Origin of the sequence: Planotetraspora phitsanulokensis, assembly GCF_016863295.1 — a bacterium.
GTDB classification, from domain to species: Bacteria; Actinomycetota; Actinomycetes; order Streptosporangiales; family Streptosporangiaceae; genus Planotetraspora; species Planotetraspora phitsanulokensis.
Genome location: NZ_BOOP01000006.1, coordinates 56457 through 112976, shown reverse-complemented (window position 1 = coordinate 112976; position 56520 = coordinate 56457). Strand labels below are relative to the sequence as shown.

At 71.2% G+C, this 56520-nt stretch carries 54 protein-coding genes (2 of these 54 running past the window's edge); 28 read left to right on the top strand and 26 right to left on the bottom strand.

Features of this window, described 5'->3' with window-relative positions:
- Positions 1-158, top strand: the 3' portion of a protein-coding gene (locus Pph01_RS08880) for a DUF3040 domain-containing protein (protein WP_204072516.1). Its footprint begins 109 nt before the window's first position; only the last 158 of its 267 coding nucleotides appear in the window; its start codon lies beyond the left edge, outside the window; its stop codon occupies positions 156-158.
- 109 nt (positions 159-267) lie between these two features.
- Entirely contained in the window at positions 268-1128 is an 861-nt protein-coding gene (locus Pph01_RS08875; RefSeq protein ID WP_204072515.1) for a helix-turn-helix transcriptional regulator, read from the top strand.
- Between the two features lie 90 nt (positions 1129-1218).
- Here the strand turns inward: Pph01_RS08875 and Pph01_RS08870 are convergent, their stop codons facing one another.
- Positions 1219-2841 carry a penicillin-binding transpeptidase domain-containing protein gene (locus Pph01_RS08870; RefSeq protein WP_204072514.1) on the bottom strand — a complete coding sequence of 541 codons (1623 nt, stop codon included), beginning with the start codon at positions 2839-2841 and terminating at the stop codon, positions 1219-1221.
- Positions 2842-2949: 108 nt separating this feature from the next.
- The gene (locus Pph01_RS08865) at positions 2950-3600 is read right to left on the bottom strand and encodes a lysophospholipid acyltransferase family protein (protein ID WP_373315646.1); all 651 of its coding nucleotides are present in this window, start codon (positions 3598-3600) and stop codon (positions 2950-2952) included.
- 458 nt (positions 3601-4058) lie between these two features.
- Between Pph01_RS08865 and Pph01_RS08860 the strand changes: the two genes are divergently transcribed.
- Positions 4059-4589, top strand: coding sequence for a GNAT family N-acetyltransferase (locus tag Pph01_RS08860; RefSeq protein ID WP_204072513.1), 531 nt, complete (start codon positions 4059-4061; stop codon positions 4587-4589).
- 130 nt (positions 4590-4719) lie between these two features.
- On the opposite strand, the gene Pph01_RS08855 is transcribed toward Pph01_RS08860, so the two are convergent.
- The 5 genes from Pph01_RS08855 to Pph01_RS08835 all read right to left on the bottom strand — a co-directional run bounded on the left by Pph01_RS08855 (position 4720) and on the right by Pph01_RS08835 (position 11674).
- A complete protein-coding gene (locus Pph01_RS08855) occupies positions 4720-5679 on the bottom strand; it encodes a tyrosine-type recombinase/integrase (RefSeq protein WP_204072512.1) in 960 nt (319 codons plus the stop codon).
- Between the two features lie 58 nt (positions 5680-5737).
- Positions 5738-8320 carry a bpX6 domain-containing protein gene (locus Pph01_RS08850; RefSeq protein ID WP_275412808.1) on the bottom strand — a complete coding sequence of 861 codons (2583 nt, stop codon included), beginning with the start codon at positions 8318-8320 and terminating at the stop codon, positions 5738-5740.
- A 119-nt stretch (positions 8321-8439) separates the two neighbouring features.
- The gene (locus Pph01_RS08845) at positions 8440-10131 is read right to left on the bottom strand and encodes a hypothetical protein (RefSeq protein WP_204072510.1); all 1692 of its coding nucleotides are present in this window, start codon (positions 10129-10131) and stop codon (positions 8440-8442) included.
- Positions 10128-10526 carry a bpX5 domain-containing protein gene (locus Pph01_RS08840; RefSeq protein WP_204072509.1) on the bottom strand — a complete coding sequence of 133 codons (399 nt, stop codon included), beginning with the start codon at positions 10524-10526 and terminating at the stop codon, positions 10128-10130. Before Pph01_RS08840 ends, Pph01_RS08845 begins: the two co-directional genes overlap by 4 nt.
- Complete coding sequence (locus Pph01_RS08835) at positions 10523-11674, bottom strand: AAA family ATPase (protein ID WP_204072508.1); 1152 nt, start codon at positions 11672-11674, stop codon at positions 10523-10525. The genes Pph01_RS08840 and Pph01_RS08835 overlap by 4 nt, the downstream gene beginning before the upstream one ends.
- 66 nt (positions 11675-11740) lie before the next feature.
- On the opposite strand from Pph01_RS08835, the gene Pph01_RS08830 reads away from it, so the two are divergent.
- Positions 11741-12226, top strand: a complete 486-nt coding sequence (locus tag Pph01_RS08830) for a GNAT family N-acetyltransferase (protein WP_204072507.1) — start codon at positions 11741-11743, stop codon at positions 12224-12226.
- A 126-nt stretch (positions 12227-12352) separates the two neighbouring features.
- Here the strand turns inward: Pph01_RS08830 and Pph01_RS08825 are convergent, their stop codons facing one another.
- From Pph01_RS08825 to Pph01_RS08810, 4 genes are all read right to left on the bottom strand, one after another.
- Positions 12353-12958: a DedA family protein gene (locus Pph01_RS08825; protein ID WP_204072506.1), complete on the bottom strand. Its 606-nt coding sequence runs from the start codon at positions 12956-12958 to the stop codon at positions 12353-12355.
- Between the two features lie 229 nt (positions 12959-13187).
- The gene (locus tag Pph01_RS08820; protein ID WP_204072505.1) at positions 13188-13622 is read right to left on the bottom strand and encodes a hypothetical protein; all 435 of its coding nucleotides are present in this window, start codon (positions 13620-13622) and stop codon (positions 13188-13190) included.
- 49 nt (positions 13623-13671) lie between these two features.
- On the bottom strand, positions 13672-14421 hold the full coding sequence (locus Pph01_RS08815) for an ABC transporter permease (protein ID WP_204072553.1): 750 nt from the start codon (positions 14419-14421) through the stop codon (positions 13672-13674).
- A gap of 71 nt (positions 14422-14492) precedes the next feature.
- Positions 14493-15497, bottom strand: coding sequence for an ATP-binding cassette domain-containing protein (locus tag Pph01_RS08810; RefSeq protein ID WP_373315645.1), 1005 nt, complete (start codon positions 15495-15497; stop codon positions 14493-14495).
- Between the two features lie 31 nt (positions 15498-15528).
- On the opposite strand from Pph01_RS08810, the gene Pph01_RS08805 reads away from it, so the two are divergent.
- The 3 genes from Pph01_RS08805 to Pph01_RS08795 all read left to right on the top strand — a co-directional run bounded on the left by Pph01_RS08805 (position 15529) and on the right by Pph01_RS08795 (position 17616).
- Entirely contained in the window at positions 15529-16320 is a 792-nt protein-coding gene (locus Pph01_RS08805; protein WP_204072504.1) for a TetR/AcrR family transcriptional regulator, read from the top strand.
- A gap of 36 nt (positions 16321-16356) precedes the next feature.
- Positions 16357-17067 carry a YoaK family protein gene (locus tag Pph01_RS08800; RefSeq protein ID WP_204072503.1) on the top strand — a complete coding sequence of 237 codons (711 nt, stop codon included), beginning with the start codon at positions 16357-16359 and terminating at the stop codon, positions 17065-17067.
- A 120-nt stretch (positions 17068-17187) separates the two neighbouring features.
- Positions 17188-17616, top strand: coding sequence for a VOC family protein (locus Pph01_RS08795; protein ID WP_204072502.1), 429 nt, complete (start codon positions 17188-17190; stop codon positions 17614-17616).
- Between the two features lie 2 nt (positions 17617-17618).
- Here the strand turns inward: Pph01_RS08795 and Pph01_RS08790 are convergent, their stop codons facing one another.
- On the bottom strand, positions 17619-18203 hold the full coding sequence (locus Pph01_RS08790; RefSeq protein ID WP_204072501.1) for a CGNR zinc finger domain-containing protein: 585 nt from the start codon (positions 18201-18203) through the stop codon (positions 17619-17621).
- A 151-nt stretch (positions 18204-18354) separates the two neighbouring features.
- Here Pph01_RS08790 and Pph01_RS08785 point away from each other — a divergent pair, with 151 nt between their 5' ends.
- Positions 18355-19248 carry an NAD(P)-dependent oxidoreductase gene (locus Pph01_RS08785; RefSeq protein WP_204072500.1) on the top strand — a complete coding sequence of 298 codons (894 nt, stop codon included), beginning with the start codon at positions 18355-18357 and terminating at the stop codon, positions 19246-19248.
- Here Pph01_RS08785 and Pph01_RS08780 read toward each other — a convergent pair.
- On the bottom strand, positions 19208-20455 hold the full coding sequence (locus Pph01_RS08780) for an FAD-dependent oxidoreductase (protein WP_204072499.1): 1248 nt from the start codon (positions 20453-20455) through the stop codon (positions 19208-19210). The genes Pph01_RS08785 and Pph01_RS08780 overlap by 41 nt on opposite strands.
- Positions 20456-20537: 82 nt before the next feature.
- Between Pph01_RS08780 and Pph01_RS08775 the strand changes: the two genes are divergently transcribed.
- Positions 20538-21035, top strand: a complete 498-nt coding sequence (locus tag Pph01_RS08775) for a MarR family winged helix-turn-helix transcriptional regulator (protein ID WP_204072498.1) — start codon at positions 20538-20540, stop codon at positions 21033-21035.
- Here the strand turns inward: Pph01_RS08775 and Pph01_RS08770 are convergent.
- A complete protein-coding gene (locus tag Pph01_RS08770; RefSeq protein WP_204072497.1) occupies positions 21030-21260 on the bottom strand; it encodes a hypothetical protein in 231 nt (76 codons plus the stop codon). The genes Pph01_RS08775 and Pph01_RS08770 overlap by 6 nt on opposite strands.
- A 176-nt stretch (positions 21261-21436) precedes the next feature.
- Here Pph01_RS08770 and Pph01_RS08765 point away from each other — a divergent pair, with 176 nt between their 5' ends.
- From Pph01_RS08765 to Pph01_RS08755, 3 genes are read left to right on the top strand one after another with little or no spacing between them, the layout of a single operon-like run.
- Positions 21437-22693 (top strand): sensor histidine kinase, encoded by a 1257-nt coding sequence (locus Pph01_RS08765; RefSeq protein WP_204072496.1) that lies wholly within the window; start codon positions 21437-21439, stop codon positions 22691-22693.
- Entirely contained in the window at positions 22690-23382 is a 693-nt protein-coding gene (locus Pph01_RS08760; RefSeq protein WP_204072495.1) for a response regulator, read from the top strand. Before Pph01_RS08765 ends, Pph01_RS08760 begins: the two co-directional genes overlap by 4 nt.
- A 43-nt stretch (positions 23383-23425) precedes the next feature.
- The gene (locus Pph01_RS08755; protein ID WP_204072494.1) at positions 23426-24313 is read left to right on the top strand and encodes a GNAT family N-acetyltransferase; all 888 of its coding nucleotides are present in this window, start codon (positions 23426-23428) and stop codon (positions 24311-24313) included.
- A 47-nt stretch (positions 24314-24360) separates the two neighbouring features.
- Here the strand turns inward: Pph01_RS08755 and Pph01_RS08750 are convergent, their stop codons facing one another.
- Positions 24361-25563, bottom strand: coding sequence for a winged helix DNA-binding domain-containing protein (locus tag Pph01_RS08750; protein WP_204072493.1), 1203 nt, complete (start codon positions 25561-25563; stop codon positions 24361-24363).
- Between the two features lie 62 nt (positions 25564-25625).
- Between Pph01_RS08750 and Pph01_RS08745 the strand changes: the two genes are divergently transcribed.
- Entirely contained in the window at positions 25626-26585 is a 960-nt protein-coding gene (locus Pph01_RS08745) for a helix-turn-helix transcriptional regulator (protein ID WP_204072492.1), read from the top strand.
- Between the two features lie 55 nt (positions 26586-26640).
- On the opposite strand, the gene Pph01_RS08740 is transcribed toward Pph01_RS08745, so the two are convergent.
- Positions 26641-29049, bottom strand: coding sequence for a hypothetical protein (locus tag Pph01_RS08740; protein ID WP_204072491.1), 2409 nt, complete (start codon positions 29047-29049; stop codon positions 26641-26643).
- A gap of 402 nt (positions 29050-29451) precedes the next feature.
- Between Pph01_RS08740 and Pph01_RS08735 the strand changes: the two genes are divergently transcribed.
- The gene (locus tag Pph01_RS08735) at positions 29452-29937 is read left to right on the top strand and encodes a hypothetical protein (protein ID WP_204072490.1); all 486 of its coding nucleotides are present in this window, start codon (positions 29452-29454) and stop codon (positions 29935-29937) included.
- Between the two features lie 3 nt (positions 29938-29940).
- Here the strand turns inward: Pph01_RS08735 and Pph01_RS08730 are convergent, their stop codons facing one another.
- The 6 genes from Pph01_RS08730 to Pph01_RS08705 all read right to left on the bottom strand — a co-directional run bounded on the left by Pph01_RS08730 (position 29941) and on the right by Pph01_RS08705 (position 35148).
- Positions 29941-31407: an SDR family oxidoreductase gene (locus tag Pph01_RS08730; protein WP_204072489.1), complete on the bottom strand. Its 1467-nt coding sequence runs from the start codon at positions 31405-31407 to the stop codon at positions 29941-29943.
- Positions 31408-31605: 198 nt separating this feature from the next.
- Entirely contained in the window at positions 31606-32151 is a 546-nt protein-coding gene (locus Pph01_RS08725; RefSeq protein WP_204072488.1) for an RICIN domain-containing protein, read from the bottom strand.
- 160 nt (positions 32152-32311) lie between these two features.
- Positions 32312-32824 (bottom strand): SRPBCC family protein, encoded by a 513-nt coding sequence (locus tag Pph01_RS08720; RefSeq protein ID WP_204072487.1) that lies wholly within the window; start codon positions 32822-32824, stop codon positions 32312-32314.
- Positions 32824-33138 carry an ArsR/SmtB family transcription factor gene (locus Pph01_RS08715; protein ID WP_275412807.1) on the bottom strand — a complete coding sequence of 105 codons (315 nt, stop codon included), beginning with the start codon at positions 33136-33138 and terminating at the stop codon, positions 32824-32826. The genes Pph01_RS08720 and Pph01_RS08715 overlap by 1 nt, the downstream gene beginning before the upstream one ends.
- Positions 33139-33188: 50 nt before the next feature.
- Complete coding sequence (fdhD, locus tag Pph01_RS08710) at positions 33189-34022, bottom strand: formate dehydrogenase accessory sulfurtransferase FdhD (RefSeq protein ID WP_204072485.1); 834 nt, start codon at positions 34020-34022, stop codon at positions 33189-33191.
- A 127-nt stretch (positions 34023-34149) separates the two neighbouring features.
- Positions 34150-35148: a 2-dehydropantoate 2-reductase gene (locus Pph01_RS08705; protein WP_204072484.1), complete on the bottom strand. Its 999-nt coding sequence runs from the start codon at positions 35146-35148 to the stop codon at positions 34150-34152.
- Between the two features lie 71 nt (positions 35149-35219).
- On the opposite strand from Pph01_RS08705, the gene Pph01_RS08700 reads away from it, so the two are divergent.
- From Pph01_RS08700 to Pph01_RS08670, 7 genes are all read left to right on the top strand, one after another.
- On the top strand, positions 35220-36458 hold the full coding sequence (locus Pph01_RS08700; protein ID WP_204072483.1) for a molybdopterin molybdotransferase MoeA: 1239 nt from the start codon (positions 35220-35222) through the stop codon (positions 36456-36458).
- A gap of 120 nt (positions 36459-36578) precedes the next feature.
- Positions 36579-38261, top strand: a complete 1683-nt coding sequence (locus Pph01_RS08695; RefSeq protein ID WP_204072482.1) for a thiamine pyrophosphate-binding protein — start codon at positions 36579-36581, stop codon at positions 38259-38261.
- 10 nt (positions 38262-38271) lie between these two features.
- Positions 38272-39498, top strand: coding sequence for a formyl-CoA transferase (gene frc / locus Pph01_RS08690; protein ID WP_204072481.1), 1227 nt, complete (start codon positions 38272-38274; stop codon positions 39496-39498).
- Complete coding sequence (locus Pph01_RS08685; RefSeq protein ID WP_204072480.1) at positions 39498-41645, top strand: acetate--CoA ligase family protein; 2148 nt, start codon at positions 39498-39500, stop codon at positions 41643-41645. The genes frc and Pph01_RS08685 overlap by 1 nt, the downstream gene beginning before the upstream one ends.
- A 174-nt stretch (positions 41646-41819) precedes the next feature.
- Positions 41820-43226, top strand: coding sequence for an Nramp family divalent metal transporter (locus Pph01_RS08680; RefSeq protein ID WP_239116530.1), 1407 nt, complete (start codon positions 41820-41822; stop codon positions 43224-43226).
- On the top strand, positions 43226-43765 hold the full coding sequence (locus Pph01_RS08675) for a hypothetical protein (RefSeq protein WP_204072478.1): 540 nt from the start codon (positions 43226-43228) through the stop codon (positions 43763-43765). Before Pph01_RS08680 ends, Pph01_RS08675 begins: the two co-directional genes overlap by 1 nt.
- Positions 43762-44748 carry a TerC family protein gene (locus tag Pph01_RS08670; protein WP_204072477.1) on the top strand — a complete coding sequence of 329 codons (987 nt, stop codon included), beginning with the start codon at positions 43762-43764 and terminating at the stop codon, positions 44746-44748. The genes Pph01_RS08675 and Pph01_RS08670 overlap by 4 nt, the downstream gene beginning before the upstream one ends.
- 56 nt (positions 44749-44804) lie before the next feature.
- On the opposite strand, the gene Pph01_RS08665 is transcribed toward Pph01_RS08670, so the two are convergent.
- The 3 genes from Pph01_RS08665 to Pph01_RS08655 form a co-directional block, all read right to left on the bottom strand.
- On the bottom strand, positions 44805-44987 hold the full coding sequence (locus Pph01_RS08665) for a hypothetical protein (protein ID WP_204072476.1): 183 nt from the start codon (positions 44985-44987) through the stop codon (positions 44805-44807).
- Positions 44988-45400: 413 nt separating this feature from the next.
- Positions 45401-46138, bottom strand: a complete 738-nt coding sequence (locus Pph01_RS08660; RefSeq protein WP_204072551.1) for a GntR family transcriptional regulator — start codon at positions 46136-46138, stop codon at positions 45401-45403.
- 121 nt (positions 46139-46259) lie between these two features.
- Positions 46260-47561: an MFS transporter gene (locus tag Pph01_RS08655; RefSeq protein WP_204072475.1), complete on the bottom strand. Its 1302-nt coding sequence runs from the start codon at positions 47559-47561 to the stop codon at positions 46260-46262.
- 99 nt (positions 47562-47660) lie between these two features.
- On the opposite strand from Pph01_RS08655, the gene sucC reads away from it, so the two are divergent.
- From sucC to Pph01_RS08620, 7 genes are all read left to right on the top strand, one after another.
- Entirely contained in the window at positions 47661-48818 is a 1158-nt protein-coding gene (gene sucC / locus Pph01_RS08650) for an ADP-forming succinate--CoA ligase subunit beta (RefSeq protein ID WP_204072474.1), read from the top strand.
- A 76-nt stretch (positions 48819-48894) separates the two neighbouring features.
- Positions 48895-49779 (top strand): succinate--CoA ligase subunit alpha, encoded by an 885-nt coding sequence (sucD, locus tag Pph01_RS08645; protein WP_204072473.1) that lies wholly within the window; start codon positions 48895-48897, stop codon positions 49777-49779.
- Positions 49780-49869: 90 nt separating this feature from the next.
- Complete coding sequence (locus Pph01_RS08640) at positions 49870-50655, top strand: hydroxypyruvate isomerase family protein (RefSeq protein ID WP_204072472.1); 786 nt, start codon at positions 49870-49872, stop codon at positions 50653-50655.
- Entirely contained in the window at positions 50652-51521 is an 870-nt protein-coding gene (locus Pph01_RS08635; protein ID WP_204072471.1) for a 2-hydroxy-3-oxopropionate reductase, read from the top strand. Before Pph01_RS08640 ends, Pph01_RS08635 begins: the two co-directional genes overlap by 4 nt.
- A gap of 64 nt (positions 51522-51585) precedes the next feature.
- Positions 51586-53310, top strand: a complete 1725-nt coding sequence (gene gcl, locus Pph01_RS08630; RefSeq protein WP_204072470.1) for a glyoxylate carboligase — start codon at positions 51586-51588, stop codon at positions 53308-53310.
- An 11-nt stretch (positions 53311-53321) separates the two neighbouring features.
- Positions 53322-54860, top strand: a complete 1539-nt coding sequence (locus tag Pph01_RS08625; RefSeq protein WP_204072469.1) for an aldehyde dehydrogenase family protein — start codon at positions 53322-53324, stop codon at positions 54858-54860.
- A gap of 133 nt (positions 54861-54993) precedes the next feature.
- Complete coding sequence (locus Pph01_RS08620; RefSeq protein ID WP_204072468.1) at positions 54994-56241, top strand: glycerate kinase; 1248 nt, start codon at positions 54994-54996, stop codon at positions 56239-56241.
- Positions 56242-56245: 4 nt separating this feature from the next.
- Here the strand turns inward: Pph01_RS08620 and Pph01_RS08615 are convergent, their stop codons facing one another.
- On the bottom strand, positions 56246-56520 hold the 3' portion of the coding sequence (locus Pph01_RS08615; protein ID WP_204072467.1) for a hypothetical protein. 628 nt of this gene lie beyond the right edge of the window; only the last 275 of its 903 coding nucleotides appear in the window; its start codon lies off the right edge, out of view; the stop codon is at positions 56246-56248.

Sequence of the window (56520 nt, the reverse complement as noted above, 5' to 3'; positions counted from 1 at the left end):
AGCGGCGCGCCCAGGGACGGCACGGGAAACCTCCCCGAGTGCGCCGGCCGCAGCGGTCCACGGTGATCATCATCGTGAGCTGGCTCCTGATCGCGACGCTGATCGCGACATTATTGATCATGGCGCTGCGGAACGACGCGGCCGCGTTCCCCATGTGAGCCGCGGTGCGCCCGGCCGGTGCAGCCTTGCCCTCATGGGCAGGGATCCCGTGTTCCTGGGAGTAGCAGGGACAGGATCATTCGCCTCTGCGCACATAACGTGGAAGGCATGGACGAAGGCAAGTCGCTGGGAGAATTCCTGCGGGCGCGGCGAGAGCTGGTGCGCCCGCAGGACGTCGGCCTGCCTGCCATGGGACGCCGCCGGGTGCCCGGCCTGCGCCGCGAGGAGCTCGCCATGCTGGCGGGCATCAGCATCGACTACTGCGTGCGGCTGGAGCAGGGCCGCGACCAGCACCCGTCCGAGCAGGTGCTCGAGGCGCTGGCCCAGGCGCTGCGGCTCGACGAGGACGCCACCGCCCACCTCTACCGCCTCGCACGGCCCGCGGTGCGGCGGCGGGCACGTCGCAAGCCCGAGCGGGTGCCCGCGGGCATCCAGCAACTCGTGATGTCGTGGGCGGGCACCCCCGCCTACGTCCAGAGCCGCCATCTGGACGTCCTGCTCGCCAACCCCCTGGCGACGGCGCTGTCCCCCATCTACGCCCGGGGGGTGAACCAGCTGCGGGCCGCGTTCCTCGACCCCGCCGTGCGCGACCTCTACCGCGACTGGGAGAAGATCACCGCGAGCACCGTGGCGGGTCTGCGCGCGCTCGCGGGCGACGAGACGCACGACCCGCGCGTGGCGGAGCTGGTGGGGGAGCTGTCGGTGTGCAGCGAGCGGTTTCGCAGGCTGTGGGCCCGCCGGGACGGCAAGGCGAAGTGCAGCGGGAGCTTCCACCTCGACCACCCCCAGGTCGGACCGCTCGAGCTGCGCTACGAGAAGCTGGCCGTCGTCGGCACGGACGGCCAGGTCCTGGTCGTTCACCATGCCGAGCCCGGCAGCATCTCCGAGCAGGGGCTGGCCCTGCTGTCCGGCCTCACCGGCGGGCCCCGGCACATCGAGTGGTCCAGGCAGGCGAACTCGGAGGGCTAGCGTCCGGCCGGGCCTCGGCCAGGACGGAGACCCGAGAGCGTCCGGGCCCTCGCGCAACCCGGGGACTCGAGTGCGCCGGGCCCTCCTCGCTCAGCTCAGGGACTTGAGGAAGTCGGCGACGATTGGGGCCGCCACGTCCCCGCCCATGCCGCCGGCCTCGACGACCACGGCGAAGGCGAGGTCGCCCCGGAAGCCGATGAACCAGGCGTGCGTCTGGATCTTGCCGGCCGGGCCGAACTCGGCCGTCCCGGTCTTGCCCGCAGTGCCGGCCGGCAGCCCCGCCGCGTGCGCCGTGCCCTTGGTGACGACGGCCCGCATCATCTGCTGGAGCGGGGCGGCGACCCCGCTGGGCAGCGGCTTGACGCCGACCTTCTGCTTGAGCGCGGGGACCAGGGTGGGCGGCCGCCAACTGCCGTCGGCCGCGGCCGCGGCGACCGTGGCCATGACCAGCGGGCTGGAGGTGATCCTGGCCTGCCCGAAGGCCTCGGAGGCCAGCTCTGCGTCGCTGGTGGCCTTGGGCATGCTGGCCTTCGTCGCCGGCACGCCGATGTTGAGCGTCTGGTTGAACCCGAGCTGGGACGCGATGTCGTAGAGCTTCTGCGCTCCCAGCTTCGAGGCGGCCAGCGGGGCGAAGGTCGTGTTGCACGAGTGGGCGTAGGAGTCGAGGAACGACAACGAGCCGAAGGCCTCGTGGTCGGAGTTGCGAATGTCCAGCCCGCCGATCTTCGACTTCTCCGGGCAGGTGACCTTGGACGAGGGCGTCAGCCCTTCCGCGAGCAGCCCGGCCGCGGTGACCGTCTTGAACGTGGAGCCGGGCGGATAGGTGCCGCCCAGTGCCCGGTTGAAGCCGCCCACGCTGTTCGCGACGGCCACGATCTCGCCGGTCGACGGGCGGATCGCCACGAGCGACGTGGGCTTCTTGTTGTCCCGCACGGCGTCGGCCGCGGCGTTCTGCACGCGCAGGTCGAGGCTCGTGGTGACGTCCTTGCCGGACTTGCCCTTGATCGAGTGAAGAGTCTTCTTCTCCGGTCCGGTCACCTGGATCTCGGTGGTGGGCGTTCCGGCCAACTGCTTCTGGAAGGTCTCCTGGAGGCCGCCCCGCCCGATGGCGTTCCCCACGTGATAGGCGGCGCCGAGCTTCTTGACGTCCTTCGCGGTGGCCTTGTCGAGGTATCCCACGAGTTGCTGGACCGAGCCGCCGACTTCCCCGGTGTCGATGCGCTCGCCGTTCGAGGCCAGGATCACCGCGCGGTCCGGCCACGACGTTTTGATCGCCAGGTGGTTGGAGCCGTCGAGGTCGGGGTGGACGGCCTTCGGCGACCAGTCCACCTTCCAGTAGTGATCCTTGACCGCGAGATCGAGCGTGCCCTTGTAGGACCAGTCGCCGATGTTATTGAGCGTGGCGGTGACGGTGTAGGTGGCCGTGGCGTGGTCGTTCACCGGCTTGCTCACGCTGAGGTCGCTGACCGCCACCTTGGTCGCGCCCAGGTTCTTGGTGAGCTCGGCGTACGCGGCGTCGAACGCCGGGGCGGCTGCCGTGAGATCGGTTTTCATGCCCGCGAGGTCGCCGCGTGTCCACGCGGCGGTGAACCGCTGCGCCGTCTCCTGGGGGGTGCCGCGCGTGTGGAGCACGTAGTAGGCGCCTCCGGCGGCCCCCGCCACCACGAGCACGCCGACGACAGATGTGATGGCGATGGTTCGTCCTCGCGGCATGTGCACCCCCATGTCCTTGAGCCGGCACGGCAACCTCAGAACGACTGGTCGCCGAGATTGCGGGACGACGGAGAGCCTAGCGTGGACAAATCGTTACCGACGCCCCAGTCAGGCGGCGTTCTTCACGCTGGTGCCGTACTTCGGCACGTATTCCTGGCCGGAGAGCTTCTGGATGGCCGCCATCACCTCGTCGGTCACCGCCCGGCGGTCGCGGGCGCTGGCGGCGTCTCCGGTGAAGGTCATGGGGGCGCCCAGGCGGATGCCGAACCGGCGCAGGCGCGGAACCGAGGTGCCGGGCGGCAGCACCTTCTCGGTCCCCAGCATCGCCACGGGGATCACCGGGGCGCCCGTCGTGAGAGTGAGCCACGCCACACCGATCTTGCCCCGGTAGAGGCGCCCGTCGGGGGACCGGGTGCCCTCGGGATAGATCCCGAACATCTCACCCGCCTGGAGCACCTCCACCGCGGAGTCGAGCATGGCCTGAGCGGCGGACGCGTTCTCCCTGTCGATCGGCATCGTCCCCATGGCCCCCATCCACGTGGCGGTCAGGCGGTTGCCGGTGAAGTACTCGTTCTTGGCGACGAACCGCATCGGGCGTCGCAGCAGCGCGGGCAGGAAGAAGGAGTCGAGCACCGAGAGGTGGTTGGAGGCCAGGATCGCCGGACCGTGCGCGGGAACGTGCTGCCGGCCTTCGACCTTCGGCCACCACAACAGGCGGACCAGCGGAGCGGTGACCATCTTGGCGCTGCGGTAAAGCACGGGCTCTCCTCCGACGGACGATGCGGTCAACCCTAGGCCGGGCCGACGCCCCGGGGAGTGTGTGGCTCGGGCAACTCCCGTTCACGTATTTTGTACGGCTCCGCCAAATCGGAGGCCGCCCGCTTGGAGCACCCCTCGTATGTCCCCGGACAGACGAACGCCCCGCGAGGCCGATGCCTCGCGGGGCGTTCACGCCGAGGGCCGATGTGGCGGTCGCCTCCTCGGCGAGATGCACAACACGGCTCCAGCCGAACGGTATTCCGTGAAGGCGGTAATTGCGGCCCGGGGGACACAAACCACATCGGCCAACACCGAGCTTAACGGACTCTCAGGGGTCCCTATTCCGGCGGCGGCGCCTAATGTCCGTTATAGACCGATTTGAGATCAATCTTTTTCCGAGTCGGCGAGGCGAGCGCTAACCTCGGCCGGTCAGGCCCGGTCGTGAGGCGGGAGGAAACATGCTCGAGACCGAACGGTTGACGCTGCGGAGATGGCGGGAGGGCGACCTGGAGCCCTTCGCGGCCCTGAACGCCGACCCCGTGGTCATGGAGCACTTCCCCTCCGCCCTCTCCCGGGAGCAGAGCGACGCGATGGTCCGGCGGATCGAGGCCGGCTTCGAGGATCGCGGATTCGGGCTCTGGGCCGTCGAGGCAGATGGGACCTTCCTCGGATTCACCGGCCTTTCGGTCCCGCGGTTCACGGCCGCCTTCACCCCGTGCGTCGAGATCGGCTGGCGGCTGGCCAGGCACGCCTGGGGGTACGGCTACGCCACCGAGGCCGCGATGGCCGTACTCGAGGACGCGTTCGGCCGGTTGGGCCTGGCGGAGGTCGTCTCGTTCACTGCCGTCGGGAACGTCAGGTCGCAGGCCGTGATGCGCCGGATCGGCATGTCGCATGATCCTGCCGGGGATTTCGACCATCCGGCGCTCGCCGAGGACAGCCCTCTGCGGCGCCACGTGCTCTACCGGATCGGGCGCACGGCCGGCTGATCGTTCACGCGAGGATCCTGTCCACGAACGAGATCAGGCTGGCCCCGGGTCCGCTCGATCTGCTCCTCGAGCGTGAGGGTCGGCCGTCCTCGTCCGGTGACGCGGACGGCGAGACCGCCCGAGCGGGCCGTCAGCTCGCCTGCGGGGCTCCGGGGATCCGCAGGCGGTCGACGGCCTCCCTGCGGCGGCGTTCCGGGCGCCGGTCGTACCGGGCGGTCGTGGCGGGGGAGGCGTGCCCGACCAGTGCCTGGGCGGTCGCGAGGTCGACGCCGGCGTCGAGCAGTTCGCCGATGAACGTGCGGCGGAAGTCGTGTGGCGTCCTCTTCGAGGCTCCGGCCGAGGTGAGGCGGCGCGTCACGATGTCGGCGACGGCCTGGCCCGTCATGTGGGACAGGCGCAGGCGCCCGGCCTTGTTGATGGGGCAGAAGAGCGGCCCGGCCTGCCTCCCGCGGTCCGACAGCCACAGGTCGAGGCGTTGCACCGCCTCGGGCGTCAGGTAGACGAGGCGTTCCTTGTCGCCCTTTCCGCGGACGCGGAGCGAGCGGGCCGGCCGGTCGAAGTCGCCGAGCCGCAGACCGGCGAGCTCGGCCCGGCGGCATCCGGTTGAGTACAGGACCGCCAGCATGGCGCCGTCCCGGCGGCCCGCGGGGGAGTGGTCGTCGTCGCACGCCTCCAGGCACGCCACGAGAACCTCGGCCGGCACGTGGGCGCCCGCCGGGAGGCGGGTGTGCTTGAAGGCGGGCAGGTCGGCGGCCCGCTGATAGTCCTCGCCGCTCATCAGGCCGAGCCGCCAGGCCTCCTTGAGCACGCGGCGCAGGGCCACCAGATGCTTGTTGACGTGCGCGGGGGACCAGCCCTGCTCGCGCATCACCGTGCGCAGGCGGACGGTGTGCTCGTAGCGCAGCCGCTCCCACGGCTGGCCTGCCCCCGTCGCGTCCGGGTCTCCCGTGATGAGCCGGGCGAGCCGGTCGAGGCACCCGCGCATGGTGCGCTTGGACTCGAGGCTGGGGAGCGCGTCGAGGTAGGCGTGGTACGGATCGGGCGCGGGGCGGGGAGCCGGGCTCCGGTCCGGTACGGCGGGGGTGTCCATCACGTCCGATCGTAATAGAAATCTACTTTGTAAAGGCCGTGGCGTGGACGAATTCCACTCAACCCACCGAAACCCTCGAACCCACACCGACCACGACCCGAAGGTTGGCCTGCACGGCCCCACGGGCGTCCAGGCCGACGACCCGGCCGCGGTGGTCGAAGACCGTCGCGATTCCGGCGTGCGACCGCAGCCCGACGACCTGCCCATCGGAGTCCGGGAAGGCGACCTGGAACTTCACCTCTCCGGATGGACCGCGCACGCCGGCGGTCCCGCCCGAGGTGGTCACGTAGAGGTCGCCGTCCGCCGAGATCACCGGGTCGTCATGGCGATCGGGGCTCAGCACACGGCCTGAGGCGAGCACCCGCGTCCCCTGCGCCATGCCGGATTCCACGGTCGGCCGTCCACGCAGCGTCCACGTGGGCAGGTCCCAGGTCCATGCCTGCACCAGCCGATCGGCTCCCGGTGCCGTCACAGGGATGAGGCCCAGAGCGGTGAGGGCCGACGGTGTGCGACTGACGGACAGGATCGCATCGGCCTCCTTCATCTCCCGCCAGACCACCCGGGGACGCTCGGAGAGGGTGTCGAGCACGACGATGCCGTCCTCCTGCACGGCCGTCAGCAGTCCGCCGTCATAGGACGGCAGGACCAGCCGAAGACCGCTCAGCGTGGTCCAGTGACGGACCCTGCGGGTGACGAGGTCGAGCCGGTGCACGTCGCTGACCGTCTCCCGGTGGGTGACGAGAAGGGCGGCGCCGCCGTGGTCGGCGACGACCAGTTGATGTGCCGGGGTGTCCCAGCGCGCGCGGACCCGGCCGTCCACGGTGAGCAGGCGTGTGCCCACGTCCCCGCAGGCGACCAGGACCGCGCCGCCGGCCAGGACGACGGCGTCGAAGACGGTGACCGTCCCCGGGGAGGCCGCGGCGACGACCGGCGGTCCGCCCCGCGACGGGCGGCGTCGCCTGGGCCGGGGAAGGTCCGCCGCGGCAAGGGGATCCGCCCGGTCGGAAAGAGACTGGGTCAGGCGGTCGAGAGTGCGGCCGTCCAGCGACCAGCCCTCGTCCCGGACGAGGGCCCTCAGTGTGGTGGTGGCCAGGTCACGGTCGGCTGCCGCGTCGGCGCACCGCAAGGACGCGAAAGCCTGCCCGAATCTCGATCTGGCCGCCATGCCGTCGGCGTCGTCTCCGTCCAGCAGCGCCTGCGCCGTGCCGCGTGCGGCGTCGCCCGGCCATTGCGCGACGAGGTGGGCGAACAGGTGCGCCGCGTCCGGACCTCCCAGCGCGAGGCCCGCCTGGATGTCGGTGAGGACCGACGACCGCAGGGACTCGTCGGGCCAGGCCGCCTCGACGGCGCCGACGTGGTCTCCGGCCGCCTGCCTGTCGAGCACCCAGGCCCTGCGCAGATCCTGGGCGGCCGCGGCGTCGACTCGCTCCAGAAGGGTGATCCCGGAGGCGAACGCGCCGCGGGAGCGGGCGATGTCGGAGGCCCGCTCCCGGTCGCCGGCGCGCCACCACAGCCGTACCGTGAGGTCCGGTGACAGCGCACGCCCCTCGGCCAGTTCGGCGGCCATCCGCCACTTCTTGTGGCGTTCGAGGAGGTCGACGGCTTCGCCGGGCGCATTGAGAAGGTCCGCGAGAGTGAACGCGGCCTCCTCGACACGGCCTGCCTCCTCGAGGCTCCGGGCGGCGGAGCGGTACAGATCGTGAAGGTGCTGGTAGACCGTCTCGCCGTAGGGCACCGATGCCGATCCGGAACCGGGGATCGGGGTCGGGCGGAGCGAGGTCCGGCGTGAGGGGAGCCGAAGGGTCATCAGGCCTTGGTGACCGGTGCCGTTCAACGCGATCGCCTGGCGCAGTGCGTCGTCCCATCGGCTCTGCTGGAAGGCCCGCGTGAGCTGACGCAGGTATCGCTCGTGCCGGCGTCGCACGACCGGCATGGCGGGCGTGCGGACGGTCAGCCAGGTGAGAGCCCGTTGGAGGAGGTGCGGGCGGCGGCCTCCGGCACGATGCGGGCCCGGCCGCCCGGCGGTCGTGCCGGTCCGGCCGGGCATGGGGTGACCGCGACGTCTGCCGAGCCGGTAGAGGATCACCGCGATCGCCCCCACGCCGATCGGACTCAGGTGGAGTCCGGTGTCGTGGAACAGGGCTCCGAACAGGAGCACGGTCCCCACCGCCACCATGGCGGCCGGGATGAGGACGACGAGGACGGTGAGGCAGCCGGCCAGGCCTCCGTGTGAGCTTGTCGTGGGCGCGCCCTCGCGCAGTTCGGCCGCCACTCGTGCGGTCCGGCCGGACGGCCGTCCGATCCGGGCGGCCACGCGCAGGTCCGGTGCCTTCATCTCCTCGAACCGCTCGATCGGGGAGACCTGCGGCTCGGGGGCCTGGACGGGCTTGAGCTCGGTGATCGTCAGTCCGGTCGGGTCCAGCCATTCGGCGGGGCGGAGGACGGGCAGCCTGTTCAGCTCGCCGGTCCGTGTCGCCCCCGCGTGCAGCCAGGTGATCTCGCCGGGGCGGGCGCCGTACGCGCCGGGTGTGACGAGGCCTCCGTCGACGGCGCGGAGCGGGAGTCCCGGTGCGTGCTCCGCGCGCACGTCGAGGGGGGTCGCGAGCGTGAGCAGCCAGCGCGCGTCGGGCAGTGCGCGCAGTTCCGCTCCGTCGTGTCAGTGGGCGATGACGCGTCTGCGTGCCTCGGGTTCGCCGAGCACCGGGGTGTCGATGATGAATCCCGCCGCGCCGATTCTGCCGCGGAATCCGTCCTGGTGGTTCATGCGTCCGCCGCTGTGTGAAGGAGGATCTGCCCGGTGACGAGGTCGCCCGCCTTGAGCCGTCCTGTGTCGTCGAGTGCGGCGATCAACGGCAGGGTCGGGTGGACCACCGGCGGGGCCGGCAGCCCGGACCAGTCGGTGAGCGTCACCGTGCCCGACCGGCGTACCAGCCGGAGGAGGACTCCACCTGGCCCGGAGGTCACCAGAACCGGCTCCTGTCCGTCGAAGACGAGTCCGAGGACGTGGGATCGAGGTTGGATCGTGATGATCGTCCGCGGATTCCGCGGGTGGACGACCTGCCAGGTGACGGCGTCGCCCGATCGGGCGTATCCGCCGCCGCCCAGGATGACGGTGTCGTCCTGGGGCTCGATCGGCCCGGAGATCCGTGGGATGGACACGTGTTTGCCGTCCGGTCCGTGGGTGACATGGTGTGGCTGGTCGAACTGGTCGCCCGTCGCCGGTCCGACGGCGACGAGATCCGTCTGGAGGGCTCCGCGGTCCCGGGTGAGTCTCCACCAGCGGCGGTCGCGGAGAGGGAAGATCACGTCGCCGGACTGGTAGTGGAGGGGGACGAGTCCTTCGGCGCAGATCTGGTGCACGCCGGCCATGTCGAGGCCGGCGGCTTCGACGGGGACGGACATGGACGCGACCCTGCCCAGCGGTTGCCCGATCGTCTGGACGCGCAGCCGGTGGTCGCTCTCGATGAGGGCGACGATGCGTTTGCCGAGGATGGAGGCGGCGAGGACCGGACCTTCGAGACGGTGCAGGCGTCGCCGGACGGGGCCTCGCCCGGGGGTGCGGGGCACGTGGATGGAGACGAGTTCGGCCGAGGTCGTGCCGCGTGCCAGGATCCGCCGTGCCGAGCTCGGGAAGATGGGGAACCGGAGTGCGCCGGGGACCTCAGGGTTTCCCGCGGCGGCCGGCTCTCGCCTGAACTCGGCGCCTCTCAGCGCCCGCACCGCGATCGGGCCGGGCGGCAGGGCGAGTTCGGCGCCGTCGCCGTCGCATGTGACGCGCACGTGGGTGGCCCCGTGTTCTCCCCATGCCGATTCGCGGCTGCTGACCACGCGGCGCCGTCCATGAAGTTTCGAGGACAGGCGTGGGCCGGTGAGGATCCAAACGTCGTCGCCGTCGGCGACGTCATGGGTCCAGGCGGCGACGTCGCCGGAGTCGGGCTCCGCGTCACCACGGCCGTCGAGCCAGGTCTTGAGCAGTTCGGGGAGGTCGCCGGTGTGCCAGTCGCCGGGTTCGCGGCCGAGGATTCCGACCGCGAGCGTTGTCCCCAGAGTCGCGGCGCGGCGATGTAGGACGATCATGCAGGCGAGCTGGACCAGGCGTCCGGCTCCCGCCTGGCCGGGGCCGGTGTCGGCGAGCACGGCCACCCGTCCTCTGGCCGCCGGGGTGCGGACGGCGGGGGCCAGGTGGAGGAGCTCTCGGTGGGCGGCGCGGCGCAGGAACTCGTCGGGTGCCTCGTCGGCGAGAAGCCATTCGGACACGAGCATGAGCTCCGGGTGTCCGTGCGTGGTCACCCCTTCGAATCCGTCGAGGCCGCCCGGTCCCGGGCGGGCCCGATCCTGGCTGGAGACGAGCCGGTCGACGCCTCGGACCAGCGGCCCGAGTGCCAGGGCGAGGTCGGGGGTGAGGTGGGACAACGACTCCGTCCACGGACTCAGCCCGGTGGGGAGTCTCATCCGTCCTCCAGCGAGGCGGGGTCGACGGGTCGCAGCGGCATGTCCGTGACCAGGGCGTGGCTCGGCATGAGCGCGGCGATCCTGCCGGCCGGGTGACCGGCCACGAGGTGGTCGCGCCACAGTTCGGCCCGTGGCACGGGCGTCCGTGTCGTCGGGACGAGCAGTCCGGCGTCGAGGCCCAGGTAGTGGGCGCCGTCGGCCCAGGGCAGGTCCTCCTCGCCGCCCAGGACGAGGATCCAGTCATCGGCCGCGGCGACGCGCAACTGCGCGCCTTCGAGGACCCGGGAACGGGCGGACGCCGCGAGGGCGGCCGCGACCGGACCCGAACCGGCCACCGCCACGGCGGGCAGGGGCGGCTCGCGTGGCACCCATTCCAGGCCGAATCCCGGGGTCACGGGCTCACCACGGCGACCAGCCGCGCCCGGACCGACCTGAGCGGTTCGGCGAGGTCGTCGGTCGCGAACCAGGCGTCGATCTCGCGCAGTGTCGCCTCCACGCGCAGACGCTGGTCGCGATCGGGTTGTGCCGCATCGAGTTCGGTGAGCAGGGTGCGGCCGGTCTCGGCGAGCCGGGTGGCACGTGCCTGTGCGCCGCGGGAGAACTCCTCGGCGGCATGTGTCAGGTTGCGGTTGTCTGACTTGTCCATCAGGTCGGCGAGTGTCTCCCTGGCGGCGGCCTGTGTGTCCGCGGTCGGGACGATCAGGGGCAGCACCCAGAGATCGGCCATGGAGGCGGTGGACCGTCCGTCCAGGATCGCCGCCGCCGCGACCAGTCGCTGGACGCGGACCGCCCGCCGGTCGGTGATGTGGATGCCCGCGGCGCGCAGGCGCCGGATGGCGGTGCCGATGAGCGGCTGGACCTGCGACATGTCGCATCCCCGCGCGGCGGTGGCGAGGCGGTCCACGGCCTCCATCAGCCCGGCGTGATCGTGCTCCACCGTGTCGGGCAGCCGCCAGCCCGCCTCCAGGAGTTCCTCGAGCCGCGCGTCGGGGACCGGTTCGACGAAGATCCTGGCGAGGAACCTGTCGGCGAACGCCGCCAGAGAGGGATCGTCGGGCAGGGTGTTCGCCGCGCCGACGCAGACTCTGAGGGGTGTGGAGACGGCGGTGTGGCCGCGCCGGAAGACCCGTTCGTTGAGGATGCCCAGCAACGTGTTGAGGATGGCGGTCGAGCCGAGGAAGACCTCGTCGAGGAAGGCGACGTCCGCCTCGGGCAACATGCCGGCCGTCTCGATCTCCACCACGCCGTCGCGCAGGCGGCGCAGGTCCACGGGTCCGAACACCTCGTTGGGCTCGGTGAAACGCCCGAGCAGGTATTCGAAGTATCTGCCGCCGAGGCTTCCCGCGACGCGGCGGACGGCCTCCGACTTGGCCGTGCCGGGCGCGCCGATCACGAGCAGGTGTTCGCCCGCCACCGCGCACAGCGCGACCACCTCGGCGATCAGCTCTCGCTGGACCAGTCCGGCGCGTGCGGCGGCCACCGCGTCGCGGACCGCGGCGGCGTCCTGAGTGAGATCGATGCTCGGCTCGGAATCAGTTTTCACGCGCCGGAGTGTACGGAAGCAGGCGGCGGACGATCATCCGAATTGTGTGCTTTGCAGGATGTTGGGGTGATTAACCAATTGACGCTCGTCTGGCCGATGCCGTTGAGTGTCGCGATGCCCCGGCTCCGCATCGAACCCGTCGGCGACGCCACGCTCGAAGACTGGCGTCACGTCCACAACGTGATCATCCCCTCCGATCCTCTGTCGACCGACGAGGTGCGAGAGCGCGTCGGGCGCAACCATCTGGAGGTGGCGTATCTCGGCGACGTGCTCGTCGGTTGCACGACCGTGCGTCCTCCCGCGGGCGACGCGGCGACCGCCACGGTGATCGTCCGTGTGCTTCCGGCCCATCGGCGAAACGGGTACGGCGAGGAGCTCTACGAGACGGAGGTGGCGCACGCCCGGACGTCGGGCGCCCGGGCGATCGAGACCGTGGTCCTCGCGTCGAACGCGGACGGGCTGCGGTTCGCGCTGTCCCACGAGTTCGTGGAGGTGTCCCGCTACCTCCCGCCAGAGGACGAGGACCCCTTCATCACCCTGAGACTCCAATGACACCCCCTCTCTTGGCTGTGATCATGCACAGGTACGGCGACAGGCGCTCTCATCAGGGGAACGCGAACCGTGATCATGCATACCTTCGGCGAAACGCCCGCTGACCAGGGAGGACGTCGTGCGTGATCATGCGGCGTCGACGGTCTCGGCCTCCTCGGCCTTCTCCGTACGGCGTGAGCGGCCCGCCCGGACGGCGACGGACGCGCCGATCAGCACGACCGCGACGGCGGCGAGCAGCCAGCCGTCGCCGATCTCCGCGGCGGCGTAGCCCGCGATCGCGTCCGCCGCCACCCACGCGGTCCCGCCGGCCAGGACCCAGCCGATGAACCGCCGGTACGGCATGCCGAGCGTCCCGGCCAGAACCGGGATGAGCGAGTCCATGACCGGCAGGAAGTACGACAACGCGAGCGCCGGGCCGCTGCGCCGCAGGACGTCGCCTGCCTGGCGCCAGCGCGCATCGCCGACTCGGGATCCCCATCGGCCGTGCAGCAGGCGGGAGCCGTACCGGCGGCCGAGGAGGTGGCCGACGGACGCGCCCGTCACGCATCCGGCCGCGCCGGAGGCGATCACCGCCGCGACCTCGGCCGGCCCGCTCGCGGTGGTCCCCGCCAGGAGGATGAGCGCGTCGGCCGGGATCACGAGGCCGACCAGCAGCATGCCGTCGAGGACGAGGAAACCGAACAGGGCCGCGCAGACGATGACGAGGCTCTGGTCTCTCAGGACGTCCAGCACGAGATCAAGCCTCGTCGAGGCGTGGTCCGGGAACATCGGGAGCGACCCTGACGCGTCCCTGATACCGATCGGCCACAAGGAGGAGGGCGGCGGTACTCCCGTCGTGTGACCGGCCGGATTCCGCTACCGCGCCGGCGGAACAGAGCGCGGACCGGCGACGCGGGTCGACCGTCAGGTGGTGAGGCCGCCGCCCACCGGAAACGGGCGGGTCAGGAGGTACGGATGACCGTCACTCGGGCTGGTCCCAGATGCTGGGGGGATCGGGGGTCGTGCGGTCGGAGGGCCAGGCGAGCGCGGAGGCGGCGGCGTCCAGGTCGTCGGTGGCGATCACGAGCCGGACGCCGCCGAAGGTGGTGTAGGCCAGGTCGATGTTGACGCCGGCGTCGGAGAGCTCCCTGGCGAGTTCGCCGAGCGTGCCGGGGCGGTGTTCGACGTCGATGACCATGACAGGGCGCACCTCGACCACGCCCATTCCGGCGGATTCAAGCTTTTCGCGGCATCGGGCCGCCACGTCGTCGTCGACGAGGATGTGGACGACGCCCTTCCCCTCACCCGTGACGGCGGCGAGGCCGAGCACGTTCACGCCGGACTCCCCGGTGATCTCTCCCAGTCGGGCCAGCTCACCGGGTCGGTCATTGAGGATCACCTCGATGTCCGTCGGCATGGTCCAATTTTCCCATGCAGGCATATACCGGACGCAGTGGGCTGCCTGGTCAGCGGTCGAGCCGGGCGTAGCGCCGTACGGCGAGGGGGAAGAAGATCGCGCTCAGTGCCAGCGGCCAGAACAGGGCCATCGCCGTCGAGTGCTCCGCGATCCATGATCCGCCACTGGTGGGATTGCCGAACAGTTCACGTGTGGCCGTGATCGTGGCGGCCAGCGGGTTCCACTCCGCGACGGTGGCGAGCCAGCCCGGCATCGTGTCGGTCCAGACGAACGCGTTGGACAGGAAGCCGATGGGCCACACCAGGATCTGGAGGGCCACGACGGCCTCGGGCGAGCCGATGGCGAGCCCGAGATGGATGCCGACCCACAGGAACGCCAGGCGCAGCAGCAACAGCAGTCCGACGGCCGCGGCCGCCCTGCCCCAGCCGTCGTGCCAGCGCCAGCCGACGGCGAGACCGCAGAGGATGAGCACGGCGAGCCCGAGGACGCTGTTCAGCATGTCGGCCGCGCACCGGCCGACCACGACCGCGGACCGGGACACCGGCATCGAGCGGAACCGGTCGGTCACGCCCTTGGCCGCGTCGGCGGCGACCGCGGTGAAGGTCGCCTCGACGCCGAAGAGCATGCTGAGGGCGAACATGCCGGGCATGAGGAACTCCCGGTAGTCGCCGCCCCCGGGTACGGCCATGCCGCCGCCGAAGAGGTAGCCGAACATCAGCACGATCATGACGGGGAACAGCAGGCCGACGACCACCTGGGCGGGCTGCCTGGCCCAGTGCGCGAGGATGCGCGTGGTCATGGTCCAGCCGTCGGCGACCGCCCACTTCAGCCGTGAGGCCGGGCCGTACGGGGCGTGCGGGGTGGCCGTCGTCACGCGGCCACCTCCTTCCGGGAGTCGTCGTGTCCGGTCAGGTGGAGGAACACCTCGTCGAGGGTGGGCCTGCGGACGCCGATGTCCTCAACGGCGAGGCCGGTGGCCTCGAGCGTCCGGGCGAGCTCGGCGAGGGCGGCCGCCTTCTCGCGCACGGGTGCGCTGACGCGGCGGGTGTCGGGGTCGAGCGAGACCTGAGCGCCGGTGGCCTGGGCGAGGACTCCGGCCGCCGCCGGGAGGTCGGCGGCGTCGTGGAGGACCACCTCGACGCGGTCGCCGCCCAGCGCCGACTTGAGCTCTCGCGGGGTCCCCTCGGCGATCACCCTTCCCGTGTCCATGATGGAGATCCGGTCGGCGAGCTGATCGGCCTCCTCCAGGTACTGCGTGGTGAGCAGGGCGGTGCGGCCCGTGGCGACGAGCGCTCGGACGGCCTCCCACACCTCGTTGCGGCCGCGGGGGTCGAGGCCGGCCGTGGGTTCGTCGAGGAACAGCACGGGCGGGGAGAGGATCATGCTGACCGCCAGGTCGAGGCGGCGGCGCATCCCGCCCGAGAACTGCTTGACCGGCTTGTCTCCCGTCTGCGCCAGGCCGAACCGTTCGAGCAGCTCGTCGGCGCGGGAACGGGCGCGGGCGCGGCCCAGGTGGGACAGCCGCCCGAACATCACCAGGTTCTGCCGTGCGCCGAGCACCTCGTCGACGGCGGCGTTCTGGCCCACGAGCCCGATGTGCGCGCGGACCTGTGCGGCCTGCCGTACGACGTCGTGGCCCGCCACCGAGGCGCGGCCGCCGTCGGGCCGCAGCAGCGTGGTCAGCATGCGCACGACCGTCGTCTTGCCCGCGCCGTTGGGGCCGAGCAGCCCGCACACGCCGCCCTCGGGCACGGCCAGGTCGAAGCCGTCGACCGCCCAGGTGTCGCCGTAGCGCTTGCGCAGTCCTTCCGCGACCACCGCGAACGTCATCCCCGCCTCCATCCACTCGGTTCCGTACGTTGTACCGTACAGCATACGGTACAGGTGAAGGATAGACTGCGCGGCGATGACGGAGTACACGGGCAGGGGAGATCCGGCGCGGAGCCTGGCCATCCTGTGGCGCACGGGCGAGCGGGCGAGCAGGAAGGGCAAGCCCGACCTGAGCGTCGACCTGATCGTGCGGGCGGCCGTCGAGGTGGCCGACGCGGAGGGGATCGCCGCGCTGTCGATGCGCAAGGTGGCCGAGCGGCTCGGGGTCGGCACGATGTCGCTCTACACCTACGTGCCGGGCAAGGCTGAGCTGCTCGACGTCATGTTCGACACGGTCTGCGGCGAGGCGGCCATGCCCGAGGACGTCCCCGGGGGCTGGCGGGGCAGGCTGGAGCTGATCGCCAGGGAGAACCTGGCCCTCTTCCGGCGGCACCCGTGGATGTTGCACATCTCCGCGACCCGTCCCCCTCTGGGGCCGAACATCGTCGCCAAGTACGACTACGAGCTGCGTGCCGTCGACGGTATCGGGCTGGACGACGTCGAGATGGACTCGGTGATCACCTTGGTCGGCGGGTACGTGACGGGTGCGGCACGGGGGGCGGTGGAGGCGGCTCAGGCCGAGGGGAGCACCGGGATGACCGACGAGGAGTGGTGGTACGCCCATTCCCCGTTCTTCGCCAAGGTCTTCGACCCGGCCCGATACCCGCTCGCGACCCGCGTCGGCGCGGCCGCGGGCGAGGCCCACAACGCGGCCTACGACCCCGGGCACGCGTTCGAGTTCGGCCTGCAGCGGGTGCTCGACGGCATCGAGACGTTCATCGGGTCCCGTGCGGTGCGTCCGGCCGAGTCCGGGGAAGCTGAACGGTAGGACCGTCCGCCCGGGACGGTGGGCGGGGGTGGCGGGATGCGGGCTGCGGCGACCGCCCCGAGCGCGGGAAGGCGGGCCCGGCTCGGGCCGCAGATCCTGGCGACCGCGCTGACGCTGGCGACGGGGGCCACCAACGCGATCAGCTTCTTCGGCCTGGGCGGCGTCTTCACCAGCGTCATGACCGGGAACCTCGTCCTGCTGGGGCTCGCCGTCGGCCGTCCCGATGCGACGCTCGCCGCGCACGCGATCGGCGCCATCGCCGGGTTCGTCGCCGGCGTGGTCGCAGGCAGCCATGTCATCGGCCGGACCGGGCCGGGGCATCCCGGCTGGGGCGTCCGGGTGGCGGTCGTGCTGGGGGTCGAGTTCCTGATGCTGGCCGGGCTGCTCGGGACGTGGGCGGCGGAGGACGGCCACCCCACCGGAGGCGTGCGGCTCACGCTGGCGGGCGTGGCCTCGCTGGCCATGGGCGCGCAGAGCGCGGTGATCAGGACCTTCGGGATCCCCGGCCTGTCGACCACCTTCTTCACCGGGACGCTGACAGGCGTGGTGGCGGGCCTGGTCATCGAGGGAAGGGTGCAGTGGCACAACGTCGTGCTGCTGGCGTCGGTGGTCGTCGGGGCGGCGGCCGGCGGGTGGATGGTCGATCATGGTGGCCCCTATGGGCCCGTGGTGCCCACCGCGCTCCTGGCGCTGGTGCTCGCCGGCCTGTGGCCGCTCGCCGTACGGCCGGGGCGTACGGCGGCGTGACCGAGCACGCGGACGCGAGGCGGCGAGACGCCGACTCGAAGGCGGCCGGGGCACGGGATTTGTCGGTGGTCCCGGTTAGCGTTGCGGGCACGAGACGAACGGCGACGAAGGGAGCACACCGTGTTGCGAGGGCTGACCACGGTCGCGTACCGGTCGACCGACCTGGAGGCGGCGAAGCGGTGGTACGCCGAGTTGCTCGGCGTGGAGCCGTACTATCAGCGGCCGGCGTACGTCGAGTTCCGCATCGGCGACTATCAGCATGAGCTCGGCATCATTGACAGCACGTACATGCCGGACCTCGGCGGCGTGGACGAGGGCGTGGTGGGCCCGGCCGGCGCCATCGTGTACTGGCACGTCGACGATGTGCACGCCGCCCTCGATCGGCTGACCTCCATGGGCGCGAAGCCGCACCATCCCCCTCGGGACTTCGGCGACGGGTTCATCGGCGCCTCGGTGATCGATCCGTTCGGGAACGTCCTGGGTGTCATGCACAACCCGCACTACCTGGAGGTCCTGAGCTCGTCAGGCGGCCCGGCCGCCACAGCGTGAGATCAGCCGGACTGCGGGTGGCGCCGCCGGTAGGCGGCCTTCTTGGCTTTGTTGCCGCAGGTGTTCATGGAGCACCAGCGGCGGTTTCCCGGCCGGGAGACGTCGACGAACAGGCCCTCGCAGTCCGGGTCGGCGCAGCGGCGAAGTCGTGACCTCGCGGGCCCGGTGAGGACGTCCACCGCGTCGCGGGCGACGAGGGCGAGCACGTGCCGCACCTGGGCCCCATCCTGGTGCCAGCCGAGCCGTCCGCCCTCGTCGAGCCGGGGGGCGAGGGCCGGGCGGGCGGCCCAGTCGTTGAGGATCTCCGCGTCCCGTGGGTCGGGGGACCCCCCTGTGCGCACCCGCTCGGCCGCGCGGTCGATCGCCTCGCGCAGGCGGCGCGCCGCGGTGAGCGTGACGGGACCGGCCGGGGGAGCCTCGTCGAGCAGCCCGGCCTCCACGCACCATCGCGAGAGGTCGCCGGGGACGGCGAGCCGTTCACGGGGAGCGGGTGCGCCCCGGTCGCCCAGCGTCGCGGTGAATGTGAAGCACAACCGCCCGTTGCCGAACCTGAAACCGTCGTCCCGGGGTCCGTCGCCGCTCTCCACGGAACCACTATAGCCGGTTCCATCATGATGCCCTCGCGGTGCTAGCGTGCAGGCCGGGCGGGTGCGGGTACGACGAGCGCCAGAGCCTGTCGAGCCGAGGCGTGCGCGCCTCGACCGTCGCGCGAGTTCGAAGATCGAGGGGGATCCAGCGATGACAGCGATGAACGTCGGCTTCGTGGGGCTCGGTGCCATGGGACGGGGGATGGCGGCCAATCTGGTCCGCGCGGGCCATGCCGTACAGGTGTGGAACCGTTCGCCGGGGCCGGTCGCCGAACTCGTCGCGCTGGGGGCGTCCGAGGCGGACGGTCTCGAGACCGTGTTCGCCAACGACGTCGTGATCTCCATCCTGTCCGACGACGCGGCCGTCGAGTCGGTCCTGCTGGATCCGCGCCTCCTGGAAGGGGCGGCGGCGACCGTCCACGTCAACATGGCGACGGTCTCGGTCGAACTGGCCGACCGCGCCGCCGCCCTCCACGCCGAGCACGGCGTCGGCTACCTGTCGGCTCCGGTGATGGGCCGGTCCGAGGTGGCGGCCGCCGGGAAGCTCAACATCGTCGCGGCGGGCGACGGCGCGCTGATCGACCATGTGGAGCCGCTGTTCGCGGCCATGGGCCAGCGCACGTGGCGCATGGGCGACACGCCTCACCAGGCCAACCTGGTCAAGATCGCGGGCAACTTCCTCATCGCCTGCGCGATCGAGTCCGTGGCCGAGGCCTGCGCCCTCGCGGAGTCGAGGGGGATCAGGTCGACCGGGCTCGTCGACCTGCTGACGAACACGATCTTCCCCGGCGTGATCTACTCCGGCTACGGGTCCATGGTCGCCGAGCGGCGCTACGAGCCCGCGGGGTTCCGCCTCTCGCTCGGGCTCAAGGACGTCTCCCTCGCGCTCAGCGCCGGGGCGGGAAGCAATGTGCCGCTTCCATTCGGGAGCGTGCTGCGCGACTCCTTCGTGGACGCGATCGCGCACGGCGACGCCGACCTCGACTGGGCGGCCGTCGCCGAGGTCATCCGGCGCCGCGCGGGCCTGGCCGCGGGGAACTCGTGACGGAGGGGCGCGGCATGAGGGGGTTGCCCAGCGAGGCGGAGACCATCTGGAAGCCGTGGTGGAGCATCTCCGCCTCGTAATGTCCCACGGCGTCGAGCAGGGGCACGCCCCTCGCCGCGACGCCGACCAGGGCCTGCCGCAGGAGTTCGGCGTGGCGAAGGGTCGTGTTGGCCCCCTCCCCGCGCCCGGGCGACATGGTGTGCACGGCGTCGCCGAGGAGGGTGACGTCCGTCGTCGGCCACGGGGAGACGGGCCGGGCGCTGCGCAGGCCGACCGGGAAGGTGGCGGGGACGTCGGCCTCGTCGAGGATCCGCCGGGCCAGCGGGTGGAAGTCCGCGACAGTCTCACGCGCCAGTCGATGCAGGGTCTCCCCGTCGGACTGCCGGAAGCGCTCGGCGGTGAGCGACGGCCCGGCCGCCCATCCGGTCCGCTCGTCACTGGAGACCATCCAGGCGAGGTAGCCGGGCATGTCCGTCAGCCGCGCGCCGGGGGCGAGCCTCGCGACGGCCTCAGGCACGGGCTCCCTGGTCCTGCAGGTGACCACGGACATGGCCGCGTCGCCGGGCGCGATGAGACGGTTGAAGCTGTCGACGAGGACATCGGGGAGCCAGTCGAGCATGCCGGGCGTGATCGGCGTCCGGCCGTAGACGAAGTTCCCGATGTCGTCGACCTCGGCGGCGGGCAGCAGCTGGCGGCGGACCGCCGAGTTGGTCCCGTCGGCGCCGACGAGCAGGTCGCCGGTCGCGACGGTCCCGTCGGCGAAGTGCGCACGCACCCGGCCGTCGCCGGCATGGTCGTACCGGACGAACGTCTTGCCGAAGTGCCGTACGTCGTCGAGGCCGGACAGCAGGATCTCGCGCAGCGTCAGCCGGTTGACTCCGAAGAAGACGTCGTGGGGGAGCAGCGGGACGGGCTTTTCGAACTTGGGGTTCAGCAGGTGGTCGAGGAACGCCATGCGTGTGGCCGGCAGGATGGCCGTCGCGACGCAGAGCTCGAACAGGTCCTCGGGCAGGCAACTCCTGAGGGCGGACGTGCCCTCCTCCTTGAGTGAGATGCGCCAGCCCTGGCCGCGGAAGCGGGCGGACCGGTCGCGCTCGTAGACGTCGACGCGGATGCCGGACTTGCGCAGGCCCTGAGCGAGGCAGAGCCCGCCGACGCCGCCGCCGATCACGAGCACGTGCGGGCCGTTCGAATGGTCTTCGTTCATACGGGGTCCTTTCGGGGAAACGGCCCCACCGTAGCCTGATAGCTGTCGCGACAGCAACAGTCGTGCCAGCTACCATGACGCGATGGAATCCCCATCAGCCGGAAGCCGGCCGTACCAGGATCAGAACCGCGCCGTCCCGATCGCGCTCGTCCTGGGAGGCGGCTCGCTTCTCAACCAGGTCGGCCGCGAGCTGCGCACCGCCGTGGAGAGCCAGCTGGCCCCGTTCGACGTCACGTCCCAGCAGGCCGCGCTGCTCCTGCACGCCGCGCGGCAGGAGGCGAGCCCCAACCAGCTCGCGCCTCAGCTCGGGACCGACACGGCGGGCATGACCAGACTGCTGGACCGCCTCGAGGACAAGGGGCTGGTACGGCGGCGCAGGCATCCCGGCGACCGGCGCTCCATCGTCATCGAGGTGACCGAGGAGGGACGCGCGATCGTCCCCCGTCTGGCCCCTGTGTTCGGGCGTGTCACAGGGCGGCTGCTGGCGGGATTCTCCGAGACGGAGGTCCGGGAGCTCACGGGCATGCTCCAGCGCATGCTGGAGAACCTGACCGGGACCGGAGCCGAAGCGTTGTCATGACCCCTTGTGCGGCTCCGCGGCGATGACCACGATCACGCCCAGGAGCGCCAGCGTCAGGTTCGCGAACAGCGCGTGTTCGGCGAGGACGTCGACACGAGGGATGACGACGCGGTTGAAGAAGTTCAGCACGATTCCGAAGAACGGCTGAACCAGCAGGTGGTCGATGGCTCCGCTGACCCCCTGCACGGCCAGGAAGACCCCGATGAACTGAATCGTCGAGCGCATGATCGGAACGCTAGGGAGCCGGCGCCGGCCGCGGAACGGCCATGAGGCCCTCCGCGGCCCGTCCGGGGTATCGTCCCGGCGGGCCGGGACCGACCAAAGTAGCGGCCGTCCGGACTTCGGTACCGTCGCGTCGCGGCCACCTGGCCGGACGCCGTCCGGTCGGTAGCCTCGAAACGATGGACGGCGTGGCGACCCGGCGCAGCACCCGGGACTGGATCGTGGACACCTGCCTGTTCCTGTTCGCGGTCGCCTTCGGGCTGCTCACGGCATCGGAGCGCGTTCAGGCGCCGCTGCCGGAGCCGGCATGGGTCTTCAGCCTCGACCAGATCGTCGCCACGCTGGGCTGCGCCGCCCTGTGGCTGAGGCGCAGCCGGCCGGTCGAGCTCTGCCTGGTGCTGAGTGCCCTGTCGACGTTCTCGGAGTTGGTTTCGGGTGCGATGCTGGTCGCCCTGTTCACCGTCGCGGTCCACCGCCCGCCTCGGACGACGGGGATCGTATTCGCGCTGAGCCTCGTCGCCGCGGTCGTCTACGTCGAGGTGCGCCCCGAGCCGGACACGCCCGGACTCCTGATCTGGCTGCTCGGGCTCGCCATCACGGGCGCCACAGTCGGCTGGGGCCTGTTCATCCACCACCGGCGGGAACTGGTGATGTCGCTACGCGACCGGGCGGCCCGCGCGGAGACCGAGGCGCACCTGCGGGCCGAGCAGGCCCAGCTGCGCACGCGCGAGGCCATCGCCAGGGAGATGCACGACGTGCTCGGCCACAGGCTGTCGCTGCTCAGCGTCCACGCCGGCGCGCTGGAGTACCGCCCCGACGCCCCGCCCGAGGACGTCGCGCGCGCCGCCAAGGTCATCAGAGAGAGCGCCCACCAGGCGCTGCAGGACCTGCGCGAGGTCATCGGCGTGCTCCGCGCCCCGGTCGGCGAGTTGCCGCAGCCGACCTTCGCGGACGTCCACCAACTCGTCGCCGAGTCGGTCGAGGCGGGAATGCGGGTCGACCTGTGCCAGGAGGTCGGCGACCCGGTTCCCGACGGCATGGGCCGCACGGCGTACCGCGTCGTCCAGGAAGGCCTGACCAACGCCAGGAAGCACGCCGCGGGGGCCGACGTGCGGCTGCTGGCGGTGGGGGCGCCCGGACAGGGACTGACGGTCGAGGTGGGCAACACCGCCCCGAACGCCGCCCCGAACGCCGCCCCGAACGCCGAGCCGGTCCCCGGACCGGTCAGCGCACCGGGCTCCCCGCCAGGCTTCCCACCGGGCTCCCCACCGGCCCCAACGTTGGGCGCCGCACCGGGGGGCCTCGCGCGGAAGGTCCCAGGGCAGGGACTCCTCGGCCTGGCCGAACGCGTCGCGCTCGCGGGCGGGAGGCTGGAGCACGGCCCGACCGAGGAAGGCGGCTGGCGGCTCACGGCATGGTTACCCTGGCCGACATGACCACCTCGGACTCCCTCCCCGTGGGCGTGCTCATCGTCGACGACGACCCCCTGGTGCGTGCCGGCCTGACGATGATGCTCGGCGGCGCGCCCGACGTCCGCGTGGTCGCCGAAGCCGGTGACGGCGCGGAAGCCCTGTCCCTCATCGATCTGCACGATCCCGACGTGGTGCTGATGGACATCCGGATGCCCGCGATGGACGGGCTGTCCGCCACCGAGGCCCTGCGCGCCCGCCCGCGGGCGCCGGAGGTCATCGTCCTGACCACCTTCGACGCCGACGAGCACGTCCTGCGCGCCCTGCGCGCGGGCGCCGCCGGCTTCCTCCTCAAGGACACCCCGCCCGACGAGATCGTGGCCGCGGTGCGCCAGGTCGCCAAGGGGCACCCCGTGCTCTCCCCGGCGGTCACCCGGCGCCTCATCGCCCGGGTCGCCCACTCCGGCCAGGACCGGCGCCGCGCCGACGCCGGGCGGCGCCTCGCGCTTCTCAACGACCGTGAACGCGAGGTGGCCGTGGCGGTCGGAGAAGGCAGGTCGAACGCGCAGATCGCCGCCGTCCTCTACCTCGGCGTCCCCACGGTCAAGACGCACGTGTCGAGCATCCTCACCAAACTCGGCCTCAACAACCGGGTGCAGATCGCGCTGCTCGTCCACGACGCCGGCCTCCTCGACGAGCAGGACGCGGCGGGCTAAATCGGTCGACGTGCCGTAGGGCGAATCGCTAGTGTCCCCGCCTGTGCCGGAAACCGACTCACCGATCGACCCGAACGAGGTCAGGCCGCCTTCCCCGGACATGCCAGTCCGGCGGCTGGGCCTCGACGACCTCCCCGACTGCATGCTGCTGGCCCAGGACCGCGACTGGTCCCGTGAAGAGCACAAATGGCGTCTTCTGTTCGACGTCGGCGAGGTCTACGGCATCGACGACCCCGCCGGCGGGCTGGCCGGGACGGTGGTGTCGACCCGGTACGGCACAGGGGTCGCCGGAATCGGCATGATGCTCGTCGCGCGCAGGCACGAGCGCCAGGGTCTCGGCAGGCGGCTGATGACGCACGCGCTCGAGCGGAGCGGCACGGCCAGCGTCTGGCTGACGGCCACCGAGTACGGGCGCCCGCTCTACGAGCGTCTGGGCTTTCGCGCCATCGGCCACTCCAGCGCGTACACCGGGCCGTTCCGTGCCCGGCCCTCGGACCCGGCCCGGCCCGTGTCGCGTCCGATGACCGCGGCCGACCTTCCCGCGGTGCTCGCCCTGGACGCCGAGGCATGCGGCGTACCGCGCACCGAACTGGTCACGCGGCTGCCCGCGTTCTGCACGTCGATGCGCGTCGTGGACGGACCCTCCGGCATCACGGCGTACGGCGGGGCATGGCGCAACGAGAGCGTCACCGTCCTCGGTCCCCTGATCGCCGGTGAGGGGGAGACGGCCGCGGCGCTGCTGTCCGACCTGGCCGCGGAGGCCGAGGGCCCGCTGCGCGTCGACGTGGAGCACCGGTGGCCCGCGCTGATCGACTGGGCTGTGGACCACGGCCTCACCCGGGCCTTCACGACCACGGTCATGATCCAGGGCGCGGACCTTCCCGGCGACCGCGACCGGTTGTTCCTCCCGGTGACGGTCGCCCTCGGCTGAGCCCGCGCGGGCCGGCGCCGCCCGGGCCGCGCCGGCCGTGACCTGGTTCACGAGGCGAACTGGACGTCCCGGACATCCGCCTTGGGGGCGAGGAACGCGGCGAGCGCCGCGCCCTCGGCGGCCAGCGCGTCGGCGTCCTCGCCCGAGATCTTCGCGAACGGGCGGATCACCAGTGTCGCCTTCCCGCGCTCCTCGGCGAACGTCCACGTCCCCGCGGTGAATCCGTCGAGCAGGATGAGGCGGGGCACGGGCCCGTGGGGGTCGAAGTCCTGCCGCCGGTAGGCGTCGGTCACCACCCGCGACCTGTCGGCGTGCGAGAGCAGGAGATTGTCGAAGTCGTACAGGAACCGGGCCGGCGCGGGGGTCTCCGGGTCCGGCCGCGGCGCGTCCGGCAGGTCGAACAGTTCGGCGCCGTTCTCGTCGCGGAAGGACAGCAGGCGGGGCCGCAGCCGCTCGAGGACCTCGGTCAGCCGGGTGAGACCCGACCACATCTGCACGTCCCGCACGGTGGCGGGGCCGAACGCCGCGAGGTAGCGCAGGACCATCTCCCCGACCGGGTAGTCCGCGCGCAGCGGCCGGCCGAGCCAGGCCTCGGCCGTGGTGTGCCTGGCCAGGCCGCTCGCGCCCCAGACTCCGCGCGGCGGCACCTGGACCAGCGGCAGGGCGGCCCGCACGGTCTGGGCGAGGGCCGCCTGGTCGCGGCCCGGCCACCGCTCGCCGAGGACCCGGCCGAGCTCGCTGAAGGTCAGCGGCCTGTCCTCGACCGCCGCCCTGCCCGCACGGGCGAGCTCGTCCGGGTCGATCCCCGCGACGCCCTTTCCGAAGACGGATCTCGTGCTGCGCTCGATCGTCGGCTGGATCAGTCCACGCAGGGCGAGGGCGTCCGGCGCCGTCATCAGATGGATCGTCGAGCGCATGAGCGCGATCCGGACGGCCCCCCTGTTCGTCAGCAGGTCGGCGGCCTCGCGCGGATCGAAGGCGGACAGCCGGGCCCACAGGCCGACGTACCAGGTGTGCGGGGTCTGCGCCTGCAGGCCCACGAGGTGCTCGATCGCCTCGTGTGCCGTCATGTCGTGGCGGCGCAGCAGGAGCTGGCGCTCGAGCGTGGCCCGGCTGAGTGCGCGGCGGCTCAACACGGGTGCTCCCGCCGGGTGCCCGGTCCTCGTCACCGTGCGGGCAGGGGCGGGTTCCCGCTGGGCGCCGTCCTGGGAGGGGCGGGCATTGGGGCGGATGTCGTTGCCGTTCTCCATGCCTCGAACGGTAGACGCCAATTAGGAACACCTCATTCCTAATGAACCGGCAGACTGGTCTCATGTTGGAGACCTCGGCACGGCTGCTCCGCCTGCTGTCACTGCTGCAGACACCGCGTGACTGGACGGGGACCGAACTCGCCGAGCGGCTCCGCGTGAGCACGCGGACCGTCCGTAACGACGTGGAGCGGCTGCGGGCCCTCGGTTATCCCGTGGACGCCACCCGGGGAGCGGTGGGCGGCTACCGGCTGGGCGCCGGGTCGGCCCTCCCGCCGCTCCTGCTCGACGACGAGGAGGCGGTGGCCGTCGCGGTGGGGTTGCGCACCGCCGCCGGCGGCGCGATCGCTGGCCTGGAGGAGACGTCCCTGCGGGCGCTGGCCAAGCTCGAGCAGGTGCTGCCGTCCCGGCTGCGCCGCCGGGTCAACGCCCTGCACACCTACACCGTCCAGGTGCCACGCGACGGCGCGGGACCGGTGGTCGACCCCGAGGTGCTGACGACGCTGGCGGCGGCCTGCCGCGACCACGAGCTCCTGCGGTTCGGCTACCGCGACCACGCGGGGTCGGCCGGTCTCCGGACGGCGGAGCCGTACCGGCTGGTCAACTGGGGCCGGCGGTGGTACCTCGTGGCCTGGGACGCCGACCGCGGCGACTGGCGGACGTTCCGGGTCGACCGGATCGAACCGCGCACGCCGAACGGCCCGAGGTTCACACCCCGCGAACTGCCCGAGGACGACGTCGCCGCCTACGTCTCGCGCCGGGTGTCGGCGGCGGCCTGGCGTCACCACGCCCGGGTGACCGTCCACGCGCCCGCGCAGGCCGTCGCCGAGCGCATCACGCCCGCCGTCGGGACCGTGGAGATCGTCGACGAGACCACGTGTGTCCTGCGGACCGGGGCGGACACACTCGGCACCATCGCCGTCTACCTCGGGCTGCTCGGACTCGACTTCACCGTCGACGACCCGCCGGAACTGGTTGCGCACCTGCGCGAACTGGCCGCCCGGTACGACCGCGCCGCCGGCTGACACTGGTCCGCAGGCTGAAACCGCGCCGCAGGCTGAGACCGCGGCCGTCCGGCGTTCACCCCTGCGGCTGTTCAGGCGGCCCGGCCGCGAGCAGCGCCGCCGCCTGGCCCACGGCCTTCCACAGGGCGGGGTCCTCCCAGTAACCGGTGTGGCTGCCGACGCGGGGGACCGGCTCGCCGTACCGGAACGTGCTGGTGGGCGGGTCGGGTATCTCGACGTCCTGGCAGGAGGCGGCTCCGATGGAGCCGCCGACGTAGTCGGTCAGGTAGTAGAGGTTCACCCAGCGTTCCACCCGCAAGCGGTTCAGCATGTCCTGGTTGAAGTAGGCGGGGAAGCCCCAGTTGTACAGCTTGTGGACCGGAGCCCCGAACGTCACGAGCGACACCCGGTCGTCCGGGCTGCGGCGGTCCGGCTGGGCGAGCGCGGCGACGGCCAGCACGGAGCCCTGGCTGTGCGCGGTGAGCAGCACCCTGCCGTCGTTGTCGTGCAACCACCAGATGCGGCGCTGGAGTTCGGGCACCGCGCGCTCGGCGTACGACGGCGGGGCGAACGGATGGTAGGAGCGGGGCCAGAACGTGCCGACGTCCCACAGGACGCCGATCACCTTGCGCTTGGTGAGATCGCTCCAGCCGGATCGCAGCAGCACGATGAGGAACAGGGGGAGCGCCGCGGCGAGCGTCGTGCCGAGGCCGATCAGCCAGGGGGGCGCGCCGCCGGTCGCGCTCTCGTCCAGCTGCATGGAGCCGACCAGGAACACTCCCGCGACGACGATCCCGGTGAGCAGCAGGTCGATGTCCAGGGGCGCCTGGGCGAGGCGCCGCCAGGCGGCCACCGTCTGCGCCCAGGACCGCACCCGCAACCAGTCGTGGACGGCCGGATCCCGCACGGCGGGGTCGGAGACGGTGGAGGCCACCCATTCCACGGGACCGCCGGCGGGCGGGGCGCCGGCCTGCTCCTGTGCGAGATAGGCCTGCCGCGTCCGCTCCGTGGCCGGCCCGCTCGCGGCGCGCCAGAGCAGGACACCCTGCCAGAGCAGGAACACCAGGGCGATCGCTCCCGGCAGGAGGGCCAGGTACGGTGCGAACGGCCGGATGACCTGGAATACGGCGATGACCGGCTCCTGGGGCGGGATGAGGTAGTCGGTCTCCGAATAGTGGATGGCGCCCACGGAGTCCGCGACCCGGATCAGCGAGCCGAGCATGAAGACGTTGAGCACCCCCGCCGCGAGCGCCATCACGACGAACGGCGCCGCCCAGCGGAACCTGTCGTAGCCGCGGCGGGCCGCCTGCCCCGCGAGGGCCAGCCCGACGATGAGCACCAGTACGGCCGCCATCCGCATGCCGGGCAACTCCGTCATGTCGGTCAGCCAGAGCGCCAGCAGGGTCGCCCCGACTGTGGCGGCCGTCAGCAGCCACCCGCTCGCCGTCACGGCCGTGACGGCGAGCACCGTGACCAGCACCAGTGCGAGAGTTCCCGCGACCGCGAGGTTGGTGAGGTTCACGGCCTGCCCCATGCCGGGCAACTCGCCCTCGGTGAAGGCCACGGCCGGCTGCGTCCACGCGAAGACCGCCGACAGGACCAGGGCCGCGACGGCGACCGCGAGCATCGCGCCGGCCAGCTTCTCCGGCCACCGTTTCTCCGTCTCGGCGACGAGCGCCACGGCCACGCCGGCGAGGACGAGGCCGCTCAGCGCCAGGGTGGTCAGCGCGAGGGGCCGCTGCTCCACGTTCACCGTCGAGCGCACGGTGTGGGCGATGAGCGCGGCCAGCATGGCGACCGCCGCCGCCAGATGCGCCGTGCCGAGGCGGGAGGTGGCACGCCTGCCGTTCCAGAAATCGGGGTGCGCGAGCCCGGCGGTCAGCGCCGCCGCGCTGCGGGCGGGATCGGGGGAGGGAAGCGGGCCGCGGGCCGGGGGGCGCACCGTCTCGTACCGGCCCAGCGTCCTGCGGGAGAGCACGAGCATGATCGCGATGGCCAGCAACGGGACGGCCGCCGCGATCAGGACGCGCCGCCCGGGATGGTCCGCGACGAAGCCGAACTGGAGCCCGAACCCGTACAGCGGCCACGGTTTGACGCATTCGGCGCGACCGCCGCACTGGTATCCGAGGTAGTCGACCGGGATCCAGGTGAGGAACAACACGGCGTTCAGGGTCACGGCGAGCGCAGCCCAGCGGATCGCCGCCCGGTAGGCGGCGAAGACGCGCGGACGCCGCAACATCTGAGGGGGGAACATCCAGCCGGCGAGGTTCGCCAGCAGGAAGGGCAGAAGCAGCAGCCACAACACCCGGGTGCCGCTCCGGGAGGTCAGCCCGCCCCAGGAGTACGCCTCGATGTGGCGGCCCTCCGCGTCGGGCCTTCGGTAGAACCCGGCGATCGCGTCGCCGCCGACCTGCTGGAGGGGGACGTCGCCCAGCATGCCCTGGGGTGAGGTGCCGCCCACGCCGTGGAGCCGGATCTCGGTCACGCCGTCAGAGGGGGGCTCCGGAGGTACGAGTCCCGCGCCGAGGCCCTGCGCCGGTCCTGCCACTGGTCCAGCCGTCGGCTCCGTTTCGGACACGGCCATGACGGCCTCCCGTTCGCCCGCTGATCGATCGTGCCGCGATTGGACCACATGGAACGATGCAATGCACGACTTTTGCGGACACGATCTGCGGCGGTGGTTCGCCCGCCGCCGAAACGTCCGGAACCTACGGTGTCGGAGCCGGCTCCTTCCGGCCGCGTCCGGGCTCCATGCCTGGATGGCGACCCGATGGAGCACCCGCGTCGCCATGCTCGGTGACTGCGCTCGCCCGCGGTTCTCACGGAAATCGCCTGGGATGGCGTGAGAACCGGAAACGCTGCTTGCCGACTGAAACGGAGACGACCGATGACCGACGAATCCCCGAGGACCGATGATCGCAGGCCCGCACTGGTCGTGACCGGGATGACCGACCACGTCCTCAGACTGGCGGCCACCTGGACCGCGTGGGACGGCACCCCGTTCCACATCGACGACCGGATCTACACGCCCCACAAGGCGATCCGCCGTGTCAGCGATCACCTGGTCGACCACCTCGCCGAGATGGAGGCCCGCCTGGCCGGGCGCGAGCCCCTGCCCGATCACTGGCACGCCTCCGCGACCACCACCCTCGCCGACCTCGCCCCGTTCACCCACGAGGACCTGGACGAGGCCCGCAGTCGCATCACCCGGCTGGCGCAGATGTGGACGGACCGCCTGGACGCGCTCACGCCCGAACAACTCGACCACTCGCCCGGCGACGGCTGGACCTTCCGCCAGCTCGCCTTCCACCTGGGCGGATCGACCTACTACGCCGACGCCGTGGGATCGCTCGTCCCGGCGGGGAAGGTCTGACCGTCAGGCGGCGTGGCTCTGCCGGGCCGCGGCCCTGGCGACGTTGCCCGGCATGCGGCCGAAGATCAGCCCGTGCAGGGGCGAGATGCCCCGCCAGTAGAGGTGGCCGAGCAGGCCGTGCGGATGGAAGATGGCCCGCTGGCAGTAGACCGTCCGGCCGTCCTCCTCGTGGCAGGCGAGCTCCAGCCACGCCAGGCCGGGCAGCCGCATCTCGGCGCGCAGCCGCAGCAGCGCGCCGGGGACGATCTCCTCGACCCGCCAGAAGTCGACGGCGTCCCCGACCCGCAGCCTGTTGGCGTCGCGCCTTCCCCGGCGCAGGCCGACCCCGCCCATGAGGCGGTCGAGCAGCCCCCGGATCCGCCAGGCGACGGGCAGGGAGTACCACCCGTTGTCGCCGCCGACCCCCTCGATGACCTGCCACAGCGCGGCAGGGGAGGCGTTCACGACCTTGCTGCGCTCATCGACGTAGAGGCTGCCGCCCGCCCAGTCGGGGTCGGTCGGCAGCGGGTCGCTCGGCGCGCCCGGAGTCGAGGCCGACGACCAGCGGGTGGCGACGTCGGCCTCCTTGATCCGGCGCAGCGCCAGATGCACGGCCTGGCGGAAGTCGATGAGCCCTTCGGGGAGGTCGGGGACGTACCGGGTGATGTCGTGCTCATGGCAGATCGCCTCGTTGCGCAGGGATTCCACGAGCGGCCGGGCGACTCCGGCGGGCACCGGCGTGACCAGTCCGACCCAGTAGCTCGACAGCCGCGGGGTGAGCACGGGAACCGGGATGATCATGCGAGGTGGCAGGCCTGCGACCTCGGCGTATCCCCGCATCATGTCGGCGTACGAGAGGACGTCGGGGCCGCCGATGTCGAAGGCCCGGCTCACCTGGGCGGGCAGCTCCGCTACGCCCACCAGATAGCGCAGCACGTCCCTGATCGCGATCGGCTGCGTCAGTGTGCGCACCCAGCGGGGTGTGGTCATGACCGGCAGCCGCTCGGTGAGATAGCGCAGCATCTCGAACGACACCGACCCCGAGCCGATGATCATCGCGGCGCGGAGCGCGACGGTCGGGACGTCCGACGCCAGCAGGATCCGCTCGACCTCCCCGCGCGAGCGCATGTGCGGTGACGGCCTGCTGGCGGTGGTGAGTCCGCCGAGGTAGATGATCCGGCGCACGCCCGCGTCCCCGGCCGCGGCGGCGAACACCTCCGCCGCCCGCCGGTCCTTCCGAGCGAAGTCGCGTCCCGACCCCATCGTGTGGATGAGGTAGTAGGCGACCTCGACCCCGTCGAGGGCCGCCCGGGTCTGCTGGGGGATCATCGCGTCCGCCTCGCGGACCTCCACCCGGTCGCGCCAGGTCTGGTCCCGCAGCCTGCCGGCGGCCCTGGCCATGCACCGGACGTCGTAGCCGGCGTCCAGCAGTTGCGGCACGAGCCTGCCGCCGATGTAGCCCGTCGCCCCCGTGACCAGACACCGCGTCATCGCCTCACCCCCGAAGGGATGCATACCCGAAGCCGGCGTGAGTTCCTGCATGCCGTCGCCCGTTCACAGGTCGTCGCGGAATGGGGATCACTCACGCCGGCGAATGAAGGCCATTACGGGGATGTCAATTCCTGCCCGGCGGACCGTCCGGCGGCGGAATGGCCGGCGATGGTGAACTTCGTCGCGGGTCTGATCCGATCAGTAGAACACCTGGTTGCCGGAGTATTTGCAACCCCACACCTGAAGGGCGGTTCCGTCGACCGTTCCCTGGCCCAGCACGTCCAGGCAGAAGGAGGTGTCGTCGCGACGGAACGAATAACCCGACTTCGTTCCCTCGGGCGTCGTCACCGAGCCGACGTATTCCTGGACCCACCGCTGGTTCGCATAAGCCGAACTGCAGTCTTGCTGCTTGACGCGGGATCCGTTCGCGGGATTGGTGACCAGGTCCAGACACTTCCCGGTGTAGTAATTCCGCATCTGGTACGCGTATGAGCCGTCGGCGAAGTTGATGCGGTGCAGGCACCAGTACTGGCTCTCGCCGTTGTACCAGGTCCAGATGTGCGACAGCGCGCCGTTGGACTTGGACGGGCCGGCGATGTCGATGACCATCCGCTTGCTCTGCGCCCTGCTGGCCGCGGCGGCTCCCCACCAGAATCCCTGGTTGCCGACGTTCCAGTCGGCTCCGTAGCGGGCGGAGCAGATGCTGGCGGCGGCCTGTGCGGGCTGTGCGGTCGCCAGCGGCACGGCCACGAGGGCGGCGGCCGCGGTTTTACATCGGCTCCACCGTCTGTGTAAGAAGGATTACGGGCCCAAATTCCGATGACTTTGCGTGAAAACGCGATCGGCCCGCGTGACCGGGGATCACGCGGGCCGACAGAGGCGGTACGCCGGGCGGCGGGCCGGTTCAGGCGCTGGGGACGGCCGCGCCGTACGGCATGCCCGACGCCACGTACTCGTCGTAGAGGGGCTGCCACGGCTCGGCCGACGTGCTGTGCGGCCCATCCGCCGAGGCTCCGGACAGGTGCTTGCCCAGTTCGGCGAGGCACACCGTCCAGCCGGCGGCGTTGCGGGCGGCGGTGTCCCGCGCTTCGAGCACGTTGACCAGGGTGAGCCGGCAGTGCTCCGCGTCGATCGACTCGACGTTGAACCGGAGTTCGTCGCCGCCCCAGGAGAAGGCGAGGCGGCGCGGCGGTTCGAACGCGAGGACCGTGCCGGTCATCGCCTCCAGGTTCGGATCGCCGGAGAACGTGATCTTCCCGCCCGCGTGGGGTTCCAGTTCGACGGTGGAGGGGAACCAGTGGGCCAGTCCCTCCGGGGTCGAGACGGCCTCCCAGACCCGCTCGGCCGGATGCGCGTAGGTGCGCTCGAAGCGTACGGCGGGCCGGCCTTCGTGCTGGATGAACGTTCCGCGGTCCATCAGGGCTCCTTCGTGGTGTCGAGGTGGTGTCCGAGGGCGTCGAGCCGGTCGTTCCACAGCAGCCGGTACGGCGCGAGCCACGCGTCGAGCGCGGCGAGCGGCGCCGGGTCGATGGCGTAGACACGACGTTGCGCGTCCTTGTGGACGCGCACGAAGCCCGAGTCACGCAACACCCGAAGGTGCTTGGACGTGGTCGGCTGGGTGAGGTCGAGCTCGTCGACCAGTTCGCCCACGGTGCGCGGGCGCTCGCGCAGCAGGTCGAGCATCGCGCGGCGGTTGGGGTCGATCAGCGTGGACCAGATCGCGTCGGACACTCCCTTAACATGCCACAAACGGAATATGCCTGGCAAGGCATATTCCGTTTTCATGCGGCCTTCCGCGTGATCCTCTCCTCTCCCGTGTAGACGTTCATGGAGGCGCCGCGTACGAAGCCCAGCAGCGTCAGCCCCCGCTCCGCGGCCAGCTCGACGGCCAGCGACGACGGCGCGGACACGGCGGCGAGCACCGGGATGCCGCCCATCACGGCCTTCTGGACCAGCTCGAACGAGGCGCGGCCGGAGACCATCAGCACCGTGGACGTGAGGGGGAGCCGGTCGCCGCGCAGGGCCCAGCCGAGCAGTTTGTCGACGGCGTTGTGCCGCCCGACGTCCTCGCGCACGCACAACATCTCGCCCGAGGACGTGAACAGCCCCGCGGCGTGCAGGCCGCCGGTCCGGTCGAACACCCGCTGGGCGGACCTGAGCCTGTCGGGCAGGGCCGCGATCAGCTCGGGCTCCAGCCGCACGGGATCGCCGGCGACCTCCCAGCGGGCCACGGTGCGGACCGCCTCCAGCGAGGCCTTGCCGCACACGCCGCAGGAGGAGGTGGTGTAGAAGTTGCGCTCCAGCGAGACCGCCGGGGGTGTGACGCCCGGCGCGAGCCGTACGTCGAGGACGTTGTAGGTGTTCTCGCCGTCCACCGTCGCCCCGGCGCAGTAGCGGATGGTGTCGACGTCCCGCGCCGAGCCGATGACGCCCTCGCTCACCAGGAATCCCACGGCGAGGTCGAAGTCGTCGCCGGGAGTCCGCATTGTGACGGTGAGCGGACTCCCGTTCAGCCGGATCTCCAGCGGTTCCTCGGCCGCCAGCGCGTCGACCTTGCGCGTGGCGGCCGAGTCGTTCAGCCGAAGGACGCGGCGCCGGACGGTGACCCTACCCATCGTCCGACGCCTTCCCGGCGTGCCGGAGCCCGAATACGCCCTCGCGGGGCGAGTGAGGGATCGGCCTCTCGCGGCGTCCGGCACGCCTGGTCGTCATGTGCCGTCCTTTCCCGAGTGCGTGTGCGGTCTACCGGATCCCGGCGACCGGGAGGAGGCTCTGCCGTACCTGTTCGTCCAGCAGGTCGGTCACCGAGTGGATGGCGCGCAGGGTGGGGACGGACGCGCCGGTGAGATCGGCCAGTTCCACGACGGCGGCGAGGATCACGTCGAGCTCGAGCGGTTTCCCCTTCTCCAGGTCCTGGAGCGTGGAGGTCTTGTGCTCGCCCGCCTTCTCCGCGCCGGCGAGGCGGCGCTCGATCGAGATGTGCGGGTCGCAGCCGACCCGCCTGGCCACGTCGACGGTCTCGCGCATCATCGCGACGACGAGCTCGCGCGTCCCCTGGTGTCTGCAGATTCCGGCCATGGTGGCCCTGGTCAGGGCGCTGATCGGGTTGAAGGCGATGTTGCCCATCAGCTTCACCCAGATGTCGCGGCGCAGGTCGGCCTCGACGGGGCATTTGAGCCCGCCGGCGATCATGGCCTCGCTGAGCGACAGGCACCGCGGGGACAGCTCCCCGCTCGGCTCGCCGATGGAGAAGCGGGTGCCCTCGAGGTGGCGGATCACGCCGGGTTCCTCGATCTCGGTGGCCGCGTAGACGACGCACCCGATGGCCCGCTCAAGGGGGAGCGCGGCCGTGACGCCGCCGCCCGGGTCCACGCTCTCGATGCGGTAGCCCTCGTAGGGGCCGGGAAGGCGGTGGAAGTACCACCAGGGGATGCCGTTCTGCGCTGCGACGATTCCCGTGTTCTCGTGGAGCAGCGGACGGACCATGTGGTCGGCGGAGGCGTAGGAGTTGGCCTTCAGCCCGAGGAAGACGAAGTCGACCGGGCCGACCTCACTCGGATCGTCGGTCGTGTGCGGGTGGGCGGTGAAGTCCCCTCGGGGGCTCAACACGCGGACGCCGGACTTCCGCATGGCCGCAAGGTGGGCCCCGCGGGCGATGAGATGCACCTCGACGCCGGCGGTATGCAGGGCGGCCCCCACATACGCACCGATGGCGCCGGCGCCAAGAACAGCGACTTTCACAGTTGCTCCGTTCTCGCGTCGACTGTGCATTCGGTATACAGTATGGCAAAATTGAGGTCAAGGAGCCGCTGATGACCGTCGCCGACAGGGTTCTGTCCAGGAAAACGAGCACGGTCCTGGCGGGCCCGCCGAGACGGGACCGGCATGGGGGCGCGGTTCCGTGGGACACCGCACGGCGGATCGCGGCGCAGGCGGTGCGCCGGCTTCCCCCCTCCGACCTGCCCCTTCAGCAGGCCGCCGGGTGCCGCCTCGCGGAGCCGATGCGGGCGCTGGTCGACCTGCCCCGCGACGACGTGTCCGCGATGGACGGCTACGCGGTCTGCGGCCCCGCGCCCTGGCGCGTCGTCGGCCGGGTGCTGGCGGGCCGGGCCCGCCATGAGGGGGTTCTCTCGCCCGGCACGGCCGTCGAGATCGCGACGGGCGCCCCCGTGCCCGTGGGCGCGGAGTCGGTGCTGCCCTACGAGGCCGCGCAGGCGCGGTACGGCCCGGCGCTCGAGGTGTCGGGTGCCTCGCCGCTTGGCAAGCACATCCGCCGCAGGGGCGAGGAGTGCGTGGCGGGCACCGCCGTCCTGGCCGCGGGAACGCCCGTCACGCCGCTCGTCCTCGGGCTCGCCGCCGGCCTCGGCCACGACACGCTGCGGGTGCTCCCGCGTCCCCACGTCGCCGTGCTGGTGACGGGAGACGAGGTGACGGGCTCCGGTCTGCCGGCGGAGGGGATGGTCCGCGACGCCGTGGGGCCCTTCCTGCCCGGCCTGATCGGCTGGGCGGGCGGGACGGCGGGTGAGCCGCTGTGGCTGCCGGACGGCGAGGCCGCGTTGACCGCGGCCCTGTCCGCGCACGGCGGGTCCGCGCACGTGACGGCGGTCTGCGGGGCCTCCTCGAAGGGCCGGGCGGATCATCTGCGTCCCGTGCTCGAGCGGCTCGGCGCCGACATCCTCGTGGACGGCGTGGCCGTGCGGCCGGGCCATCCGCAGCTGCTCGCCCGCCTACCCGGAGGCGGGCTCGTCGTGGGACTGCCCGGCAACCCCTTCGCCGCCCTGTCGGCCGCTCTCACCCTGCTGGTCCCGGCGGTCCGCGGCCTGCTCGGGCTGCCGGAGGCGCGCGGCGAGCGCACGTCGCTGGCCGGGCCGTCGCCGGCGCACCCGTCGGACACCCGCCTGGTGGCGGTCCGGCGCTCCGCCCGGGGGGCGGTCCGCGTGGGGCACGACCGTCCCGGCTCGTTGTGGGGCGCGGCGCTCGCGGACGCGCTGGCGGTGGTTCCGCCCAGGTGGGAGGGCGATCAGGTCGAACTGCTCGCCCTCCCCGGCTGAAACGTCCTCCGGTCCCGGGCCGAAAGGGTCTGGACATCGCCCGGCCGCCGGAGTACACCTGCAACATACGGTATGCAGTATGGAGTTAGACGAATTCGCGACAGCGAGAGGACGACACAGATGACAGCGGATGCCGAGGAAACGATCTCCGGCGGTCACCTCGTGGCCAAGGCGCTCAAGGCGGAGGGGATCGATGTGATCTTCACGCTGTGCGGCGGTCACATCATCGACATCTATGACGGTTGCATCGACGAGGGCATCGAGGTGGTCGACGTCCGCCACGAGCAGGTCGCAGCGCATGCCGCCGACGGCTACGCGCGGATCACCGGCAAACCCGGCTGCGCCGTCGTGACCGCGGGCCCCGGCACCACCGATGCCGTGACCGGCGTGGCCAACGCCTTCAGAGCCGAGAGCCCGATGTTGCTCATCGGCGGCCAGGGGGCGCTCAGCCAGCACAAGATGGGCTCGCTGCAGGACCTCCCGCACGTGGACATGATGACGCCGATCACCAAGTTCGCCGCGACGGTGCCGTCGACGGAGCGGGTGGCCGACATCGTGTCGATGGCCTTCAGGGAGTGCTACAACGGCGCCCCCGGGCCGTCGTTCCTGGAGATCCCGCGCGACGTGCTCGACGCCAAGGTCCCGCTGGAGAAGGCGCGCATCCCGGAGGCGGGTCGCTACCGCGCCTCCACGCGCCAGCTGGGCGACCCGGCGGCGATCGAGCGCCTCGCCGACCTGATCGTCCACTCGGAGAAGCCGGCCATCCTCCTGGGCAGCCAGGTCTGGACCTGCCGCGCGACCGACGACGCCGTCGACTTCGTCCGCGCGCTCAACGTCCCGGCGTACATGAACGGCTCCGGCCGCGGCACGCTGGCGCCCGGCGACCCGCACCACTTCCAGCTGTCGCGGCGCTACGCCTTCACCGAGGCCGACCTCATCATCATCGTCGGCACGCCGTTCGACTTCCGGATGGGGTACGGCAAGCGCCTGTCGCCGACCGCGACGGTGGTGCAGATCGACCTCGACTACCGGACCGTCGGCAAGAACCGCGACATCGACCTCGGCATCGTCGGTGACGCCGGGCTCGTGTTGTCGGCCGCCGCGGCCGCGGCCACCGGCCGTGAGGACAACGGCAGCGCCCGCAGGAAGAAGTGGCTCGAGGAGCTGCGCGAGGTCGAGACCAAGGCGTTCGAGAAGCGGCTGCCCCGGCAGCTGTCCGGTTCGCAGCCGATCGACCCCTACCGCCTCGTCCACGAGATCAACGAGTTCCTCACCGAGGACACGATCTACATCGGCGACGGCGGCGACATCGTCACCTTCTCCGGCCAGGTCGTCCAGCCCAAGTCGCCGGGCCACTGGATGGACCCGGGCCCCCTCGGCACCCTCGGCGTCGGCGTCGCCTTCGCGATGGCCGCGAAGTACGCCCAGCGCGACAAGGAGGTGCTGTGCCTGTTCGGTGACGGCGCCTTCAGCCTCACCGGGTGGGACTTCGAGACGATGGTCCGCTTCGACCTGCCGTTCATCGGGGTCATCGGCAACAACTCCTCGATGAACCAGATCCGCTACGGCCAGGCCGCCAAGTACGGCCAGGACCGGGGCCGCGTCGGCAACACCCTCGGCGACGTCAGGTACGACGAGTTCGCCCGGATGCTCGGCGGCTACGGCGAGGAGGTCCGGGACCCCGCGGACATCCGCCCGGCGCTGGAGCGGGCCCGCGAGTCGGGCAAGCCCGCGCTGATCAACGTATGGGTCGACCCGGACGTCTACGCCCCCGGGACCATGAACCAGACCATGTACAAGTAGGGGAGCCTCGATGAGCAGAGCACTCGAAGGTGTCCGCGTCCTCGACATGACCCACGTCCAGTCCGGCCCTTCCTGCACCCAGCTCCTCGCCTGGCTCGGCGCGGACGTGGTCAAGCTGGAGTCCCCCACCGGTGACATCACCCGCCAACAACTGCGGGACGTCCCGGACGTGGACAGCCTCTACTTCACCATGCTCAACTGCAACAAGAAGAGCATCACGCTCAACATGAAGAGCGATCGGGGGAAAGAGATCTTCACGGAGCTCGTCCGCGACGCGGACATCCTCGTGGAGAACTTCGGCCCCGGGGCCGTCGACCGCATGGGCTTCACCTGGGAGCGGCTCCAGGAGCTCAACCCGCGGCTGATCTACGCCTCGATCAAGGGCTTCGGCCCCGGCCGGTACGCCGACTTCAAGGCCTACGAGGTGGTCGCCCAGGCCATGGGCGGCTCCATGAGCACCACCGGCTTCGAGGACGGCCCGCCGCTCGCGACCGGCGCGCAGATCGGCGACTCCGGCACCGGCATCCACACCGTGGCCGGCATCCTCGCCGCCCTCTTCCAGCGGACCCACACGGGCCGCGGCCAGCGGGTCCAGGTGGCGATGCAGCACGCCGTGCTGAACCTGTGCCGGGTCAAGCTGCGCGACCAGCAGCGCCTCACCCACGGGCCGCTCTCCGAATACCCCAACAAGACCTTCGGCGACGATGTCCCCCGCTCGGGCAACGCCTCCGGAGGCGGCCAGCCGGGTTGGGCCGTCAAGTGCGCCCCCGGCGGGCCGAACGACTACATCTACGTGATCGTCCAGCCCCCCGGCTGGGCCCCCCTGGCCCGGATCATCGGCCGCCCCGAGCTGGCCGACGACCCCGAGTGGGCCACCCCCGCCGCCCGGCTGCCCAAGCTGGACAAGATGTTCCAGCTCATCGAGGAGTGGACGAGCCTGCACGGCAAGTGGGCGGTGCTCGACGCGCTGAACGCCGCGAACATCCCCTGCGGCCCGATCCTGTCGACCAAGGAGCTCATCGAGGACGACTCGCTGAGGGCCGAGGGCATCATCGTCGACGTCGCCCACCCCGAACGCGGCACCTTCGCGACGGTGGGCAGCCCCCTGAACCTGTCGGACTCCCCGGTCAACGTGACCACCCCGCCGCTTCTCGGCGAGCACAACCAGGAGATCTACGCGACCGTCGGCGTCACCGCCGAGGAGCTCGCCGAGCTGAAGTCGAACGGAGTCATCTGATGCCGAACAACGTCACCCCCGATCCCCAGGCGGTGCGCGAGGTTCTGGACAAGGCGCGGGCCGAGGGCCGTACCGGCCTGACCGCGCCCGAGGGCAAGCGGATCTGCGACGCGTACGGCATCGCCACCCCCGGCGAGGGCCTCGCGACGTCCGCCGACGAGGCGGCGGCGCTCGCGGCCGAGATCGGCCTCCCCGTCGTCCTCAAGATCGTCTCCCCGGACATCCTGCACAAGACCGAGGCCGGCGGCGTGCTCGTCGGGCTCGCCACGCCCGAGGCGGTCCGCGAGGGCTACGGCCAGATCATGGCCGCGGCCCACGCCTACAACGCCGACGCGGCGATCGACGGCGTCCAGGTCCAGCAGATGGTCGGCGGCGGTCACGAGGTGATCATCGGCGCGGTCACCGACCCGACGTTCGGCAAGGTCGTCGCCTTCGGCCTCGGCGGCGTGCTCGTCGAGGTCATCAAGGACGTGACCTTCCGGCTCGCCCCGCTGTCCGGCGACGAGGCCACCGGGATGCTCGACGACATCAAGGCGGCCGACGTCCTGAAGGGCGCCCGCGGAGCCGCTCCCGCCGACCGCGCCGCGCTCTCGGCGATGATCGAGCGGGTCGGCGCCCTCGTCAGCGACTTCCCCGAGATCACCGAGGTGGACCTCAACCCGGTCTTCGCGACCGCCGAGGGCGCCATCGCCGCCGACGTGCGCATCCTCCTCGCGGAGGGGCCCGTCACCGAGCCCGTACGGCTGCCGCGCGACCAGATCCTCGCCTCCATGAACCGGATCTTCAAGCCCCGATCGGTGGCGGTGATCGGCGCGTCGGGGGAGACCGGGAAGATCGGCAACTCGGTCATGCGGAACCTCATCAACGGGGGTTACCAGGGCCACATCTACCCGATCAACCCGAAGGCGCCGGAGATCCTCGGCCTGCCCGCCTACCCCAGCATCTCCGACGTGCCGGGCGAGGTCGACGTCGCCGTGTTCGCCATCCCGGCGAAGTTCGTCGCCGGAGCCCTGGAGGAGGTCGGCCGCAAGGGCGTCGCCGGGGCCGTCATGATCCCGTCGGGCTTCGCCGAGACCGGCAACGTCGAGGGCCAGCAGGAGATCGTCGAGATCGCCCGCAGGCACGGCGTCCGCATGCTCGGGCCCAACATCTACGGCTACTACTACACGCCGGAGAACCTCTGCGCGACGTTCTGCACGCCGTACGACGTGAAGGGCAGCGTCGCCCTGACCTCGCAGAGCGGCGGCATCGGCATGGCCATCCTCGGCTTCAGCCGCACCACCAAGATGGGCGTGTCCGCGATCGTCGGCGTCGGCAACAAGGCGGACGTCGACGAGGACGACCTGCTCACCTTCTTCGAGCAGGACGACAACACGCGCTGCGTCGCCATGCACCTGGAGGACCTGAAGGACGGGCGCGGCTTCGTCGACGCCGTCCGGCGGGTGGTGAAGAACAAGCCGGTGATCGTGCTGAAGGCCGGCCGCACCGCCATGGGCGCCAGAGCGGCCGGGTCGCACACCGGCGCGCTGGCCGGCGACGACAAGGTCTACGACGACATCCTCCGCCAGGCCGGCGTCGTCCGGGCGGCCGGGCTGAACGACATGCTCGAGTACGCCCGCTCGCTGCCGCTGATGCCCACGCCGCAGGGCGAGAACGTCGTCATCATCACCGGCGCCGGCGGCTCGGGCGTGCTGCTCTCCGACGCCTGCGTGGACAACGGCCTCACGCTCATGGAGATCCCCCCGGATCTCGACGAGGCCTTCCGCGCCTACATTCCCCCCTTCGGGGCGGCAGGCAACCCGATCGACATCACCGGAGGTGAGCCGCCGAGCACCTACGAGAACACCGTCAGGCTCGGCCTGTCGGATCCACGCATCCACGCACTCGTTCTCGGCTACTGGCACACCATCGTGACCCCCCCAATGGTCTTCGCCGAGCTCATCGCCCGCGTGGTGGCGGACGAGCGTGCGAAGGGCAACACGAAGCCGGTGGTCGCGTCGCTCGCGGGCGACACGGAAGTAGAGGAGGCATGCGAGTACCTGTTCGACCACGGCGTGGTGGCTTATCCATACACGACCGAGAAGCCGGTGGCCGTGCTCGGCGCGAAGTATCGCTGGGCCAGGGCCGCGGGACTGCTGAGCGGCTGAGCCGGCCGCTTTCGGGGCGAGTGAGGGGGCGTTCGAGGCTGCCTTAGAAGTGATCAACTCCCCAGGAGGATTTAGGTGGAGACATCCAAAACACCGGCTACCTCGGGAACCGGGCAAACCGGTACCTCGCCGGTGCAGGACGAACGAGTATGGAAAGCGGGCCGGCTCGAGCCGATGCCCATCCGGTCATTACCCGACGCGCCTCCCTCGGTGCACATCCTCGGCCCGACCGTCTTCCTGGTCGCGCTGGGCGTGGGCATGGGCGAGTCCTACATGTGGCCCCGGCTGGTTCTGCTCTTCGGGCCGGAGATCCGCTGGCTCTTCCTCATCGGCGTCACCCTCCAGGCCGTCGTCATGCTGGAGATGGCCCGATACGCGATGGCGACGGGGGAGAGCATCTTCTTCGGCGCCGCCCGCGTCTTCAAGCCGCTCATGTGGTTCTTCTTCGCGGTGGCGATCCTCGTGTACATCTGGCCGGGGCACCTGTCAGCGGGTGCCGCGGCCTTCGAGAAGATCACCGGAATACCCTGGGTGGTAACGGCCTGCGTGGGCCTCGTCCTGGTCGGCATCGTGTTCAGCCTGGCCAAGGTGATCTACAACCTGCTCGAGAACGTGTTGTCGATCCTCATCGGCGTCCTGGTCATCGGCACCGCGATCATCGCGGCCATGGTGGGCAGCTGGTCGGACCTGTCCAGCACCATCACCGGCATGTTCGCCTTCGGCTACATCCCGGATGAGGCGCTGTCACCGACGTGGTTCCCCGTCATCGTCGGCTCGATCGCCTTCGCCGGCCCCTCGGGAATGCAGCAGATGTGGTACACCCTGCACCTGCGCGACTCCGGGGCCGGCATGGGCGCGCACATCCCGAAGATCCGCGGGTTGCGGCACGCCGGTGAAGAGGAGGCCATGCCCTCGCGTGGCTTCATGTTCGACACCGACAACCCCGAGGAGATGCGCAAGTGGAAGGGCTGGCGGCGCTGGGTCACCTTCGACGCCTTCCTGCTCTTCTGGGGCATCACGATGCTGGTGACGGTCTCGTTCACGGTGCTCGCCCAGGCGGCGTCGCGGCAGAACTCGAACGTCAAGGAACTGATCCTCGCCGGTGACAGGGAGGCGTCGCTCAACGCGATGTCCGACTCCTTCGCCTCCGCCGGCAGCTCGGTGCTCGGCGCCGTCTTCCTCGGCTTCATCGCGTTGATCGGCCTCAACGCGACGCTGGGCCTGTTCGACTCCTTCTCCCGAGGGCAGGCGGACATGAGCTACCACTTCGTGCCCGGCGCCAAGAAGTTCGGCATCTCGAAGCTCTACGCCGCATTCCTGTGGGGCGTGATCATCTTCGGCATCGTCATCCTGTTGTGGGGGCCCGCGGACGGTCCCGGAGCGATCCTCGACACGCTCGCGTTCCTGTCGACGTTCGCGATGGGCGCCTACTGCGTCACCCTCCTGCTGGTGAACAACCGGATGTTGCCCAAGCCGATCCGGCCCAAGCTGTACACGAACCTCATCATCGGGTTCGGCGCGGTGTTCTACCTCGGGATGCTGTTCTACAGCCTCTTCAAGTACGGCGTGGTGCTCGACTGATGGATCGCGCCCGATTGCAAGCAGAGGTCGCCCTGCCCGGACTGATCATCGGGCTCCTCGCGGGCGCCATGGCCGGCGGGCTGACCCTGGTCGCGGGACATTCCGCGACCTGGGCGCTGGTCTCCGCGCTGTCACTGGCCGTTCCGCTCGGCCTGCTCGGGGCGGGGTACGGCATGCTGCTCGGCCGGAACCTGTTCCAGCCGGGGGTGTTCGCGCCCGCCGGGGTCTACTGGCTGGTCGGCTTCCCGCTGGGCCGGCTCATCCAGGAGACGGTCACGAGCCAGGTCGTCTTCGGCCGGGTCGCGCTGTCCGACGACCTGCCGGCCTTCCTGGCCTTCCAGGCCGTCGTCAGCCTCGGCTTCGCGATCGGCTTCGTCTGGCTGCACGAGCGCCTGGCGCCGCAGTGGTTCATGCGCGTCGCGGATGGCAATCCGGTGGCGAACGAACTGCTCGGCCGGTACGTGGCGCACGCGGAGGCCCTCTGGCGGGCGCGGGAGCAGAGGCGGGCGTTCAGGCGCCGTGAGAAAGGAGCACGATGAACCTGCCTGTGTGGGTATGGCTGGTCACGGTCGGCGGCTTCCTGTGTGTCTTCGCCGTCGATTTCTACCTCATCTCACGCAACCCGCATCAGCCGTCGTTCCGTGAATGTGTCTGGTGGGTGTCGTTCTACGTCCTGATCGCGGTGATCTTCGGCCTGGGCATGGTGTTCCTCGCCGGCCCGACCCACGGCGGGGAGTTCTTCGCCGGCTGGATCACCGAGTACTCCCTCAGCGTCGACAACCTGTTCGTCTTCCTGATCATCATGAGCCGCTTCTCCGTGCCCCAGAGGTACCGGCAGAAGGTGCTCATGACGGGAATCGTGCTGGCACTCGGCATGAGGGGCGCCTTCATCGCGGTGGGGGCGGAGGCGATCACGCGGTTCGACTGGCTCTTCTACATCTTCGGAGCCTTCCTCGCGTACACCGCCTACAAGCTCGTCACCGAGAAAGAAGAGGAGGCCGACTTCTCGGAGAACCTCGCCCTCCGCACGGTCAAGCGGCTCGTGCCGTCCACCGACGCCTACCACGGCGCCGCGATGACGACGCGGATCGACGGGCGCCGGCTCGTCACCCCGATGCTGATCGTGATGGTGGCGATCGGGACGTCCGATCTCCTGTTCGCCCTGGACTCCATCCCGGCCATCTTCGGCCTGACGAAGGAGCCCTACATCGTGTTCACGGCCAACGTCTTCGCCCTGATGGGCCTGCGCCAGCTCTTCTTCCTCGTGGGAGGCCTGCTGGAGCGTCTGGTCTATCTCAACAAGGGCCTGGCGGTGGTCCTCGCGTTCATCGGCGTCAAGCTCGTGATGGAGGCTCTCCACCACGACGGCGTCTCCTGGGCGCCCGAGGTGCCCATCGTCGCGTCTCTCGGCGTCATCATCGGCACGCTGGCCATCACCACGGTCGCCAGCCTGCTGAAGTCGCGGAGCGACCGTCGTAAGGACGTCGAAGTGGAACGGGATCAGGTGTCCGTGGACTCCTGACGCCCGGGCCGCGTCCATGGGCGGGAGGTCCCCTCCGGGGGGACTCCCGCCCATGGTCATCGGGAGGCGTCGATCCTGCGGTCGCCGGCCCAGGCCTCGAGGTAGCGCTCGACGTCGTCGGCCGAGCCCTGCTTGCGCATGGCGGCCGCGAGCCCGGCGCCGATCATCCGGCCGTCCGCGGGATGCCCCGCGGGCTCCTCGAGCAATGCGCGGAGCCGGCGCAGAATTGTCTTCTTCATTTTCGTCCCTTTCCCTCATGGATTCGGCCTGATGCCCCGGATGTCGTCCGGTCTCCAGGTCCCAAGGCTCTGACCTCAGGAAACTCTGAACGACCGGCTCCGCCCGGACCTCGGCGAGGCACTATTTCGGTGCCATTGAAATTGTCTACCCGAGGTGTTTCAACCAAACGGAGCGCTCGTGAATTCCATGTCAATTCTGAAACTTCAGCGGCGACGACAGAGGATCGCGCCGGATCTGGTATGCCAATTTTCGCGGGCAGGCGTGCGGCGGCCATCCAGTTGATTGATCTCTACGTGAAATCGGCTCGTATTCCGCCGAGCCGCCCACCGCGTGTGCCAAATGATTCGCCTGGCGCGTTTCGGGGAAACGCGCCAGGCGGGAAATGCCTTTCAGCGGGCCTTTTTGCGGCCTTTCACTTGGGGGAACGCGGCCGGCGGCGCCGTGTGGGCTCCGGGGCCGCCTCGATCGGCTCGGCCTCGCGCTGCTCCAGGTAGGACTTGCGCGTGTGCTCGGTGTGCTTGCGCATGATCTCGGCGGCGCGGTCCTCGTCGGCCGCGGCGATGGCGTCGACCAGTTCGGTGTGCTCGCGCCAGGAGTCGCGGCCCCGCTTCCGCGCGACCGGCGTGTGGTACCACCGGACCCGCCGCGAGACCTGGGAGGCCAGCTCGGCCAGCACCTTGTTGCCGGACATCTCGGTGATCGCCGCGTGCAGCTCGGAGTTGAGCGCGACCGAGGTGTCGACGTCGTCGGCCTCCACCGCGGCCAGGCCGCGGGCGCACAGCGCACGCAGGTGCTGGACGCCGTCAGGGGTCGAGTGGCGGGCCGCCAGCTTGGCCGACTCGGTCTCCAGCAGCGTGCGCACGGCGAGGAGCTGGTCCGCCTCCTCCACCGTCGGCGCGTGGACGAAGGCGCCGTGGCCGGGGTGCAGGTCGACCCAGCCCTCTCCGCTGAGCAGCTGCAGCGCCTCTCGGATCGGCTGCCGGGAGACGCCGAGCAGGGCCGCGAGCTCGCTCTCCGCCAGATGCTGCCCGGGCTTGAGATGCCCGGTGAGGATCAGTTCGAGGAGCGCCTCGAATACGCTCTCCCGCAGCGGTACGGGCCGCGCGATCTTGGGAGCGGCTCCCTGGCTCGCCAATTCCGTCCGCAACATGTCCATCCACTCCAGAATGACGCGACAGGGAGCGGCCGAATGCCGCGAATATCCCGTCACTGTTTCTCGTAGACCGCCTACAGCATACAGTTGAACGCTCGCCTACCGTCTGTGAAGCCAATCACATGCCCGCGGGCAACGTCGCCGGACATCCTGGGCGACGCAGACGATGGCTCACCACTAGTGACAGCACGGCCGCCATCGCCATTCCCGCGAAGACCGTCGCCTGGCTTCCGGACGTGAGCGCCACGTAGGCGAGTCCGACGCCGAGCACGCCCGCCACGGCCTTGGTGCTGTAGACCACCCCGTGGATCTCGGCCGTGCGCTCGTGCCCGAAGAACTCCCGCACGAGGCTCGCGATGAGCGGGTAGAACGCGCCGCCGCCTAGGCCGGCGAGGACCGCCGCCACGAAGATCACGCCTGCGGAGCCCGGCGACGTCCCCACGGCGAACAGCGGCTGTCCCGCGGCCAGCAGTGCCAGCACCGCGCTGAGCACGCGCCTGCGGCCGAACCTCTCGGAGGCGAGCATCGCGCAGGCCCGGCCGGCGCCGTTCAGGGCGATGAGAAGGGTGAGGGCGATCCACGATCCCGGCGCCTCGAGGGTGGCCACGACGACGACGTCGAAGATGGAGACCGCGCCGGCCAGGACGAGGATCGCCACCAGGCTCGACAGCGCGCCTGTCCGCAGCGCCTGGCCCGTGGAGAACTCCCGCAACGCCGGGGGAGTCCTGCGCAGCACCAGGCTGTCGAGCGCGTGGTCGCGCGGATCGACGTGAGACGGCCACCAGCGCGGCGGCGGGAGCCGTACGAACCGGGCGGCGAACCCGATGACGGCGACCGCGACGACGCCCGAGACCGCGAACGCGACATCGAGATGAGCCGGACCCGCGCCGGCGACCACGGCGAGGGGGGCGGCGCCATATGCGAACGCCCCGGTCGCGAACGCCACATGGGTGCCCGGGCGCTCCGGGTACCACCGGGCCACGACTTCGGTGCACACGCCGTAGACCAGCCCGGCGCCCGCCCCGCCGAGCAGCGCGTACCCGGCCACGATCGTCGCCGTCCCGTCGGCGAGGGCGAGGGTGAACAGGGCCGTGCCGCTCAGTGCCGCGCCCGCGCCGAGAGCCGCGCGCGCACCGAGCCGGCCGTCGCGCACGAGGTACGCCGTGGGGAAGGCGACGACGGCCTGGCAGACGATCCAGGCGGCCAGAGGCGCGAGGACTCCGGTGACCGGACGGCCGGCGGGGCCGAGCAGGCCCGGCACGGCCGCCGCGTAGCCGTACTGAAGGGGCGCGATCGCGATCATGGCCGCCCAGGGCAGCCAGAGCATCCACGACCTCGATCGATTGATCAGGTCGTGGGGCGAGGCGCCGACGAGATAGGCGCGTCCCTGCCAGTCTCGGACGACGTGTGGCTTCTCCATACTGTATGGAATATCCCGGAAGCTGGCTCCTGTCGAGACCCTAGACCGAGCCGATTCCATACGGTATACAGTCTACGAGCCCCTTAAAGGAGACCCCCCATGGACCTGTACGAGTACCAGGCCAAGGAGTTGTTCGCCCGGCACGGGATAACGGTTCCTCCGGGCCAGGTCGCGGCCACTCCGCAGGAGGCGCGCGCGATCGCCACGGAGCTGAAGGTCCCGGTGGTCATCAAGGCCCAGGTGAAGACGGGCGGGCGAGGGAAGGCCGGCGGAGTGCGGCTCGCACCCGGCCCCTCGGCCGCCGAGGACGAGGCCCGGCGGATCCTCGGGATGGACATCAAGGGACACACCGCTCACAGCGTCCTCGTCGAGCAGGCCACCGGCGGCTTCGAGGAGTACTACGCGGCCTACCTCGTCGACCGGGCCAACCGCACGCTGCTGGCCATGGTGTCCAGCGAGGGCGGGATGGACATCGAAGAGGTCGCGGCGACCAAGCCCGAGGCGCTGGCCCGCATCCCGATCGACGCCACGTCCGGCGTCGACCTCGAGACCGCCCGCCTGCTGGCCGCCCGCGCGGGTCTGCCCGAGGACGTCCAGGACGCGGTGGCGGAGACGCTGGTCCGCCTGTGGGAGGTCCTGGTCGAGGAGGACGCCCTGCTGGTCGAGGTCAACCCGCTCGCCTGCACCTCGGACGGCAGAGTGCTGGCCCTCGACGGGAAGATCACGCTCGACGGGAACGCCGCGTTCCGCCACGACCACGCGGCCTTCGCGGACGGCTCCGACGACGGCGGGCTCGAGGCCAGGGCCCGTGCCAAGCACCTCAACTACGTGAAGCTCGCAGGCCAGGTCGGCGTCATCGGCAACGGCGCCGGGCTGGTCATGAGCACGCTCGACGTCGTCGCCTACGCGGGGGAGCGGTTCGACGGCGTACGGCCGGCCAACTTCCTCGACATCGGCGGCGGGGCCTCGGCCCAGGTGATGGCCGACGGACTGGAGATCATCCTGTTCGACCCCGACGTCCGGGCCGTGCTGGTCAACGTCTTCGGCGGGATCACGGCCTGCGACGCGGTCGCCAACGGCATCGTCAAGGCGCTGGAGGTCCTCGGAGACGCGCGGTGCCCGATCGTGGTCCGGCTGGACGGCAACAACGCCGAAGCCGGGCGCGAGATCCTCAGCGACGCGGCTCATCCGATGGTCCGCGTGGTCACCACCATGGACGGCGCCGCCGAGCTCGTCGCGGAGCTGGCCGCCGCGTGAGCTCCGCCAGGAGCGCCGAAGGAAACGCCGGCAGCGGCGCCCGCACGACCCAGGTGCGCCGCGGAGAGGAGCAGCGATGGCGATCTTCTTGACCAAGGACAGCAAGGTGCTCATCCAGGGCATGACCGGCGCGGAGGGCACCCGCCACACCGCCCGCATGCTCGCCGCGGGGACCGACATCGTGGCCGGGGTGACTCCCGGCAAGGGTGGGCAGGCGGTCGACTTCGGACAGCGCCGGGTGCCCGTCTTCGGCTCCGTGGCCGAGGCGATGACCGAGACCGGAGCCGACGTGTCGGTCGTCTTCGTGCCCCCGAAGTTCGCCAGGGGCGCGGTCGAGGAGGCGATCGACGCCGGGATCCCGCTCTGCGTGGTGATCACCGAGGGCGTTCCCGTCCACGACACGCTGCGCTTCTGGGCACGCGCCCAGGCGTCGGGGCGTACCAGGATCATCGGGCCGAACTGCCCGGGCCTGATCAGCCCCGGACAGTCCAGCGCGGGCATCATCCCGGCCGACATCACCTCCGCCGGCCGTATCGGCCTGGTGTCCAAGTCGGGCACGCTGACCTACCAGCTCATGTACGAGCTGCGGGACATCGGCTTCTCGACGGCGGTGGGCATCGGCGGCGACCCGGTCATCGGGACGACGCACATCGACGCGCTGCAGGCCTTCCAGGACGACCCGGGCACCGACGCGATCGTGATGATCGGTGAGATCGGCGGCGACGCCGAGGAGCGGGCGGCGGCCTACATCGAGCAGCACGTGACCAAGCCGGTCGTGGCCTATGTGGCGGGGTTCACCGCGCCCGAGGGCAAGACCATGGGCCACGCGGGCGCGATCGTGTCCGGCTCGGCCGGTACGGCCCAGGCCAAGAAGGAAGCCCTGGAGAAGGTCGGCGTCCGCGTCGGCAAGACCCCCAGCGAGACCGCCCGCCTCATGAGAGACACCATCCAGACCCCCTGAGCCGCGTCCTTCCCCGGATCAGCCGGCCGCGCCGCCGGGGGCGGTCCCCCTGGCGGCGGCCACCGGCATCGTGACGTTCCTGGAGGCATCGTGAAGTTCGACGTCAACCTCTCCATCCTCTTCACCGAACTGCCGCTCCTGGAACGTCCGGCCGCGGCGGCCAAGGCGGGGTTCGACGCGGTGGAGATGTGGTGGCCCTTCGACGGCCCGGATCCCGGGCAGCGTGAACTCGACCGGTTGCGACGGGCGATCGAAGACGCCGGGGTGCGCCTGGTCGGGCTGAACTTCGACGCCGGCGACATGGCCTCGGGAGACCGGGGCCTGTTGTCCCGGCCGGACGGGTCGGCGCGGTTCCGCGCGAACATCGACGTCGCGGTCGGCCTGGCCGGCGCGCTGGGCTGCCGGGTGCTCAACGCGCTCTACGGCAACCGTGTGCCGGGCGAGCCCGCCGGGGCGCACCGCGAGCTGGCCCTGTCCAACCTCTCCCTGGCGGCGCAGGCGGCGGCGGGGATCGGCGCCACGGTGGTCGTCGAGGCGATCAACACGCACGAGAACCCGGACTATCCGATCTGGTCGTCCGGCGGCGCCTTCGAGGTGATCGACGGGGTGGACGCGCCCAACGTCGCCTTCCTTGCCGACCTCTACCACCTGAACCGGATGGGCGAGGACGTGATCGCCCTCATCGACACGCACTCCGCACGGTTCGGCCACGTCCAGATCGCCGACGACCCCGGGCGCGGCCAGCCGGGCACCGGGGCCATGCCGTACACGCAGATCTTCGAGCGGCTGGAGGCCGTGGGATACCGCGGCCACGTCGGTCTGGAGTACCGGCCCGTCGGCGCGAGCGCCGAGAGCTTCGCATGGAGGAACGGATGAACATCGCATTCATCGGGCTCGGGATCATGGGCAGCCCGATGGCGGCCCACCTGGTGCGAGCCGGTTACACGGTCGTCGGGTACGACGTCAGCGGCGAACGGCTGGCCGCGCTGGCCGCGATCGGCGGGCAGACGGCCGCGAACGTCGCCGAGGCGGTGGCGGGCGCCGACGTCGCGATCACGATGTTGCCCGACTCCCCCCAGGTGGAGGAGGTCGCCTTCGGCGAGGACGGCCTGCTCGCGCACGCCAAGCCCGGCCTGTTGTACATCGACGCGAGCACGATCAAGCCGGAGACCTCCCGCCGGGTCGCGCGGGAGGCCGCGGAAAGGGGCGTCAGCGTGCTCGACGCGCCCGTGAGCGGTGGCGAGCGCGGCGCCGTCGACGGCACATTGTCGATCATGGTGGGCGGCCGGGCCGAGGACTTCCAGGCGGCCCGGGAGATCCTCGGCCACCTCGGCACGACCGTTGTGCACGTCGGGCCGCACGGTGCCGGGCAGACGGTCAAGGCGGCCAACCAACTCGTGGTCGGCGGGATCTACGGCCTGGTGGCCGAGGCGATCCTGCTGCTCGAGGCCTCAGGGGTGGACCCCGGCCCCGGCATGGACGTGCTCGCCGGAGGGCTGGCCGGATCCCGGATCCTCGAGCTCAAGCGCCAGAGCATGATCAGGCGGGAGTTCACCCCCGGCTTCCGCATCGACCTCCACCACAAGGACATGGGCATCGCGATCGCGGCCGCGCGCGAGGCGGGGGTGTCCCTGCCGCTCACCGGCCTGGTCGCCCAACTCGTCGCCGCGGCGAAGGCCCAGGGTCACGGGTCGCTCGACCATTCCGCACTGCTCAAGGTGATCGAAAGGATCAATTCGTGAACGAGCGCAGCGTGACGACAGACACGCGCCGCACGACCTCGCGCATGCTTTCGGAGGAGGCCAGGTGAAGCGGATCCCCTGCATGGAGGCGGTTGTCTCCGTCATGGAGTCCGAAGGCGTCGACACCGTCTTCGGCATCCCCGGGGCGGCGATCCTGCCGCTCTACGCCGCGCTGCAGCACAGCTCGATCCGGCACATCACGGTCCGGCATGAGGAGGGCGGCACGCACGCCGCCGACGGCTGGTCCCGCGTGACCGGCAACGTCGGCGTCTGCATCGGCACGTCGGGGCCGGCCGGCACGAACATGATCACCGGGCTGTACACCGCGCTGGCCGACTCGATCCCGATGATCTGCATCACCGGCCAGGCGATGAAGAGCAAGCTGCACCAGGAGTCGTTCCAGGCGGTCGACATCGTGGAGATCGCCAAGCCGGTGACCAAGTGGGCCGTGCAGCTCAAGGAGCCCGCGCAGGCGCCCTGGGTCTTCCGTGAAGCCTTCCGCATCGCGCGATCCGGCCGTCCGGGGCCGGTCCTCATCGACCTGCCGATCGACGTGCAGCGCGGCACCTGCCTCTACGACCCCGAGCTCGACGGCCCCTTCCCCGTCGACGTGCCGGAGCCGCGGCCGGAGGCCGTTCGGGCGGCCATCGACCTGCTGACGGAGGCCCAACGGCCGCTGATCCTCGCCGGCGGAGGCGTCGTCATCGGCGACGCGTCGGCCGAGTTGCGCGCCCTGGCCGAGCACCTGCAGGTGCCGGTCCAGGTCACGCTCATGGGCAAGGGCGCCTTCCCCGAGGACCACCCCCTGTTCGCGGGCATGGCGGGCATCCAGACCCAGACCCGCTGGGGGAACGCGGCGTTCCTGGAGAGCGACCTGGTCCTGGCGGTCGGCGCCCGCTTCGGCGACCGGCACACCGGTGACCTGGACGTCTACCGGAAGGGCCGCACCTTCATCCACGCCGACATCGAGCCGACCCAGATAGGCAAGGTCTTCGAGCCCCACCTGGGCCTGGTCGGCCACGCGCGGCCGACGCTGGCCGCCCTCACCGAGGAGGCCCGCCGCCACACCGCCCAGAAGAAGCCGGGCCGCTGGGTGAAGAAGGTCGAGAAGCTGCGCGCGACGCTGCCGCGGCGGGACGACTTCGACGACGTCCCGATCAAGCCGCCCCGCGTCTTCAAGGAGATCAACGAGTTCTTCGGCCAGGACACGACCTTCGTCACGGCCATCGGCCTGTACCAGATCTGGTCGGGGCAGTTCCAGAAGACCTTCCTTCCGCGGCGTTACCTCGTGTGCGGGCAGGCCGGGCCGCTGGGCTGGGAGGTGCCGGCCGCGATGGGCGTCAAGTGCGCCTACCCGAACCGGCAGGTCGTGGCCGTCGTCGGCGACTACTCCTTCCAGTTCCTGATGGAGGAGGTCGCGGTCGCCGCCCAGTACCGCATCCCGTTCGTGATCGTGATGATCAACAACGAGTACCTCGGGCTGATCCGGCAGGCCGAGCTGCCGTACGACATGAACTACGCCGTGGACCTCCACTACGGCGAAGGCGGGATCGACCACGTGAAGGTCATGGACGCCTTCGGCTGCCCCGCGCGCCGGGTCGAGCAGCCAGGCGACCTCCGCGACGCGCTCGCCTGGGCCACCGCCGAGGCGGAGCGCGCGCAGCTGCCCGTGCTCGTCGAGGTGATGGTCGAACGCGAGGCCAACGCCGCCATGGGGCAGTCGCTTGACGCGATCAAGGAGTTCGAACCGCTTCCGGAGCTCGCCCTCGCCATCGACTGGTCCGACTGAGGAGAACGCGCATGCCACTCCTGCTCAAGCCCGGCACCACCTGGACCGACGCCTACAGCCGATGCCGTACGGCGGCGCCGGAAGCCTTCCATGACGACAGGGTGCTCAACCACTGGGCCGGGATGTGGCAGCGTGACGGCCGCCCGGCGCCGGCGGTGTCTCCCGTCGACGGCACCACCATCGCCGGCCCGCCGCGCCTCGACCGGTCCACCGCGTCGCGGGCGGTGCGGGCGAGCCTCGACGAGCACCAGCAGTGGCGGCACGTGCCGCTGGCCGACCGCAAGGCGCGGGTGGCGGCCACGCTGGACGCCATGACCGAGCATCGGGAGCTGCTGGCCCTGCTGCTCGTGTGGGAGATCGGCAAGCCGTGGAAGCTCGCCCTGGCCGACGTCGACCGGTGCATCGAAGGGGTGCGCTGGTACGTCGACGAGATCGACTCCATGGCAGCGGGGCGCGCCCCGCTGCCCGGGCCGGTCAGCAACATCGCGAGCTGGAACTATCCGATGAGCGTGCTGATGCACGCGATGCTGGTGCAGACCCTCGCCGGCAATGCCGCGATCGCGAAGACGCCGACGGACGGCGGCCTCGCGTGCCTCACCCTCGCCTGCGCGCTGGCCGTGGGCGAGGGGCTGCCGGTCACCCTGGTGAGCGGCGGAGGCGCGGAGCTGTCCCCGGCGCTGGTCCGCAGCCAGGAGCTCGGATGCGTCTCCTTCGTCGGCGGGCGCGACGCCGGCGCCAAGGTCGCGACGTCTCTGGCCGACCTCGGCAGGAGGCACATCCTCGAGCAGGAGGGTCTCAACTGCTGGGGGGTCTGGGAGTACAGCGACTGGGACCGGCTGTCGGGCCAGATCCGCAAGACCTTCGACTACGGCAAGCAGCGGTGCACGGCCTACCCGCGCTTCATCGTCCAGCGCGCGTTGTTCCACGACTTCCTCGCGGCCTACCTCCCGGCCGTCCGATCGGTCCGGTTCGGGCATCCGCTCGCGGTGGAGTCGGCGGACGACCCGCTGCCGGAGCTCGACTTCGGCCCGCTCATCAACAACACCAAGGTGAAGGACCTGGCCGACCAGGTCGACGAGGCGATCACGAAGGGCGGGGTGCCGCTCTACCGGGGTTCGCTGGCCGACGGCCGGTTCCTTCCGGGCCAGGACACCTCCGCGTACCTGGCGCCGGTGGCGATCCTGGCCCCGCCGGGCTCCTCGCCGCTGCGCCACGCCGAGCCGTTCGGGCCGGTGGACACCATCGTGGTGGTAGACACCGAAGCCGAGTTGCTGGCCGCGATGAACGCCAGCAACGGCGCGCTGGTGGCGACCCTCTCCTGCGACGAGGAGGAGACCGCGACCCGGCTCGCCTCCGAGGTGCGGGCCTTCAAGGTGGGGGTCAACGCGCCGCGCTCGCGGGGAGACCGGGAGGAGCTGTTCGGCGGTCTGGGCGCCTCGTGGCGCGGTGCGTTCGTCGGAGGAGAACTGCTGGTCCGGGCGGTGACGCTCGGGCCGGAGGGCGAGCGCCTTCCGGGCAACTTCCCCGGCTACACCGGCCTGCCCCACTAGGGAGTGCCCTCTGAGGAGCGTTCCTCCTCGCTCCTGTGGGGGCGTTGCCCCGCCGGGATCCTGATGCGCACACATCAGGATCCCGGCGGGATGATGGACGGCGTCATCGTCGCCGAGCCGCGAGAAGGGGATCATGAAGGGTCACGTCGTCATCGCGCCGGACAAGTTCAGGGGGTCGCTGACCTCGCCCGAGGTGGTCGCCCACGTGACGGCGGGGCTAGGGCGCGTGCCGGTCGTGGGACTGCCGGTGGCCGACGGCGGCGAGGGGACCGTGGACGCCGTGGTGGCCTCCGGCTTCACCCGGGTCGAGGTCGAGGTGACCGGCCCGACCGGCGATCCGGTCGTGGCGTCGTACGCCGTGCGCGACGAGCCGCACGGCACGACGGCGGCGGAACCGGTCACGGACGTCGCCGCGTCCCCGCGGAGCGTGGGCAGGGTGGCGGTCATCGAGCTCGCGGAGGCCTCGGGGCTGCGGAGGCTGCCCGGTGCGCCCGCCCCGCTCACCGCGACCAGCTACGGGACCGGCGAGCTCATCGCCCATGCCGTACGGCACGGCGCGACCCGGATCGTCCTCGGGCTGGGCGGCAGCGCCTGCACCGACGGGGGAGCGGGCATGGTCCAGGCGCTGGGAGCGCGACTGCTGGGCGAGGACGGCGAGGAGTTGCCGTTCGGCGGGGCGGCGCTGGGGCGGCTCGACCGGATCGACGCGTCGGCGCTCGCCCAGCCGGCCCCGGGCGACCCGGCAGTGGGCGGAACCGGCGTCGGCGGAGTGGAGTTCGTCGTCGCGAGCGATGTGGACAACCCGCTGCTCGGGCCGAACGGCGCGGCCGCGGTCTACGGTCCGCAGAAGGGCGCCTCACCACAGGACGTGGCCATCCTTGAGAAGGGGCTGGCCAGGCTGGCCGCGGTTGCGGTGCACACGCACGGTCTCACGGGATCGATCGAGCACGACGGCGTGGTGCGGAGCATGGGGGTCGCCGGCCGTCCGGGAGCGGGGGCGGCCGGCGGAGTGGGCTTCGCCGCGCTGGCCTTCCTGCGGGCGGAGATCCGGCCCGGGATCGGGTACCTCCTCGAGTTGCTGGACTTCGACCGGCAGGTCGAAGGGGCACGGCTGGTCATCACGGGGGAGGGTTCGATCGACGAGCAGTCGCTGCGCGGCAAGGCCCCCGTGGGCGTCGCGTCGGCGGCCGCCAAGCACGGCGTGCCGGTCGTGGCCGTCTGCGGGCGGAGGTCCATCGGCGACGCCGAGCTCCGGTCGGCGGGCATCGAGGCCGCCTACGCCCTGACCGACATCGAGCCCGACGTCAAACGGTGCATCGCCGAGGCGGGACCGCTTCTCGAACGCGTCGCGCGCACGATCGCCGCCACTCACCTGCCGTGAGGCGTCAGAGGGCGTCCCGCGTGCGCTCGCCCGTCTCTCCGGTTCTGGCCAGCCACGTCGCGGCGGTCAGCACCGTGGCCGAAAGCACGGTCAGCGCCGCCAGCCGCGCGAGATCCCCGAGCCCTGGCGGCGGGAAGCACACGCCCACGAGCGGCAGCAGGGTGACGATCGCGCGACGCCCGACGGGCGATCGCAGCGTTTTCACCGCGGCCGTCGCGACGACGAGAACCGGCACGAGAACGGGGAGTGGACTCCCTGAGGCGGAGGAGGTCTGCAGGC

What these genes read in the sequence shown, in the direction of transcription:
- Pph01_RS08660 (WP_204072551.1), bottom strand. Translation starts at nt 46,138, where the DNA reads ATGTTGCGGACGGAATTGGCGAGCCAGGGAGCCGCTCCCAAGATCGCG.
- frc (WP_204072481.1), top strand. Translation starts at nt 38,272, where the DNA reads ATGAGCAGAGCACTCGAAGGTGTCCGCGTCCTCGACATGACCCACGTC.
- Pph01_RS08875 (WP_204072515.1), top strand. Translation starts at nt 268, where the DNA reads ATGGACGAAGGCAAGTCGCTGGGAGAATTCCTGCGGGCGCGGCGAGAG.
- Pph01_RS08855 (WP_204072512.1), bottom strand. Translation starts at nt 5,679, where the DNA reads ATGGACACCCCCGCCGTACCGGACCGGAGCCCGGCTCCCCGCCCCGCG.
- Pph01_RS08665 (WP_204072476.1), bottom strand. Translation starts at nt 44,987, where the DNA reads ATGAAGAAGACAATTCTGCGCCGGCTCCGCGCATTGCTCGAGGAGCCC.
- Pph01_RS08815 (WP_204072553.1), bottom strand. Translation starts at nt 14,421, where the DNA reads ATGACCACGCGCATCCTCGCGCACTGGGCCAGGCAGCCCGCCCAGGTG.
- sucD (WP_204072473.1), top strand. Translation starts at nt 48,895, where the DNA reads ATGGCGATCTTCTTGACCAAGGACAGCAAGGTGCTCATCCAGGGCATG.
- Pph01_RS08685 (WP_204072480.1), top strand. Translation starts at nt 39,498, where the DNA reads ATGCCGAACAACGTCACCCCCGATCCCCAGGCGGTGCGCGAGGTTCTG.
- Pph01_RS08700 (WP_204072483.1), top strand. Translation starts at nt 35,220, where the DNA reads ATGACCGTCGCCGACAGGGTTCTGTCCAGGAAAACGAGCACGGTCCTG.
- Pph01_RS08820 (WP_204072505.1), bottom strand. Translation starts at nt 13,622, where the DNA reads ATGCCGACGGACATCGAGGTGATCCTCAATGACCGACCCGGTGAGCTG.
- Pph01_RS08810 (WP_373315645.1), bottom strand. Translation starts at nt 15,497, where the DNA reads ATGCTGTACGGTACAACGTACGGAACCGAGTGGATGGAGGCGGGGATG.
- Pph01_RS08625 (WP_204072469.1), top strand. Translation starts at nt 53,322, where the DNA reads ATGCCACTCCTGCTCAAGCCCGGCACCACCTGGACCGACGCCTACAGC.
- Pph01_RS08670 (WP_204072477.1), top strand. Translation starts at nt 43,762, where the DNA reads ATGAACCTGCCTGTGTGGGTATGGCTGGTCACGGTCGGCGGCTTCCTG.
- Pph01_RS08635 (WP_204072471.1), top strand. Translation starts at nt 50,652, where the DNA reads ATGAACATCGCATTCATCGGGCTCGGGATCATGGGCAGCCCGATGGCG.
- Pph01_RS08735 (WP_204072490.1), top strand. Translation starts at nt 29,452, where the DNA reads ATGACCGACGAATCCCCGAGGACCGATGATCGCAGGCCCGCACTGGTC.
- Pph01_RS08765 (WP_204072496.1), top strand. Translation starts at nt 21,437, where the DNA reads ATGGACGGCGTGGCGACCCGGCGCAGCACCCGGGACTGGATCGTGGAC.
- Pph01_RS08775 (WP_204072498.1), top strand. Translation starts at nt 20,538, where the DNA reads ATGGAATCCCCATCAGCCGGAAGCCGGCCGTACCAGGATCAGAACCGC.
- sucC (WP_204072474.1), top strand. Translation starts at nt 47,661, where the DNA reads ATGGACCTGTACGAGTACCAGGCCAAGGAGTTGTTCGCCCGGCACGGG.
- Pph01_RS08770 (WP_204072497.1), bottom strand. Translation starts at nt 21,260, where the DNA reads ATGCGCTCGACGATTCAGTTCATCGGGGTCTTCCTGGCCGTGCAGGGG.
- Pph01_RS08780 (WP_204072499.1), bottom strand. Translation starts at nt 20,455, where the DNA reads ATGAACGAAGACCATTCGAACGGCCCGCACGTGCTCGTGATCGGCGGC.
- Pph01_RS08750 (WP_204072493.1), bottom strand. Translation starts at nt 25,563, where the DNA reads ATGGAGAACGGCAACGACATCCGCCCCAATGCCCGCCCCTCCCAGGAC.
- Pph01_RS08655 (WP_204072475.1), bottom strand. Translation starts at nt 47,561, where the DNA reads ATGGAGAAGCCACACGTCGTCCGAGACTGGCAGGGACGCGCCTATCTC.
- Pph01_RS08860 (WP_204072513.1), top strand. Translation starts at nt 4,059, where the DNA reads ATGCTCGAGACCGAACGGTTGACGCTGCGGAGATGGCGGGAGGGCGAC.
- Pph01_RS08680 (WP_239116530.1), top strand. Translation starts at nt 41,820, where the DNA reads ATGCCCATCCGGTCATTACCCGACGCGCCTCCCTCGGTGCACATCCTC.
- Pph01_RS08760 (WP_204072495.1), top strand. Translation starts at nt 22,690, where the DNA reads ATGACCACCTCGGACTCCCTCCCCGTGGGCGTGCTCATCGTCGACGAC.
- Pph01_RS08620 (WP_204072468.1), top strand. Translation starts at nt 54,994, where the DNA reads ATGAAGGGTCACGTCGTCATCGCGCCGGACAAGTTCAGGGGGTCGCTG.
- Pph01_RS08720 (WP_204072487.1), bottom strand. Translation starts at nt 32,824, where the DNA reads ATGGACCGCGGAACGTTCATCCAGCACGAAGGCCGGCCCGCCGTACGC.
- Pph01_RS08800 (WP_204072503.1), top strand. Translation starts at nt 16,357, where the DNA reads ATGCGGGCTGCGGCGACCGCCCCGAGCGCGGGAAGGCGGGCCCGGCTC.
- Pph01_RS08675 (WP_204072478.1), top strand. Translation starts at nt 43,226, where the DNA reads ATGGATCGCGCCCGATTGCAAGCAGAGGTCGCCCTGCCCGGACTGATC.
- Pph01_RS08805 (WP_204072504.1), top strand. Translation starts at nt 15,529, where the DNA reads ATGACGGAGTACACGGGCAGGGGAGATCCGGCGCGGAGCCTGGCCATC.
- Pph01_RS08745 (WP_204072492.1), top strand. Translation starts at nt 25,626, where the DNA reads ATGTTGGAGACCTCGGCACGGCTGCTCCGCCTGCTGTCACTGCTGCAG.
- Pph01_RS08730 (WP_204072489.1), bottom strand. Translation starts at nt 31,407, where the DNA reads ATGACGCGGTGTCTGGTCACGGGGGCGACGGGCTACATCGGCGGCAGG.
- Pph01_RS08870 (WP_204072514.1), bottom strand. Translation starts at nt 2,841, where the DNA reads ATGCCGCGAGGACGAACCATCGCCATCACATCTGTCGTCGGCGTGCTC.
- Pph01_RS08845 (WP_204072510.1), bottom strand. Translation starts at nt 10,131, where the DNA reads ATGAGACTCCCCACCGGGCTGAGTCCGTGGACGGAGTCGTTGTCCCAC.
- Pph01_RS08695 (WP_204072482.1), top strand. Translation starts at nt 36,579, where the DNA reads ATGACAGCGGATGCCGAGGAAACGATCTCCGGCGGTCACCTCGTGGCC.
- Pph01_RS08785 (WP_204072500.1), top strand. Translation starts at nt 18,355, where the DNA reads ATGACAGCGATGAACGTCGGCTTCGTGGGGCTCGGTGCCATGGGACGG.
- fdhD (WP_204072485.1), bottom strand. Translation starts at nt 34,022, where the DNA reads ATGGGTAGGGTCACCGTCCGGCGCCGCGTCCTTCGGCTGAACGACTCG.